We start from the raw sequence: 57,671 nt of genomic DNA on the forward strand, positions 1-57,671 counted from the left end.
AGGGTGCGAATATTAGCCCCTGGCCTGCACGGACCGAATCCCTTCGGCTGGGCAGTTCTTCGTAGCGGTGAGACTGAACAGCACGGGGATGTCCTGGTCCCACACCTGGAGCCGCCATCGTCCGTCATCGCCGAGGGCGAAAACCCCGGGGCGATCGTCGCGGTCGGTGGACAGATGTTCGTGGAGCAGTTCGAGCCGCAACCCCGCGCCGGTGAGCGCGGTGACGATCTCGCCAAGCGAGTGTGCCCACTGGACGGTGGCCTGGGCGCGCAGAACTGCCGCCGTTCGGTCTCGCGCAGCGAGCTGGAGCCGGCGAGAAACCCCGCTATGTCGTAGTAGCGGTCCTGACCATGCACCAACGCCCGCTCGTTCCAGTTCGCCAGATTGACCTGCCGAGCCCGCTCCCACCCGTCAGTGGCTGACGTCGCCGTCTCACTCATGCCCATGGGAGGACAGTATTCTGATCTCCGTTGGTAGACGTGGATCCTCCCACTTGCCGGTCGAGTGAGACGGGGACTCGAGTACGGAGCCTTCGCCGGGTGAATTCAGCGCCCTGTCACGTGCCTGCCGGTGGTGTGGGCATGAACTGCATGTCCACAGCAGGGACTGGAGGCTTTTCATGAGACCTTTTTCAGCTCTTGCGGCTGTCTGTACCGCGACCGTAATCGGCCTTGGCGTACTGCCCGCCGAAGCCGCCAGCCCACCGAAGATTTCGCCAAAGATTTCGGTCAGGATTCCGACTGTTGTCGGCTACACCAGCCAGCATGCGGCAAGTGCCCGGGTCGACACGATCGGTTTTCGCTTCAAGGGAGGCTTGCCGGGAACGTTCTCGGCGCGGTACATCCCCAGGTCGCAGGTCCGCAACGAGCCGTCCGACCTGAGGATCTTCATTCCGGGTAAATCATGGGTCCTGGTCCAGTTCACCCCGGCTATGGCACACAATGATCAGGGAAAGGTCACCGCGCCGGTCCGGTTCCGTCCCGAAAATACTACAAATGTGATCATCGCGCAGCGTACTGAGGATTTTGAAGGTCATGTCAGCTATATCATCGGCCTACGCCAGAAACAGCCTCCGGCCCCGGTTCATCCGACCATCTTCGCTGACGGTAGCAAGATTCTGGTGAACATACCGACGAAGTAAGAATATGATCTTTGATGGAGGGGGCTGGTGCCGTCCCGGGGCGGCACCAGCGATCTCCTGGCGTATGCAGTTGACGGCGGGAGTAAAGTACCTGGCGTGCCCACTTCGGCTTTCCTTCACCGGAGGAGGGCTCCATGAATCAGTATGAGCATCACCGCTACCGGGCTCATTGCCATTGGGACGGATCCACCGCGGCCGGGTACGGCGCATACAGCCGTGATCATCACGGCGAATGCCCGCCCGCCGAGGTAACCGTTCACCTCAGTGCGGATCCGGCGTTCCGTGGCACGCCCGAGCGCTCTAACCCCGAGCAACTCGTCGTCCTCGCGGCGTCGTCCTGCCAGCTCCTGTCGTTCCTGGCTGTGGCGGCCCGGGCGGGGGTCGACGTTCGCCGCTACGACGACGCCGCAGAAGCGGTCATGTCCCACGCGGCTGAACCCATTGGCCTGACCCACATCTGGTTGCGGCCGAGAATCGTGGTATCGGGAGACACACCGGTCGAGCGGCTCCATGCCCTGGTGGAGCAGGCACACCGCGAGTGCTACATCGCCAACAGCTTGCGTTGCGAGGTCAGCGTGGAGCCAACCTTCGTACACCTGTTCGCATAGACATTCGGGGATTCCGCCGTCGCCAACAGTCGTGGCGTCACAGGGTCATGGAGTAGGCGACAACCCCGCGGCGGACGGCGTCGAGCGCGCCGTGCGCGGTGTGCCGTACGTGCGAATCCTCCGGCGCCACCTGGGCGATCTGGTCGAGCAGGTCGATGAGCTGGCGCATCCAGCGGACGAAGTCCCCGGCGGTGACCTCCAGTCCGGACTCGGTGAGAACCTTCGCCAGCGACAGTCCGGACGCCCAGCCGAACGCGACCCAGACGAATCCGGGCTCGGGCAGGCGCAGAAAGTCGAGCTGGTGCTCGGCCTCGACATCACGTAGCCGGCCGGCGAGGCGGGTCGTCGCGGCCAGCGCCTCCCGCAGCGCCGGATCACCGGGGATCTTCGGCGTGGCCGCATCCTCGCCGCGAGGTTCGTAGACCAGGGTTGAGACGGCCGCGGCGAGCGCTGCGGGCGACAGGTCGTCCCAGACACCGGCATGCAGGCATTCCGCGACCAGCAGGTCCTGATCGGTGTAGATACGGCCGAGGATGCGCCCGGTGCCGGTCACGGCGTCGCCGCGCAGGTAGTCCAGGGCCTCCAGGGAGGCACACACCCGGTCGAAGATCTTCGCGACGGTGTTGGTGCGGCCGGAGATCCGCCGCTGTAGGGCGTCTGTCTCCCGGCGGAGCTTTACGTGGCGTTCGATTACACGCAGGTGCGCTTCCCTGTCCGGGCAACCGTGCACCGGATGGACCCGCAGCTCACGGCGCAGCCGGGCGAGATCCGCGTCGTCAGCGGCCGCCGCCCGGGTCCGCGCGCGGCGTCCCGCCTCAGGTGGGATCTCGACGTTGTGCAGGGACGAGGCGAGGTCACGTCGGGACTGCGGCGAGCGCGGATTGAACGTCTTGGGGACCCGCACCCGCCCCAGCGCCTCCACCGCCGTGGGAAAGTCGAGCAGCGACAGCCGGCGGACCTGCCGGTCGACCGTGAGGACAACCGGGCGGGGGTCGCCGTTTGCGCCCTCGACCCCCGGGTCGAGCACGACCGCCAGCCCGCTGCGCCGGCCCGCCGGGACACGCACGACATCGCCGACACGCAGCCGGTTCAGTGACTCGACCGCCTCGGCACGACGGCGGGCACTGCCCTCTCGTGACAGCGACGCCTCACGGGCTTTGATCGCCTCACGCAGAGCCGCGTATCGCTCCACCGAACCCTGCGGACAGGTCATGCTGGCGGCCAGCTCGTCGAGCGCGCCGTCGTTGCGGCGGACCTGACGGGCCAGACCGACGACCGCGCGGTCGGCCTGGAACTGCGCAAAGGACGACTCAAGAACGCTGCGGGCCTCGGTCCGTCCGAGCCGCCCGACGAGATTGACCGCCATGTTGTACGACGGGCGAAACGACGACCGCAGTGGATATGTACGCGTCGACGCCAGCCCGGCCAGGGCGACCGGGTCGAAACCGGGCTGCCACAGCACGACCGCATGTCCCTCGACATCGATCCCCCGGCGACCGGCCCGCCCGGTGAGCTGGGTGTACTCCCCAGGGGTGATATCGGCGCGGGTCTCGCCGTTGAACTTGCTGAGACGTTCCAGGACGACCGTGCGCGCCGGCATGTTGATGCCGAGCGCGAGGGTCTCGGTGGCGAACACGGCGCGTACCAGGCCGCGGACGAACAGTTCCTCGACGACTTCCTTGAAGGTGGGCAGCATCCCAGCGTGGTGCGCGGCGATCCCGCGTTCCAGGCCCTCCAGCCACTCCCAGTAGCCGAGAATACGCAGATCATCTGCGGGGATGCTCGCCGTACGTGACCGCACCTGCTGGCGGATGGTGTCCCGCTCATCCAGGGTCGTCAGCGTCAGGCCGGCGCGCACGCAGGCGGCGACCGCGGCATCGCAGCCCGCCCGACTGAACACGAAGGTGATCGCCGGGAGCAGCCCGGACCGGTCAAGGTGCTTGATGACCTCAGGCCGGCTCGGAGCCCAGACGCGGCGGCGAGATGGCGTGCCCGCTCCGCCGCGACCCGGGCCGCCGCCGGGCCGGCCGCGTGGTACGTCGGGGCGGCGGCCCTCCTCCCGGGCCAGGCGCACCAGCTCCGGGTTGATCCGCCATCGGGTCGCAGGTGCCCTCGACGGCCCGCCCGTCTCACCGGCCCGGGTCTCGTCCCGTACCTCCTCCCGCGCGTCATCGCGTGCGCGCAGGACGTCGTCCACGGACAGCGGACCACCGTTGACGAACAGGTCGTGCATCTCCTGCTCGGCCAGGACGTGCTGCCACAGGGGTACCGGACGGTGTTCGCTGACCACGACCCGGGTGTGCCCGCGCACGGTCACCAGCCAGTCGGCGAACTCCTCGGCGTTGCTCACCGTCGCCGACAACGACACCAGCTGGACCTGCTGGGGAAGATGAATGATCACTTCTTCCCAGACGGCCCCCCGCTGGCGGTCGGCGAGGTAGTGGACCTCGTCCATCACGACGAAGGCGAGTCGGCCGAGCCGGTCACGGCCGGTCGGCTCGGCATAGAGCATGTTCCGTAGGACCTCGGTGGTCATGACGACCACCGGTGCATCCGGATTGCGGGAGGTGTCGCCGGTCAGGAGGCCGACTGCGTCGCTTCCGTGGCGGGCGACGAAGTCGGTGTACTTCTGGTTCGACAATGCCTTGATCGGCGTGGTGTAGAAGCAGCGTTGGCCCCGAGCGAGCGCGAGGTGGGCCGCGAACTCACCGACGATCGTCTTACCGGCACCGGTGGGAGCCGCGACCAGGACGCCCTCGCCTGCTTCGAGGGCTCCGCAGGCTTCACGCTGAAAAGGGTCGAGGCCGAACGGGTATCCGCCCACAAAGTCGGCCAAGGCGCTGGGCATGGCCTGCGGCAAGGCCTCGGGGCCTGAGGAGCCCGCGGGCGCGGTGGACACGTCGTCAGCGTACGGGACCCCGCCGGCGCGGCGTTCTCCGGAGGTGTGGCGTTCTCCGGCGGTCCACCCGGCCCGGTCGCAGGGTGTGCCCGGATCGGTCGCCGGTGTCAACGATCAGGTGACGTCAAGGTAGGCCGCGTTCGACGGCACCCCGCCGGCACCCACGCCCGTTCCCACCGGATCACCGATGCTGGAGCGCTCGACCGGCAGCAATCGGTCATCCGACGGCGGCAGGTCATCGAGGTCGAGCGGTGACGTCTCGTCGTCATCAAGGTCGGCATACGGAGAGGCGTCGCCACGGCGGGCCTTACGTCGGTCATTGAGCCAACCGATGATGAGCACGACCTCGTACAACAGACACATCGGCAGGCCGAGAGCAACCATCGTGAACGGGTCCTGGCTCGGCGTGACCACGGCGGCGAACACGAATACGAGGAAGATTTCGGCACGCCGCCACGAGCGCAGCTTGTCCGTACCGACCACACCGGCGAGATTCAGCATCCCGACCAGGAGCGGCACCTCGAACGACAGTCCGAAGACGACCAGCATGGCGATGACGTAGCTGAGGTATTTGTTGACGTCAAGCAGGCTGACCAGGCCGTCGCCGCCGAACCCGAGCAGGAGCTGCAGGCCCTTGCTCAGCGTCAGGTAGGCGAGATAGCCGCCGAACGTGAACAGCGCCAGGGAACAGCCGACGAATGCCAGCGACCAGCGCCGCTCGTTTCGGTGCAGGCCGGGCGTGATGAACGACCACAGCTGGTAGAGCCAGATCGGGGCCGAGAGCACGGCCCCGGCGATCATCGCGATCTTCAACCGGATCATGAAGGCGTCGAGGATGCCGAAGAAGAACAACTGGCACTCTCCGCCGCCGGCGCGGGACTTCGCCGGCAACGCGCAGTACGGCTCCTTCAGGATGTTGAAGATGTGCGGCTCGAAGATGAAGCAGACGACTGTGGCGATGGTGAGCGCGATCAGTGCCTTCGCCAGCCGGTCGCGCAACTCCCGAAGGTGCTCGGTAAGCGACATCCGGCTGTCTTCGACGGTCCTGGTACGGCGGAACTGCACCGCCTGTACCATCCGCCGCGGTGTGGGCAACCGGGGCACGGGCGGCGACTCCTGCTCCTGGACGAGAGGTCGGTGGATGTGTCAGTGCTGGGAGACGTCGCCCGCCGTGACGGCATGGCCGTTGACCGACGAGGCGACACCTGCTGCCGACTGCTGGGCCGGCTTGGGCGCCACACCGGCCTGGCCGGACTCGATCGGGCGTGGCGCAGGCGCCGGTGCCGGCGCCGGCTCGGCCTGCGCGGCGGCGGTGGGGCTCTGGTCGTCCTGGCTCAGACCCTTGGTCTCGGCCTTGAAGATGCGCAAGGAGCGTCCGACGGAGCGGGCCGCGTCGGGCAGCTTCTTGGTTCCGAACAGCAGGATGACGACAAACGCGATGATCAGAAGCTCGGGGGTACCGAGATTGGGCATGGCATGTGTCCTTCGCTTCGATGTCCGGTCCCGACGACCGGCGCGCTTGATGCTACGTCGACTTGATGCTACGTCGGTTAGCCTGGCCTCGTCAGACAACGGCCCGATGTTGCGCACATGACGGGCTCATAACCAGGATCTGTCGGCTGGTAACCGGCCCGCTCGGCATGGCTGGTCAGGCTGGTCGGCCATGCCTGACCAGGCATGCCTGACCAGCCCGGATGGCCGGCCGGTCAGGCCGACGCCCGCTTGCTGAGTTTCGCGGTGACCTCGGCGGAGTCGAGCCGCGCAGCCAATGTCGCTGTCTCGTCCGAGAGGCCCGACAGGCGATTCTGCAGCGTGGCGACCTCGGCGTTGACCAGGCGCACCCGACCGAACACGCGGTATGCCAACGCGCCGAGCGCAACAAACGTCAACAGAATGAGACCAGAGTCGATGAGCAGCCAGCGCACCAGATCAACCTACTCCGCTGTCGGTCGGGGTCGAATGCCGTAGGCCGCCAGTGCCCGGACGGCGACATCGTGGACCTCGGCCGCCAGTTCCGCCGGTTCCACCAGCTGCGCCTGGTCGCCGAGACCCAGTACCAGTCTGCGCAGCCAGCCGGTCTCCGACACCCGCAGCTCAACCAGCAGGTACCCGGCGTCAAGCTCCCGCTGGGACTCGACCGGGTAGTAGTCGGCGACCCACCGGGCCCCCGGATGCAACCTGAGCACGGCCCGACGGTCGTACGGCCCGGGTTGGTAAAGGCTCTCGGCGTTCTCGCGCGATGTCGCCTCTGGCGGGGGCGCGGCCGGGAGATCCAGAACAGTGACCCCGTGGGAACCGTCTATCCGGTCGAGTCGGAACATCCGGACTGCTTTCGACCGATGACACCAGCCCTCCAGATACCAGCGGCCGTCACGAGCCAGGACCCGCATCGGATCGACATCACGCTCGGTCATTTCGTCACGGGACCAGACCAGGTACCGAAGGTGCAGCCGCCGCTTGCGGGTGACGGCGTCCTGGACGACGCGTAGGACCTCGTCCTGGGCGTCGAGCTCGACCCGGACCCGGTCCGAGGGCAGGGCGCCGACCGCTTTCTCCAGTTTCGCCACCGCACGGTCGAGGGCGTCGTGTGCGGCCAGCCCGGGAACGTCGGCGAGTGTGCGGGCCGCGACGACCAGCGCCATGGCTTCGTCCGCCGACAGCCGCAGCGGCCGGTCAAGGGTCTGCGGGTCGAGCACGGTGACCTGATCAGCCGAGTAGCTCAGGTCGATGAGGTCACCGGGCGCACCGCCGGGCAAGCCGCAGACGAACAGCAGATCGAGATCGTCCCGAAGCTGTCGCACAGTGATCCCGAAGGTCACGGCGGCATCGTCGAGGCTGACACCCGGGTGCGCCCGCAGCCATGGCACCAGAGCGAGCAGGCGGCTCAGCCGATCGGTCGAGGATGCCGTGGACGGGTTCACGGTGTTCCCGCCGCTGTCGCCGTGATCCCTGTCCCTGTCGTCGTAGCCCCCGGCCGGGGGCTACGACCCCCCGGTACGGCGTGGATCCGGGCCGCGTCGGCCAACCGGCGCACCACCTCGTCGCGCAGCTGTCGCGGTCCAACCACCAGCACGTCATCGCCATATCCCACCACCCAGCGGGCCAGGCGCTCGGTGTCGGAGTAGTCGATCTCCATGATGTCCATCCCGTCGGTGTCCGCATCCCTCCCGACTGTGTCCACCTCGGACGTATCCGGGTTCGTGCCGGCCGGGTTCATGCCGGCCGGCATCAACCCGGCCGGCACCGACACCGCGCGGGCGTGCCGGCGCAACGCGTGACCGGTCCCCGGCCGTATCTTCAGCACGGCGGTGCGGATGCGCTCCGGTGGCGCGGACGCCGACACCAGCGTCCGTAGGTCGATGGTGTCGGGCATCCGAACCACCCCGGGCGGCCCGACCGGGCGCACCGTGCCGGTCACCCTGGACAGCCGGAACACCCGGGCCGCGGCGCGATCCCGGTCATGCCCGGCCAGATACCAGCGTCCCCGCCAGGACACCACTCCCCACGGCTCGACCCGGCGCTCGCTCGATCCGGTCTCCGCCGGCTTGCGGTAGGGAAAGCAGATCGCCTGCCCGGCCTGGACCGCTGCCAGGCATGGCGCGAACGCCGGTTCGGTCGTGCCGACGCGGGGTTCCAGACCATCCGGGCCGGGAAGCGTACGGGTACCCCCGGCCGCGAGTTTGAGCAGGGCGCTCGCGCTCGCGGCCGCAAGCGACGTGCTCGACCACAGCCGGGCGGCGAGTCCGAGAGCGGCCGCCTCATCCGGGTCGAGGGAGATCTCCGGCAGTGCGTAGTCGCTGCGTCGGATGCGGTATCCGACATCGTCGCTGAAGAACGAGTTCGTTCCGGTCTCCAAGGGGATGCCGATGTCGCGCAGGTACTGCTTGTCCCGTTCGAACATCCGGCGGAATGCCTCCTGCTCGTCCGCGGTCTCGCCCGGGGCGAAACCGTCTACGAGCTCGCCGATTTCAGCAACGGTGAGAAACCGCGATGTTGCCATCAGGCACATCGTCAGGTTCAGCAGCCGTTCCAACCGCCGACGGGACACCGTACGAGGCTAGGCTATGTCCATTGGATCTCCAGGAGCGGCTCGCGCGGTGTCAGCGATCCGTCGCCTGTGTCGCCGGCAGCCCGACGAGATCGACGACGAAGACGAGGGTCGAACCACCGGGGATCGGTCCCTGTGCGCTCGCGCCGTAACCGAGGTTGGGCGGGATCACGATCTCCCGACGGCCACCGATCTTCATGCCGACGATGCCCTGTTGGAAACCTGGGATGACACCGCTCAGCGGGAAGTCCACGGCCTGTCCGCGCTTCCAGCTGGAGTCGAATTCCTCGCCGGTGGTCCACAACGCGCCCACGTACTGCACTGACACGGTGCTCTGCGCGGAGGCGGCCGCTCCTGTACCGACCACGAGGTCTCTGGTGACCAGCGTGCTCCCAGGCGTGCCGGCGCCGGCCGCGATCGTCGGTTTGGCCTTGAGATCGGTCGCGCCGGTGACCGCGGCCAAGCCCGCGCTGCCGGCGCCGAGGGCATCTGCCACCCGTACGGGCGCGGCTTTGGTCCCGTCCGGCGCGGTCGAGGTGCTGCAGGCGGCGAGTGCGCCGGCCAGCAGGACCGCGGACAGCGCAGCGGACAGATATCTGACCGCTGCGGGCGCAATGATCGTTTTTCTCGCGCGGCCGGCGGCCTGCGAAGTGGAGAGACAGACGCCCCGGGCGGGGCGGCGAAGGTCGGTCACAGGTGGGTGGTCCTCACATACTGGCGATGAGCTTGTCGACTCGGTCGTCGACGGAACGGAAGGGATCCTTGCACAGCACTGTGCGCTGGGCCTGGTCGTTGAGCTTGAGATGCACCCAGTCGACCGTGAAGTCACGCCGTTTCTCCTGAGCCCGCTTGATGAACTCACCACGCAGCCGCGCCCGGGTGGTCTGCGGCGGGATGGACTTCGCCTCGAAGATGTCAAGGTCACGACTGACCCGCTCCACCAGCCCGGCCCGCTCCATCCGGTAGTACAGGCCGCGTTGGCGATGGATGTCGTGGTACTTCAGGTCCAGCTCGGCGATCCGCGGCGAGGCCAGGGACAGACCGTGCCGATGCCGGAACCGGTCGATCAGCACGTACTTCGTCACCCAGTCGATCTCGCGGGCGACCAGCTCCAGGTCGTCGGTCTCGATCGCGAGGAGGGTCCGACCCCACAGGTCCAGAACACGTTTGGCGACCGCGTCCCCGCCGCGGCGTTCGACGAACTCGACCGCCTTGCTGAAGTACTCACGCTGGATCTCCAGGGCGCTGGCCTCACGACCGTTGGCCAGTTTGATCTTACGTTGGCAGGTCATGTCGTGGCTGACCTCCCGGATCGCCCGGATCGGGTTTTCCAGGGACATGTCCCGCAGCACCACGCCAGCCTCGATCATGCGCAGGACGAGGTCGGTCGAGCCGAGCTTGAGCAAGGTGGTGGTCTCGCTCATGTTGGAGTCGCCGACGATCACATGTAGCCGCCGGAACCGCTCGGCGTCCGCATGCGGTTCGTCCCGGGTGTTGATGATCGGACGGGACCGGGTCGTCGCCGACGACACCGACTCCCAGATGTGTTCCGCGCGCTGTGAGATGCAGTAGACCGCGCCACGAGGGGTCTGGAGCACCTTGCCCGCCCCGCACAGGACCTGTCGGCTCACCAGGAACGGCACCAGAACGTCCGCGAGCCGGCTGAACTCGCCGTGCCGGCCCACGAGGTAGTTCTCATGACAACCGTAGCTGTTCCCGGCCGAGTCGGTGTTGTTCTTGAACAGGTGGATGTCCCCGGCGATACCCTCCTCGCGCAGTCGTCGTTCCGCCTCGACCAGCAGCCCCTCCAGGATGCGCTCGCCGGCCTTGTCATGGGTGACGAGATCGGGAACGGAGTCGCACTCGGGCGTGGCGTACTCGGGATGGCTGCCGACGTCGAGATAGAGCCGGGCGCCGTTCTTCAGGAAGACGTTGCTGCTGCGACCCCAGGACACGACACGTCGGAACAGGTACCGCGCCACCTCATCCGGTGACAGCCTGCGCTGCCCACGAAAGACACAGGTGACGCCGTACTCGTTCTCGAGGCCGAAGATGCGACGATCCACACCGACGACCCTATGCTTCGGGCGCGCCACGGTGTGGCCGGATGCCCGCACCTGCACGTTCGTCGTAGTGGCGGCGGTATGAGCCGGGAGCGCGGACCGCAGCCCAGCCGCAGTCCAGCCGCCCGCAGGATGATCCGCTGTCCGGTATGTTCGAGTGGGCCGGCCGCGGGCAGGATGGCGGACATGACGTTGGAAAGCAACCAGTCGAACATCGGCCAGCTGCGGACCGTGACGACGGTGAGTGGCGTCGTCACGGCGACCGTGGTCGCGCCGGCCGCGGACGACCCGCCGTACGGCGGCGTCATCGTCGTGCACGACGCCCGGGGCATCACGCCCTACCTCACCTCGGTCTGCGAGCTGCTGGCGCAGGCCGGCTGGCTCGCCGTCGCGCCGCATCTCTACCACCGGGATGGCATCGCCGAGGTCGACCCGACAGGTGGCTGGCCCAGCGCGGTCACGCAGATGGGCACCCTGAGCGGTCCGGGCATCGTGGCGGATACCGACGCGTGCCTGGCCCATCTCGCGGACAACGGCTTCGGCCCCGAGCGGACAGCGGTGATCGGCTTCTGTATGGGTGGGACGGTGGCACTGTTCACCGCCACCCGGCACGCCATGGGCGCGGCCGTGTCGTTCTACGGCGGCGGTGTGAGTACGCCGTACTGGGACGGCGTTGCACCCTTGCTGGAGAGCGCCCCCTCGTTGCGTACGCCCTGGCTCGGCCTCTACGGCGACGACGATGCGTTGATCAGCCGGGCGGAGATCGAGGCATTGCGGGCGGCGGCCACGACGGCGGCGGTACCGACCGAACTGATCAGCTACCCTGACGCCGGGCACGCCTTCCACAGCCACGACCGGGCTGCGGTCCACCGACCCGAGGCGGCGCAGGACGCGTGGAGCAGGACGCTGAACTGGCTGCGTAGCCAGGTGGCCCCGACCTGAGAACCCGGTTCAGATCCGCTGCGCTCGTTCCCGGCCGAACCGATACACGTCATCCGATATCGGTTCGGCCTGCGGCACGCGTTTGATGATCGTCTTTACTGGTCGTTCTGATCTGCGGTTTCGGCGAGCAGGACGTCGAGTTGCGCGCCGGAGATGCGCTTGAACAGCCGGCGGGTGCGGGTGCGGTCGAGCATGGCCACCTCAAGGTTCGCCGACGACAGGGTGCGGTCGCCGTTACCACCCGCGGGCGTGCCGGCCCGTAGCGCATTCGCGGCCACCCGCAGTGCGGTGGCGAGCGGCTGCCCGTCGGTGTGGTGTTCCTTCAACGAGGCACTGACCTGTTCGGACTGTCCGCCGATGGCCACGAACCCACGTTCGTCCGCGATCGACCCGTCGTAGGTGAGCCGATAGATCTGATCGTTGCCGGCCGCCGCGCCGACCTCCGCGACGACGATCTCCACCTCGTACGGTTTGATGCTGTCAGTGAACAAGGTGCCCAGTGTCTGGGCGTACCAGTTGGCAAGCGCCCGCCCGGTCACGTCACGGCGGTCGTACATGTAGCCGCGGACGTCCATCATGCGCACACCCGCGGTCCGCAGGTTCTCGAACTCGTTGTACTTGCCGACCGCGGCGAACGCGATCCGATCGTAGATCTCACTGATCTTGTGGAGAGTCGACGAGGGATTCTCGGCTACGAACAGGATACCGTCGGTATAGGTCAGCACCACGACACTACGGCCGCGGGCGATGCCCTTGCGGGCGTACTCGGACTTGTCCCGGACAAGCTGTTCCGGGCTGGCATAGCCGAAGGGCATGGTCATGTCAGCCTCCCGGGTTCGTCATGCGGTCGGCGACGACGGCCTCGACGACAGCGCCCACCTCGTCCTGGGTGAAGCGGCGGAAGCCGTCTGCGGTCACCGAGGCGACCACCGGGTAGAGCCGGCGGATGAGGTCAGGGCCGCCGGTCGCGGAGTCGTCGTCGGCGGCGTCGTAGAGCGCCTCGATGCATACCCGCGCGGCCTCATCCGAGGTCAGGTCGGCCCGGACGAGTTTTTTGAGCGCGCCGCGGGCGAAGACCGAGCCGGAACCGATGGCCTGGAAGGAGTTGTCCTCGGCCCTGGAACCGGTGATGTCGTAGGAGAAGATCCGCCCCTTGCCGGCGTCGAGGTCGAAGCCCGCATACAGCGGGACGACCGCGAGCCCCTGCAGAGCCATCCCGAGATTGTTTTTGATCATAAATGACAGCCGGTTGGCCTTGGCGTCCAGGCTGAGGGTGGAACCCTCGATCTTCTCGTAGTGCTCGAGCTCGACCTGGTACAGGCGGACGAGGTCCGCGCCGATCCCGGCCGTGCCCGCGTACCCGACGCAGGAGTACTCGTCGGCGTGGAACACCTTCTCGACGTCACGCTGCGCGATCACGTTACCCATGGTCGCGCGGCGGTCACCGGCCATGATCACGCCGCCGGGAAACGCCACCGCCACGATCGTCGTGCCGTGGGCCACCTCGGTGACGGCGACCGGCAGCCGCTCGCGTGCGCCCGGTAGCAGATCGGGTGCGGCCGTGGCCAGGAACTCGGTGAACGACGACGTTCCCGGTGTCATGAACACAGACGGTAGACGCCCCGCGACTCCCGCTGGATCAGCCACAAATCCCCCTTCAGATAGTCGATTGCTCGGGCCAGTACCAGCCTGCCTGGGGCCTCCGGGCGTGCGGGAAGAAGCATGATCGCACATCCCTTCGGCCTACCTGCTGGTCGTCGGTGAGGTTACCGATCATTCAACAAGAGCTGCCTACTCCCCCCCTTTTTGTACGTAGCCCTTTACGAACTCCTCGGCGTTCTCCTCGAGGACGTCGTCGATCTCGTCGAGAAGGGAATCGACGTCCTCGGACAGCTTCTCGTGCCTTTCCTTGAGGTCGCTGGCGCTGGACTCCTCGACCTCGACCTCCTCGGTCTGGTCCGTCCGACGTCCCGAGCGCTGCTGACCCCCGCCAGTGTCCTTGGTAGCCATGAGACCCTCCTTCGATCGTGATGGAGCGACACTATCCCCGGGCTCCGACATGCCGAACCGCTCACCGCTCACCGCCGACCTCACCATGGCGCTGGTGCTGGTGGCGGTGGTGCTGGCGGTGGCGGTGGCGACAGTGCGGGGCCGCGTGAGAGCACCACTTCATCACGATCCGGGCCGCCCGTCGCGACGTCCGCCCACGGCGCAACCCGCCCCTGGTCACCGCCCGCATCCTGCACCGGCGGAATCCCCCCGGCCGGGGGTGCGCAGAGGTGTATCCGTCGCGGGGCGTGGGGCGCCGCGTTGTCTGCCGGGTCAGCCCTTGGCGAGCGCGTCCACGAGGTCCAGGGCGGTCGGGCAGCGTGCCAGCAGCTCACCGACATGTGCTCGGGTTCCCCGCAGCGGCTCCAAGGTGGGCACCCGCTGCAGTGAGTCACGCCCGACATCGAAGATGACCGAGTCCCACGACGCGGCGGCGACCTGCTGGGGGTACAGCGCCAGGCACCGGCCGCGGAAGAACGCCCGGGTGTCGTGCGGGGGCTCGGTCATGGCACGGACGATCTCGTCCTCGTCGAGCAGCAGGTCGACCCGCCCGCGGGCCGCCAAGCGGTTGTAGAGGCCCTTGTCGGGCCGTACGTCGGAGTACTGCAGGTCGACCAGCTGGAGGCGGGGCGCGTCCCAACCGATGCCGTCACGGGCACGGTAGCCCTCCAGGATGGCGAGCTTGGCGACCCAGTCCAGCTCCCGGGAGCAGCTCATCGCGTCATCCTCAAGGCGCACCAGAACCGACTCCCAGCGCGCCAGCACATCTGCGGTCTGGGCGTCCAGATCAGTGCCGAAGCGGTCCTCGACGTACTTGCGGGCCTGCTCCAGATACTCCATCTGCAGCTGGACGGCGGTCATCTTCCGGCCGTTCCCGAGCGTCAGCAGGTGGCGCAGGGACGGGTCGTGGGAGACCGCACGCAGACCGGCCACGGGGTTGTCGACAGTCAGGTCGACGTCGAGCCAGGAGTCCTCGATCATCGCGAGGACGAGAGAGGTGGTCCCGATCTTGAGATAGGTCGAGATCTCGCTCATGTTCGCGTCGCCGATGATCACATGGAGGCGGCGGTACTTCTCCGGATCCGCGTGCGGCTCGTCCCGGGTGTTGATGATCGGACGTTTGAGGGTTGTCTCCAGCCCGACCTCGACCTCGAAGAAGTCGGCCCGCTGGCTGAGCTGGAAACCGGCCTCACGGCCGTCCACCCCGATGCCGACCCGCCCGGCGCCGCATACGACCTGCCTGGAGACGAAGAACGGGATGAGGTGGCGGACGATGTTGCCGAACGGTGTGGAACGGGCCATGAGGTAGTTCTCGTGGCAGCCGTAGGAGACACCCTTGTTGTCCGTGTTGTTCTTGTACAGGTGTACGGGCATCGTGCCCGGCACGGACAGCGCCCGCCGCGCCGCCTCGGCCATCACCCGTTCGCCGGCCTTGTCCCACAGCACCGCGTCGCGAGGGTTGGTCACCTCGGGCGTGGAGTACTCGGGATGGGCGTGGTCGACGTAGAGGCGCGCACCGTTGGTGAGGATGACGTTGGCAAGCCCCAGGTCGTCCTCGTTGGCGGGTGCCGATGGATCGGCCACGGGTTCGCGCGGAAGCTCGAAGCCACGCGCGTCGCGCAGCGGTGACTCCTCTTCGAAGTCCCACCGAGCCCGGCTGCCGCCGGTTGCCTGTCGGTTGGCGTAGGAGTTGACCACCAACGACGAGGCAAGCATCTGGTTGGTGGTTGGCTGACCGGGCACCGACACGCCGTACTCGGTCTCGGCTCCCATGATCCGGCGAACGCTCACACCCTCAGCGTAGGTGCTTTGAGCCCGCGCCGAGACCTGGACCCGATGGGTGACGCCCCGCGACGGCCCGGCAGATCCTCGAAGGCGGGCCGACGGGCGCGTTTCCAACACCCTACAAACCACCAACAGCGCTGGTCCACGGGCTAGGGCGTGTCTGATGGCTGATCAACGGCCAGCATGAGGATCATGATTTGTGCGATGCGCGGATCCGGAGACGCGCCGTTGCGATCCGGCGATCCGGCGGAACACGGGAACGCCGAAGGCGGGGAGAGCGCAGGGACATCCCCCGCCCTCCCCGCCTTCGGCGCACAGTCCAGGCGCGCCGGCGCCCGGACTCCCACAGCAGAAAGCGATTACAGGTACTGGCCCGTGTTGGCGATCGTGTCGATGGATCGGCCCGCCTCGGTGCCCTTGGTGCCGGTGATCAGCGTGCGGATGTAGACGATCCGCTCGCCCTTCTTGCCCGAGATGCGTGCCCAGTCGTCCGGGTTGGTCGTGTTGGGCAGGTCCTCGTTCTCCTTGAACTCGTCGATGCAGGCGTTGAGCAGGTGCTGCATGCGCAGTCCCTTGACGCCTCCCTCGATGAGTTGCTTGACCGCCATCTTCTTGGCCCGCGCGACGATATTCTCGATCATCGCGCCGGAGTTGAAGTCCTTGAAGTACAGGACCTCCTTGTCGCCGTTGGCGTAGGTGACCTCGAGGAAGCGGTTCTCCTCCGTCTCGGCGTACATCCGTTCGACAACCCGTTGGATCATGCCCTGACAGGTCGCCTCCCGGCTGCTGCCGTGTTCGGCGAGATCCTCCGGATGCAAGGGGAGGTCCGGCGTCACGTACTTGGCGAAGATGTCCTTGGCCGCTTCGGCGTCAGGACGTTCAACCTTGATCTTCACGTCCAGTCGTCCCGGCCGCAGGATCGCCGGGTCGATCATGTCCTCGCGGTTGGACGCGCCGATCACGATCACGTTTTCCAGCTGTTCGACGCCGTCGATCTCGCTGAGCAGCTGTGGAACGATCGTGTTCTCGACATCCGAGGACACCCCGGACCCGCGGGTCCGGAAGATCGAGTCCATCTCGTCGAAGAAAACGATCACTGGCATGCCCTCGGACGCCTTCTCGCGCGCCCGCTGGAACACCAACCGGATCTGCCGTTCGGTCTCGCCGACGTACTTGTTCAGCAGCTCCGGGCCCTTGATATTCAGGAAGAACGCCCGCCCGCTGCCCTGGCCGGTCAGGGCCTCGACCTTCTTCGCGAGCGAGTTGGCCACCGCCTTGGCGATGAGTGTCTTGCCGCACCCGGGCGGGCCGTAGAGCAGGACACCCTTCGGCGGCTTCAACTTGTGTTCGAGGAAGAGGTCCTTGTAGAGGAACGGCAGTTCGACGGCGTCGCGGATCGACTCGATCTGACCCTTGAGGCCACCGATCTGTTCGTAGCCGATATCCGGAACCTCCTCGAGCACCAACTCCTCTACCTCGGACTTGGGGATGCGCTCGAAGGCGTAACCAGACCGGGTCTCGACCAGCAATGAGTCACCGGCCCGCAGTCGCCCGTCCAGCAGGGGCTGGGCGAGCATGACCACGCGCTCCTCATCGGTGTGGCCGATGACCAGGGCTCGGTCGCCGCTTTCCAGGATCTCCTTGAGCAGGACGATCTCACCGTGGCGTTCGAACGCACGTGCGTCGACGACGTTGAGCGCCTCGTTGAGCATGACCTCCTGCCCGGGACTCAGATCGAGGACGCTGACATTCGGTGACACCGTGACCCGCAGCTTGCGGCCTTGGGTGAACACGTCGACGGTGCTGTCGTCGTACGACCCGATGAAGATTCCATAACCGCTGGGTGGCTGGGCGAGTCGGTCGACCTCCTCCTTCAGGGCGATGATCTGATCGCGAGCTTCGCGTAGCGTGGCCACGAGCTTGTCGTTCTGCCCGCTGACACCGGCGAGATCCGCCTGTGTCTCAGCCAATCGTTCCTCGAGGGCACGGACCTGCCGCGGGGATTCGTTGAGTCTCCGTCGCAGCATGGCCACCTCCTCCTCGAGGAAGGCGACCTGAGTTGTGAGCTCGTGCACTTCCTTCTCGTATGCCGACGCTCGTGAATCTCCATCACCTGGACGACCCGAGCTCCCACCGGAGCCAGAGCCCGAACGGGGACCGGACACCGCGCCTCCACCTCCCCCGTGCTGACCGGGACGCACCCAACACTACCGTTGTGACCGCCGCTGGCACGCCTGTCTGACGACTACGAGCCTGCTTTGCCGTAAACAGCGAGTTACGGTGCCATGGTGACAGAAGATCGGAGCTCTGTGGCAACGCCCACGAATCTCACCGAACCAGCGATGCCGTCGACGTTGCGGGTACGCATCGACCAGGACGCCTGCACCGGAGACGGGCTGTGCGTCCAGCTTGCTCCGGCTGTCTTCGAGTTCGATGTCGACGGTCTGGCCTACGTGAAGGGGTCGGACGGGCAGTTGCGCACGAAAACCGGCGAATCGGTGCCCGTGCCGCTGCCGCTGGTCGACGACGTCGTCGCGGCCGCGGACGACTGCCCGGGTACCTGCATCTACGTGCAGCGCCCCGACGGCACCCTGGAGGCCGGACCGGGCGCCTGAGGTCTCCCGCGTCTCCTGTCAGGAATCCGACAGCACGACATCGACGGACCCGACATCGACGGAATCGACGGAAGCGGGCGGCGGGGACGCCTGCTCGCCCGGTTCGGGACGGGCGCCCTTGGCCGGCCGGCGCCGCCGCGGTGGCGGGGTGACCCCGTCCGCGAGCCGTCGGGCCGTCACCAGGAAGCCGGTGTGACCGACCATCCGATGGTCCGGGCGTACGGCCAGGCCGTCCACGTGCCACGTGCGCATCATCGACTCCCACGCAGCCGGTTCGGCGAACGTCCCGTACTCGCGCAGCGCCTCGACCACCCGCCCGAGCTGGGTGGTGGTGGCCACGTAGGCGCAGACGACCCCGCCGGGCACCAGCGCGGCGCTCACCGCGTCCAGCACTTCCCACGGGGCCAGCATGTCCAGCACCACCCGGTCCATGTCACGTTCGGTCGCCTCGGCCAGGTCGCCCACCCGCAGGGTGTGGGCGGGATGCGGCCCGCCGAAGAAGGTCTCGATGTTCTTCTGGGCGATTGCGGCGAAATCGGGCCGCCGTTCGTAGGAGACCAGGTGTCCGGCGTCGCCGACAGCCCGCAGCAACGAGCATGACAGCGCTCCCGAACCCACGCCGGCCTCCAGCACCCGCGCGCCGGGAAAGAGATCGGCATAGGCCACGATCTGCGCGGCGTCCTTGGGATAGACCACGGCCGCGCCGCGCGGCATCGCCAGAACGAAGTCGCTCAGCAACGGGCGCAGTGCCAGGTATGGCGTCCCACCCGTGCTTGTCACGACCACGCCCTCCTCGCGGCCGATCAGGTCGTCGTGCCCGATCGCACCGGCGTGGGTGTGGAACTGGCGGCCCGGCTCCAACAGGACGGTGTGGCGTCGCCCCTTGGGGTCGGTCAGCTGGACACGATCACCTTTGGTGAATTCGCCGCGACGGTGTGCGGTGCCGGTCGGCGGCCGGTTCACTTGCCGGCCGCCGACCGGGCGGCGCTCGCCGGGTCGATGCGGGCGACCAGGTCGACCATGGCGAGGACGCCGACGGGGCGTCCGTCCTGCGTCACCAGATACTCCGACGCGGGTGTGCTGCGCACGGCTGCCAACAGATCTTCGCCTTCCAGTTCGGCGGCCAGCACCATGCCGGGTTCGAGCCCGCGGCTGACCTCATCCACGGTCATCCACGGCCGGCGGTGTTCGGGTAGGGCGTCCACGGCCGAGCCATTCATGATCTTTATGGGTGCCCCGACGGAGTCGACGACGGCTACCGCGCTCGCCCCGAGTTTCCGCGCCTGCGCCAGCGCCGCCGCGAGCGGCACGGCACCCTCCACCGGTAGCGTGCGGCGCGCGAGTCGACCGGCGGACACCCCTGGCAGGCGCATGCGGAGCTGGGCCTGGCGCAACAGTTGATACGCCCCGATACCGATGAACGCACTGATGCCGAGCAGGTAGACACCGCCGAAGTCACTGCCGGGAGCGAACAGACTCCACAGCGCCAGCAGGCCGGCGACCACGAAACCGCCGTAGGCGCCCACCTGAATGCCCCGCAGTTTGTTCTTGGTGATGCCCCAGACCGCGGCCACGACCAGCCGGCCTCCGTCCAGGGGTAGCCCGGGCGCGAGATTCAACACGCAGAACGCGACATTCGTGACGGTGAGGTCGATGATCACGACACCGGGCTGCGTGCCGCTGTCCACCACCGTCAGCGCAGCGAAACCCAGGCCCGCGAGCAGACCGTTCATGGCCGGGCCCGCGCCTGCCACCAGGAATTCGCGAATCGGCGTCTGCGGTTCGGGTGAGATCTCGGTGAACCCGGCGAATCCATGCACGGTCACCGCCCGTACCCCGAGGCCGAACCCGAGCGCGGCAAGGCAATGGCCAAGCTCGTGGACGACCAGGGATGCGACGAATCCGGTCGCGGTGATGGCGGCCAACAGGTATAGGCGATCGTCGGCGACATCGGGCAGTCGGTCGCGATTGGGGCCGATCAACAGCCAGCAGATGATGACGGCGAACACCAGCGCCAGTGGAGACAGGTACACCGGTACCCCGCGGATCCGCCCGATCAGCAAGCCGGGCGCGCGACGAGGCTGCTCACCGCCGCTGCCCGCAACGGGAGGGCTGTCATGGTGGACCTGGTCAGGCTGATCGGCCATGTCTGCGATGCTACGGCTTCCCCCGGATAGCGGCTCCGGCGATCGCGCTCGATCGGGTTGGCGTCGGGTGGGGGCTCCGCCGCGATCCGGGGACCCCGAGCTCCAAGGCTGTGGCCGGATTGTCGGAGCGGCCGCCTATGGTCCCAAGCCATGAAGCCATCCGTGGTAGGTGTCGACACATCCGATGGGCAGGCCCCGTCATCTGAGCAGGCCCCGTCTCCGGCGGGCGAGATTCGCATCGTCGGCTCGCTGTCGCCGTCGCGGGCGGGCGACTTCATGAGTTGTCCGCTGCGCTACCGGTTCCGGGTGGTGGACCGGCTGCCCGAACCGCCGAATGCAGCCATGGTGCGCGGAACGGTCGTCCACTCGGTGCTGGAGCGGCTGTTCGACCATCCGCCTCCCGAACGCACGCCGGCCGCTGCCGAAGCGCTGCTGGAGCCGGCCTGGCGTGATCTGCTCGCCCGGGAGCCGGAACTCAGCGGGTTGTTCGCGGACGACACCGAGCGGGCGGCATGGATGGATTCGGCCCGGGTGCTGCTCGCCGGGTACTTCAGCCTGGAGGATCCGGCGCGTCTCGCGCCGGCCGCCCGGGAGCTCTACGTCGAGCACGTGCTCGCCTCCGGGGTACGCCTGCGCGGGTACATCGACCGTCTCGACGAGGCGAGGACCCCCGACGGCGTGGCGCTGCGGGTCGTCGACTACAAGACCGGGCGCGCTCCGGGACCGGCGTTCGAAGGCTCGGCGCTGTTCCAGATGAAGTTCTACGCCTACCTGGTCTGGCGGATCCGTGGCGTGGTCCCTCGTGAACTGCGGCTCTACTACCTCGGGGATCGCAGCTGGCTACGGGTCGTACCCGATGAGGCGGATCTGCGGGCGACCGAACGGAAGATCGACGCGTTGTGGTCCGCGATCAACCGGGCCCGTCGCACGGGTGACTGGCGGGCGACTCCGAGCAAGCTGTGCGACTGGTGTGACCACAAGGCACGGTGCCCGGCATTCGGTGGCACGCCGCCGCCGCTGCCCGCATCCGGTGACAATGCCGATACGGGGGCCGACGCGGGGGCCGATACGGGGGCCGACGAACCCGCGCCGCCGGTATGTGAGGCAGCTGGATGACAGCCGGGTGACAACGGCGGGTCGGTATGGGTTGACTCGGTTTAACTCAGGTCGGATCGGAAGAATCTTCTGACATGTGCGGTGTATTCGGATCGACCTCTGATCGAGCAACGTTGGAGCGGTCGACGGGACGGGCGGTCGCGGGTGGGACAGTACCGGGGACGACGGGGTGACCGTGCCTTTCGAAAGGAGCTTTTTCCATGAGCCGAGCGGGCCGGAGCTTCGGCGCTGATCCCTGCGCCGGGTCGGTGGAGTCCTCGGATCCGACGCACAGCGCGGGCGGTACGGGGTCGGACGTGATTGCCGCGGCGCGGGCTGCCGGCCTGGTCAAGATCTATGGATCCGGGCCGACCGCGGTGACCGCACTGCGCGATATCGACGTTTCCTTCCCTCGCGGGCGGTTCACCGCGATCATGGGGCCGTCCGGGTCGGGAAAGTCGACGTTGATGCATTGCCTGGCCGGTCTTGATACCGTCACCCGGGGCCAGGTCTTCATCGGCGCCGTGGACCTGTCGCAGTTGTCGGACAAGGCGCTCACCCAGCTTCGGCGCGACCGCATCGGCTTCGTGTTCCAGCAGTTCAACCTGTTGCCGACGCTGACCGCAGCCGAGAACATCACGCTTCCCCTCGACATCGCCGGACGCAAGCCTGACCGCGAGTGGATGCAGCACGTGGTCGACGCCGTCGGGCTCGCACCGCGCCTGAGCCACCGCCCGTCGGAGCTTTCCGGCGGTCAGCAGCAGCGGGTCGCCTGCGCCCGCGCATTGGTGACCCGGCCGGACATCGTCTTCGCCGACGAGCCCACCGGCAACCTGGACTCCAGGTCCGGAGCCGAGGTGCTGTCGTTTCTCCAACGCTCCGTTCGCGAGCTCGACCAGACCGTCGTGATGGTCACCCACGATCCCAACGCGGCGTCCTTCTCCGATGAGGTCGTCTTCCTCGTCGACGGAAGGATCGTCGACGCGATGCCGAACCCGACCGCCGAACGCGTCCTCGACCGGATGAAGCACCTCGATCAGCTCCAGCAGGAGGCCGACGCCGTGGACGGCGACCGTTCGGACGGGGGTGGCCGGCAACCCTGGCAGGATGAAGGCGCGGCCCTCGACGGAGCCGCCGGCCACGGATCGTCGGGCAGGGCCTGACCGATGCTGCGCACCACCCTGAAGAATCTGCTGGCCCGCAAGCTCCGGCTGCTGCTTTCTGCTCTCGCGGTCGTGGCCGGGGTCAGTTTCGTCACCGGCACGCTGGTGCTCACCGATAGCCTCAACCAGACGTTCGACACGCTGTTCGCCAACGCCACCAGGAACGTCAGTGTGGCGGTTCGTGCGATCAACGCAGTGGACGACAGTTCTGCCGGGAACAGCCCGAGCCGGCCTGTTCCCAGCTCCCTGCTGGATGTGGTCAAGGGCGTGCCCGGGGTACGGGCAGCCGTCGGTGATGTCGATGGAACAGCCGTGTTCGTCAACCCCCGCACCGGCAAGGTGCTCGACACCGGCGGTGCGCCCGGGCTCGGCACCAGCTGGGACGGTGGCACCGCGGTGTCCGCGGTCGAGATCGCCGCGGGTCATGCACCGCACGGCCAGGAATTCGTGATCGACAAGAGCAGTGCGGACAAGGCGGGTCTGCTGATCGGCGACCGGGTGACCGTGCTGACCAAGGGCGCACCCGCTGTCTACACCCTGGTCGGGACGTTCCGGCTGGCCGGACAGGACAGCGTCGGGGGTGCCACCGTGATCGCTTTCGACACGGCCACCGCGCAGCGCGTCCTGCTCGCCCCGGACGAGTTCACCTCGATCAGAATCGCCGCCGTCGACGGACTGTCCCAGACCGAACTTCGCGACCGGGTCGCCGGGGTGCTACCCGCAGGTGTCGAGGCGATCACGGGTAAACAGCTGGCCGACGAGAACGCGAACGCGGTCCAGAAGGCCATCGGTGGTTTTTCTACGTTCCTGCTGGTATTCGCCGGGATCTCGGTCTTCGTGGGCGCCTTCATCATTTTCAACACCTTCACGATGCTGGTGGCCCAGCGGGTCCGGGAACTTGCCTTGCTGCGGGCGCTGGGCGCCAGCCGGCGCCAGGTCCAGCTCTCGGTCCAGCTTGAGGCGGGCGTCGTCAGCCTTGTCGGCGCGACGGTCGGGTTGCTGTTCGGCCCGGTTCTGGCCGTCCTGCTGCGACTCGCGGTGGCGGCGATCGGGGTGTCACTACCCGGCGGAGGGTTGGTTGTCCGACCTCGAACGATCATTGTCGCCTACGCCGTCGGCGTTGTCGTCACGGCGGTCGCCGCCTTCATCCCCGCGCGCAAAGCCGCGTCGGTACCACCGGTGGCGGCGATGCGCGAATCCTTCGTCCTACCCGCGCGTTCCCTGCGCTCCCGCGGCATTGCCGGTGGTGCCCTGGCCGGTATCGGCGCGCTGCTCCTCGTCTACGGGCTGACCGCCGTCACCGGGAAGTCCGGGGCAGCGGTGGTCGGCATCGGTGCCGGACTGTGCTTCCTCGGCATCGCGACTCTCTCGCCGCTGCTTGCGCGGCCCATCACCAGGTTCATCGGCAGTCCGCTGCCGGTTCTGTTCGGCGCCACCGGCCGCCTCGGACGCGAGAACGCCATGCGTAATCCACGCCGGAGCGCTTCGACGGCATCCGCGTTGATGATCGGCCTGGCGCTGGTCAGTGCGTTCGCGGTGCTCGGTGCGTCCATCAAGGATTCCGTCAAGGAGACCGTCAGCAACAGCCTGGGTGCGGATTTCTACCTGGCCGGGTCCGGTTTCGGTCAGGGATTCAGCCCCGACATCGCCCAGTCTCTGCGGGGTAAACCAGGCATCGAGCTCGTCACAGGCCTGCGGTCGGATGTGGCCCAGATCAAGGGGAAGAAAGGGACCATCCTGGCGGGTGACCCGGTTGCCCTGCCGCAGCTGCTCGCGTTGCGACAGGTCAACGGGGATATCGCCAAGCTCGGCAACGGAACGATCATCATGGACAGCGACACGGTGACGGCCGACGGGCTCGTCGTGGGTCAGCCGGTTCCGGTGGTTTTCCCGGATGGCCCGACCACCCTCACCCTCGCCGGGACGTACAAGAAAAGCCAGGTAGCCGGCAAGTACCTCGTCGCCCTGAGTGAGTTCAGTCGGCATTACAACTCCGATCTCGACATCTTCGTCATGGTCAGGATCGCGTCGAACGCGAACATCGCCGACGTTCGGAAGGAGATCGATTCCGTCGCCAAGGCATACCCGAACGTGACGGTGCGTGACCAGTCCGAGTTCGTCCGGCAGCAGGAGAAGCAGGTCGACCAGCTTCTGGGCATCGTCTACGTCCTGTTGGTGCTGGCCGTCGTCATCGCGCTGTTCGGGATCGTCAACACGTTGGCCCTCTCCGTGATCGAACGGACCCGGGAGATCGGACTGTTGCGCGCGGTCGGTATGAGCAGGCGTCAGCTGCGCACGATGGTGCGACTGGAGGCAGTGGTGATCGCCGTCTTCGGAGCGCTCCTCGGCGTCGTCGTCGGCAGCTTCTTCGGCTGGGCGTTGACCCGCGCCCTCAAGGAACAGGGCATCAACACCTTCGCCTACCCGCTGTGGACGGTCGTCCTCGTCGTGATCGTGGGTGGTCTGCTCGGTGTCCTGGCTGCCATCTTCCCGGCCCGTCGGGCCGCGAGGATGGACATCCTGCGGGCGATCGCGACAACCTGAGCCCGCCTCACGCCATCGGGCATCACACCCTGTCGACGTCGTCGGTGTCCCGGTACCGCACGCTGCCTCGGGATGGCGACACCAGCCCGTCGAGTAGCCGCACGGTGACCTCGCGCAGGCTCGCCACAACGGTCGCCCCAGCGGTGGCCGCGGACGGTGCCGCCATCGGGTACGACGGGACCAGAACCGTCGCGCAGCCTGCGCCGAGGCCGGCGCGCGCGCCAGCCTCACTGTCCTCGAGGACCACACACCGAGCTGGCACCACGCCCAGGAGGCTCGCCGCTGTCAGGTACGGCTCCGGATGCGGCTTACGCAGGCTGACCTCGTCGCCGGCGACCGTCACCGCGAACCGGTCGAGGCCGATCGCGGCGAGGACGGGATCCATCAGTACCCGGAACGACGACGACACCAGGGCGGTCGGGATCCCCGCGGCAGCCAGCACGTCCAGCAGTGCGATGGAACCCGGCATCGGGACGATCCGGCCGGGTTCGCCGAACAGCTCGGCGGTCCGCTTGACCAGGAAGCGGGCGGCCGCGTCCGGGTCGGCGGTTGATACCCCGAGCATCGAGAGCATGAGCGGCAGGGCCGTGTCGATCCCGTGCCCGATCATCGCCGTCTTGATCTCCGGGGTGAACCGGCCACCGAGGCTTGCCGCCAGTTCGTGCTCTGCCACCGTCCACAGCGGTTCGGTGTCAACCAGCAGACCGTCCATGTCGAACAGGACGGCCGCAACACCATCGTCCGCAACACCATCGTCAACGCTCACCTGACCTGAATACCAGGTCGGGTGAGCGTGGCGACCTATCAGGTGGCGAAGTACTTGGCCTCGGGATGGTGCGCGATGATCGCCGAGGTGGACTGTTCCGGCACGAGCTGGAACTCCTCGGACAGCTCCACACCGACCCGTCCCGGATCGAGCAGTTCGAACACCCCGACCTGCTGCTCCAAGTCGGGGCAGGCCGGGTAGCCGAAGGAGTAACGGGATCCGCGGTAGTTCTGCCGGAAGACCCCGGTAAGATCGTCGGCATCGGCGGCGCCGGCGGGCGTGCCATCCGGTAGCAGCAGTTCGGAGCGGACCCGCTTGTGCCAGTACTCGGTCAACGCCTCGGTGAGCTGGACCGACAGCCCGTGCAGCTCCAGGTACTCCCGGTAGGAGTCGGCGGCGAAGAGTTCGGCCGTGACCGCACTGATCCGTCGACCCATGGTGATGATCATAAAGGGGACGACGTCCACTTCGCCGGATTCCTCCGACCGGTAGAAGTCGGCCAGGCACAGCCGGCGGTCCCGGCGCTGGCGCGGGAAGCTGAAGCGGGCCCGCTCACCACCGTCGGCGGACAGGACGATCAGATCCTCACCCTTGCTGACACACGGGAAGTACCCGTACACGACGGCGGCTTCCAGCATCTGCTCGGAGACGATGCGGTCGAGCCACATCCGCAGCCGGGGACGTCCCTGCGTCTCCACCAGCTCCTCGTAGGAGGGACCCTCGCCTCCACGGGTGCCGCGCAGCCCCCATTGGCCGAGGAACGTCGCCCGCTCGTCGAGGAAGGAGGCGTAGTCGGCCAGCGGGATGCCCTTGACGATCCGGTCCCCCCAGAACGGTGGCACCGGCACGGGGTTGCCGGTCGCCACGTCCGAACGCGGCGGCAGCTCGGCCACGGGCTCGTCAGCCCGAGCTGCGGCCCTGGCAGCCTTGATCCGTTCGGTGCGCTCCCGGCGGGCCCGGCGTTCAGCCGTGCGCGGGTCGTCGGCGAGCGGCGGTGCCTCGCCCCGCTTGGCCGCCATGACCGCGTCCATGAGGGACAGGCCCTCGAAGGCGTCCCGCGCATAGCGGACATCGCCCTCGTAGAGCTGCGCCAGGTCTCCTTCGACGTAGGCACGGGTGAGGGCGGCGCCGCCGAGCAGCACCGGCCAGATGGCCGCCACCCCGCGGGTGTTCATCTCCGCGAGGTTCTCCTTCATGATCACGGTGGATTTCACCAGCAGCCCGGACATGCCGATCGCGTCGGCGTGATGCTCGGCCGCCGCGTCCAGGATCGTCGTGATCGGCTGTTTGATCCCGAGGTTGACGACCGTGTAGCCGTTGTTGGACAGGATGATGTCAACGAGGTTCTTGCCGATGTCGTGGACGTCGCCCTTGACCGTCGCAAGGACCAGGGTGCCCTTGCCCCGGGTGTCGGACTTCTCCATGTGCGGCTCGAGATAGGCCACGGCGGCCTTCATGACCTCGGCCGATGCCAGGACGAAGGGCAGCTGCATCTGCCCGGAGCCGAACAGGTCACCGACGACCTTCATACCGGTGAGCAGGGTGTCATTGATGATCGCCAGCGGATCCCGGGAGCGCATCGCCTCATCGAGGTCGGTCTCCAGCCCGGTCCGTTCACCGTCGATGATCCGCCGTTGGAGCCGTTCGTCGAGGGGCAGGGCGGCCAGTTCCTCGGCCCGGGTCGGCCCGCCGACATGGGCCTCGACACCCTCGAACAGGTCCAGGAACCGGATCAGCGGATCGTAGCCGTCCCGGCGCCGGTCGTAGACCAGGTCGAGGGCGACCTCGCGCTGGGAATCCGGGATGCGTGCCATCGGAAGGATCTTGGAGGCATGCACGATCGCCGCGTCCAGGCCGGCTTTCACGCACTCGGCCAGGAACACCGAGTTGAGCACCACCCGGGCGGCCGGCTTCAGACCGAAGGAGATGTTGGACAGCCCGAGGATGGTCTGCACGTCGGGGTGGCGTCGTTTGATCTCGCGGATCGCCTCGATGGTGGCGGCTCCGTCACCCCGCGACTCCTCCTGCCCGGTACCGAGGGTGAAGGTCAGGGCGTCGATGAGGATGTCGGACTCGCGCATCCCCCACTGCCCGGTCAGGTAGGAGATCAGCCGTTGGGCGACCCGCACCTTCCACTCGACGGTCCGGGCCTGGCCTTCTTCGTCGATGCAGAGTGCGACGGCGGCTGCGCCGTGTTCGTGGATGATCGGCATCACGGTGGCGATCCGGGAGCCGGGGCCGTCGCCGTCCTCGAAGTTGACCGAGTTCACCACGCAGCGCCCGCCGAGGCATTCCAGCCCCGCCTCGATGACCGGGGGTTCGGTGGAGTCGAGCATCACCGGCAACGTGGACGCGGTGGCGTAGCGGCCGGCGACCTCCCGCATGTCGACCCGGCCGTCCCGGCCGACGTAGTCCACACAGACGTCGATCATGTGCGCGCCCTCACGGGTGGCGGCGCGGGCGATCTCGATGACGTCATCCCAGCGGCTGTCGATCAGCGCATCGCGGAAAGCCCTGGAACCGTTGGTGTTGGTCCGCTCGCCCACCATCAGCACCGAATTGTCCTGCCGGAACGGCACGGCCTGGTAGAGCGAGGCCGCCGCGGCCTCGACGGCCGGCCGCCGTGGCGTGACGGCCCGTCCGGCGACACGCTCGACGACCTGACGCAGGTGCTCGGGGGTGGTCCCGCAGCAACCGCCGACAAGTACGGCGCCGTAGTCACGGGTGAAGGTGTCGAGCGCGTCGGCGAGTTCGGCCGGGGTCAGCGGGTAGGTGGCGCCGTCGCGGCCAAGCGTGGGCAGACCGGCGTTCGGCATGACCGAGAGCCCGATTCGGGCGTGCTGGGCCAGGTGACGCAGGTGTTCGCTCATCTCGGTGGGTCCGGTCGCGCAGTTCAGGCCGATCAGGTCGATGCCGAGCGGCTCGAGCGCGGTGAGCGCGGCGGCGATCTCCGAGCCGAGAAGCATCGACCCGGTCAGCTCCACGGTGACCTGCGCGATGAGGACGACCCGACGATCAGCGGCGGCCATCGCGCGGCGCGCTCCGATGATCGCGGCCTTTGCCTGCAGAAGGTCCTGGGCGGTCTCCACCAGGACGGCGTCGACGCCCCCCGCGAGCAACCCGGCGACCTGCCGCTGGTAGGCGTCCCGCAGCGGTGCATAGGCGATGTGTCCCAAGGTGGGCAGCTTCGTTCCAGGGCCCACCGAACCGAGGACGAAGCGGGGCTGGTCGGTCGTACTCCAGAAGTCGGCAGCTTCACGGGCTAGCCGGGCACCCGCCTGCGCCAGTTCCCCGATACGGTCAGCGATGCCGTACTCTCCGAGATTGGCGAGGTTGACTCCGAACGTGTTCGTCTCGACTGCGTCACACCCGACAGCGAAGTAGGCGTCGTGTACTGCCCGCACCACGTCTGGACGCGTCACGTTCAGAATCTCGTTGCAGCCTTCGTGGCCATGGAAGTCGTCGAGGCTCAGATCAGCGGCCTGGAGCATCGTTCCCATGGCGCCGTCGGCTACCAGTACCCGTTCGGCCAGGGCGGAAAGCAGGTCTGCTCGCACCTGGGAAGCGTACCGGTAGTGCCCGTGCCGATCGTGGTGGCGACTCATGGTCATAATCGGGTTTGCCCGGGTTACCCACCTCCTGGTCGGCGCAGTTGTGGTCGGCTGCTCGCCAGATCAGGTCAGATCGGCCCGGCAACCGGGTACTTCTGGAACAGCGGGTCGCAGGGATCCACCGGCACGCACCAACGTAGGACGTACCGTTGCACTGTCACGGGGGCAGTGGGCCGCCGCGGGGCGGCAGGAGGTGGCAGGTGATCGAGTTCTCCGGCGTCGGTCAGCTACGGTCGCCGATCGTAGTGGCTGCCTTCGAGGGCTGGAACGATGCCGCGGACGCGTCGTCCGCGGCCGTCGAGCATCTGGAGTCGGCGTTCGACGCGAAGGTGATCGGTGCCATCGATCCGGACGACTACTACGATTTCCAGGTCAACCGGCCCACGGTCAGTGGAACCGACGGCACGTCCCGCAAGATCGCATGGCCGACGACGCGGCTGTCGGTCGCCCGCCCCGACCATGGCGACAACGACCTGGTCCTCATCCGTGGTCTTGAGCCGAACATGCGCTGGCGTGGCTTCACCGACGAGCTGATCGAGACGGTTCATGCGCTCGGCAGCGACATGGTGGTCAGCCTCGGCGCGTTGCTCGCCGATTCCCCGCATACCCGCCCGGTGCCGATCAGTGGAACCGCCGGGGACCCGGCTACGGCCGCCCGCCTGCGGCTGGACCCGTCGAAGTACGAGGGTCCCACCGGCATCGTCGGGGTGTTCGCGGAGGCGTGTTCCCGGGCCGGGCTCGCGTCGGTGTCGTTCTGGGCCGCGGTCCCCCACTACGTGGCGAACCCGCCGTGCCCGAAGGCGACGCTGGCACTGCTACGGCGGGTCGAGGACCTCCTGGACATGGAGATCCCCCTGGGCGACCTGGCCGAACGGGCCCGGGCCTGGGAACGTCAGGTGGATGAGCTCGCCGAGGGCGACAGCGAGGTTGCCGAGTACGTGCGCGCGCTGGAGTCACGCGAACCCGAGACCGAACTACCAGAAGCCAGCGGGGACGCGATCGCCCGTGAGTTCGAACGCTACCTGCGTAGGCGGGGGCAGTGACTACTCATCGACGACCTCGGCGTCGATGATGTCCTCCTCGCTGCCGTAGCCTGGTCGAGCGGTACCCGTCGCCGCCGATGCCCGGGTGAAAAAGCCAGGGTCGGCTCCGGTCACATCGTCGGCTCCGGTCACATCGTGCACCGCACTCGTCCCGGACTGCTCGGAGGTCTGCGTATGCCCGGTGCCGGTCGTGGTGCCGGCGCGCGCCAGGTCCGTGACCGCGCGGTCGATCTCGCTGGAGCTCATCAGGCTGCGGACCCGCAACAATGCGCCGAGAACCTCGCCCTGCTGGTGGCGTAACCCCTCGAGGATTCCCGCCACCCGCGCGATCTGTGCCTCGATGTCGCCGAAGCGCCGCTGGGCGCGCTGTCGCGACTCCTCGACCGCGTCGAGGAGTAGTTTGTCCGCCTGCTCACGGGCCTTGCGCACGATCGGATGGTTGGCGGCGGCGTCCTCGATGGCCTCCTCCAACGCCTGCTCCGCGATGGCGCGGGCGCCCGTGATGATCTCATCGGCTTCCTGCTGGGCGATGGCCAGCATGAGGCCGATCCGGCCACCTGCGTGCGCGGCGAGCAGGTCAGGCAGGGCCGCGGCGTCGTCGCGGCGGCGGCGATCGGCCTGCAGAGCCGCTTCGGCCGCGGCCGCCCGCTGCGTCACCTGACTGGCGTACCGCCACAGCGTGGCCAGGTACTCCTCAACCTGACGTGGATCATAACCCCGCGCCACCTCATCGAACCTCGGCCGTTCGGCGTTGGTTCCGGTGTCGGTTCCGGTGTCGGTTCGGTGGTAGTCGGCACCCATCAACCTGAAAGTCCTCCAGCCACGACCGGCTTAATGTCCACCCCTAGTAACGAGTCGATGATTGCACGCGCCAAAGCCGGGGCGTCCGGGACATCACCTCCGGCCGTGAGTGCAGCGCTCGCCCAGCGGTCGACAGCGGCGACGGCACCCGGCGCGTCGAGATCGTCGGCCAGCCGCCGACGTACCTGGTCGAGTAGCGGACGGGCATCGGGACCGCGCTCGTGGCCGGCCGCCGCCTGCCATCGGGCCAGCCGTTCGCGGGCGACGTCCACGGCCGAGGGAGCCCATTCCCACCCGACCGTATGATGGTGGTCCAGTAGCGCGATCCGGATCGCCGCCGGTGGCACGCCGCGGGCCAGCAGGCGGGACACGAACTCGAGGTTTCCCCTCGACTTCGACATCTTGTGGCCGTCGAGACCGACCAAGGCGGTGTGCACACAGGTACGTGCGAACGGCTGGACACCGGTCGCGACCTCCGCATGGGCGACGCCGCATTCGTGGTGGGGAAACACGAGGTCCATACCGCCGCCCTGGACGTCGATGCTCTCGCCCAGATAGGTCAGGGCGATGGCGGCACATTCGATGTGCCAGCCCGGCCTGCCCGGTCCGAACGGCGACGGCCATGCCGGCTCGCCGGGGCGCTCGGCGCGCCACAACAGGGGGTCGAGCGGGTTGTTCTTGCCGGGACGGTCGGGGTCGCCGCCGTTGCCCGCGGCTCGTTCGACCATCGAGTCATAGCTGAGACGGGAGATTTCGCCGAAACGGGGGGCCGCCTCGATCGGAAAGTAGAGGTCGCGGTCCACCCAGTAGGTGGCCTCACGGCTGCGCAGTTTTTCGATCAGTTCGATGACCAGCGGAATCGACTCGACCGCTCCCACATATGCGGTCGGCGGCAGGATGCGCAGTGCGGTCATGTCCGCCCGGAACAGATCGGTCTGGCTACGGGCGATGTCCTGCCAGTCCAGCCCGTCGCGCCGGGCCCGTTCGAACAACGGATCGTCGACGTCGGTGATGTTCTGGACATAGTGGACCTCATGGCCGGCATCCAGCAGAACCCGCGTGAGTAGATCGTAGGTGAGGTAGGTGAATGCATGCCCCAGATGCGTGGCATCGTACGGGGTGATTCCACAAACGTACATGCGCACCGTCGGTCCGGCCTCGAGCGGACGTACCGAGCCGGTGGCTGTGTCGAAAACCCGGAGTGGGAATCCTCGACCGGGAAGGTGCGAGCGTGCGGAGGCCGGCCAGGATCGCATGCGTGTCAGCGTAGCCGGGTCCGTGTCAGACAGACTCAATTGCCGTCAGAGCTACTCCTAGAACGGCGGCCAGGGGATGGGCGGCCAGTCGCCGGAAGGAACCGGGAAACGGCGTTCGGTCAGCAACCTGTCGATCCGGGCGCGGAGGCTCGCGATCTCCGCGTCGGTGAGCAGACCTGTCAGGGCGGCTGCGAGCCGGCCTCCGACGGCCTCCCGCAGGCAGACCAGGAGCTCGAGTTCGTCGGCACGCAGGCGCTGCCCCCGCCACGTCCACAGCAGCGTGCGCAGTTTGTCCTCGACGTGAAAAGTCACGCCGTGGTCAATACCGTAGATCCGCCCGGACGGGCCGGGTAGTAGGTGACTGCCTTTGCGGTCGGCATTGTTGACCACGGCGTCGAACAGTGCGATCGCCCGCAGCTGAGGGTCGTCGGACCGGGTCAGCGCGACCAGGTCGACGGTCTCGTCGATGTCGATCCAGAGTTGGACCATGCCCGTGCCGAACGGGCCGTCCCGCAGCACGGTGGGCGGCACGATCCCCGCGCCGGTGGCCTCGGAGAGCAGATAGGCCGCACGTTCGCGGCCGGCGAGCGTCCCGTCCGGAAAGTCCCACAACGCGCGTTCGCCACGGACCGGCTTGTAGACGCAGCGTCCGGTGTCGCCGTCGTGGCTGATCTCGCAGTACAAGGTCGCGTTACTGGCGTCAACCAGGCGTCCGGTGACGGTTATCGTACCGTCACGCAGAAGCCTCAGAGCGCCGGCGGCGTCGAGCCCGCCGGCGTCAAGCGGTTCGAGGGGCGGGCGTCCGCCGGGCGCAACGCTGGATACAGACTCGCTCACGTCCTTCAGTCTCGCCGCCCATGTTCACGACTGTCCCGTGGCTCTCCGCCGGGCGCGCGGCTCTGTCCAGCACCGCCCGGCGCATTACCGCCTTGCCCATCACCGCCGCCGACGACAGCGTCACCCTCCGGCGCCTCACCGGGAGTCCGCGGGGCTGGCAGCAGATCCGCGACCGCACCACCACGGTCGTTCACTCTGATGACGAACGGCCGATGTTCGGTGTAACGGATGGCTGTCAGTGAACAGGGATCCACGGAGATGCGCTGAAACAGATCCAGGTGGATGCCCATGGCATCCGCGACGATCGACTTGATGACATCGCCATGGGAGCAGGCGAGCCAGACCGCGTCCGGCCCGAGGCGTGCGTTCCAGTCGCGAATCGCCGCGACCGCGCGGTGCTGGGTGTCACGCAGGGCCTCTCCCTCGGACCCGGGGAAGACAACCGCGCTCGGGTGCTCCTGAACGGTCCGCCACAACGGGTCCTTGGTCAGCGTCGTCATTTCCTGACCGGTCCAGTCGCCGTATCGGCACTCCCCGAGACGGTCGTCGATGGTGACCACGGGATCGTCGTCGCACGGTTCGGGTTTCGGTTCGCCCTGTTGCTCCGCGATCGCCAGGGCTGTTTCCTCGCAGCGTTGCAACGGGCTGGAGACGATCGCGGTGAGCGGTATCGAGGCGAGACGCTGTGCCAGCGCCGCGGCCTGTGCCTTACCGCGGTCGTCAAGACCGACACCTGGAGTCCAGCCGAGTAGAACGGTCCCCGTCACAGCGGTGAGACCGTGACGGACGAGCAGGACGGTGGTCACCGGGTATCCACAAGGAACGCATCTTAGTGGTCGGCGCTGGAAGTTGCGCGGGGTCTGCCGGCGCCGACCACTAAGCACGCCGTAGGCTTCCGCAATGGCAGCCGAGACAAGCCTGACTGACCAGACCCCCGGTGTGACACCGGGTGAGGTTCCGGCGGTCGCCCCGGTGACCGTCTTCAGCGCGTTCTGCGCGGCGGGGCTGTGGCCGGGGCTCGGCCGTACGACCGCTGCCCGGCTGCCCGAGGCGGGGATCCGGGGCCCGGCGGACGTCGACGCGACCCGGTTGGCAACGATCCAGGGCGTCACCCCCGCCCGAGCCCGGCGCCTGGTGGACTCCTTCGCCGCTGCCGGCGGCGCCTATCGCGCGGCGGAGTTGCTCGTCGCGGCCGATCTGCCGGTCCGTCTGGTGCGCAGGCTGGTCGACGAGCTCGGGCCGGGGGTGGCCGACGCGCTGACCGCGGATCCCTGGGCGCTGCTCGCCGGCGGCGAGGCCGAACTCACCCAGGCCGACCGGCTTGCCCGCGCGACGGGCGCCGGGCGTGACGATCCCCGACGTGGCCCGGCGGTGGTCGCCTACCTGCTCGGGCGGGCCGCCTCCCGCTTCGGCGACACCGCGGCGCCGTTGGACATGCTCGTTCGGACTGCGGCCCGTGACGGTGTCGCGGACCCGGCCGCGGCGCTTCGTACCGCGATCGAGGACGGCCGTGTGATCATAAACGGTGAGCTGGCCGCGCTCGACCGGTACGCCGTGGCCGAGCAGACGGTGGCCGAGGGTGTCGCCCGGCTGCTGGCCATCGCCGAGCCGCTGCGCCCCGGGAGCACGCGGTCAGCGCGGTCAGCGCGGTCAGCGCAGTCGGCCATCCCGGTACCGGTGGCCGTCGCAGCGCCGGTTGACCATCCGGGCATGTTCGACGACCTCGCGGAGGAAGACGTCGAGGATGAGCATGAGGATCAGGTCGGGGATCCGGACAACGACGACGACAGCGACGGCGGCGCCGACGATCTCGCCACCATCCTGGCCGGCCTTGACCAGACCCAGCTGCACGGGGCGCGCACCGCGCTCGACGTCGGGGTGAGCATGCTCACCGGCGGACCGGGGACCGGCAAGAGCCGGACGGTTGCCGCGGTCGTGCGCCTCGCCCACGCGGCCGGCGCACGGATCGCCCTGGCGGCGCCGACCGGCCGGGCCGCCAAACGCCTGGAGGAGTTGTGCGAGTGGCCGGCAAGCACCTTGCACCGGCTGTTGGCGGCGCAGGGAACGTCCGGAGCCTTCGCGCGTGACGCGGAGAATCCCATCGAGGCTGACCTCGTCGTCGTCGACGAGGCGTCCATGCTCGACGCCGAGCTCGCCGCCGCGCTGTTCGACGCGTGCGCCGACGGTACCCATCTGCTGCTCGTCGGAGACCCCGCCCAGCTGCCCAGCATCGGTCCGGGCCGGGTGCTCGCAGACCTGCTCGCGGCCGAGGTGGCGCCCGTCACCGAACTGCGGCGACTTTACCGGCAGTCCGAAGGCGGTGGGATCGCGACGCTCGCCATGGCGGTCCGCGCAGGTGAGCTCCCGCCTCCCCCGTCCGGGCCGGACCGCGAGGTGGTGGTCGTTCCCGCCCGCAGTGCCGGGGAAGCGGCCCACCGGGTTGTTCAGCTTGTCACCGACTCCATCCCGCGGGCGCTGGGAATATCCGTGGCGGACGTGCAGGTCGTGACTCCCGTCCACGGTGGACCCGCCGGAACGGCTGCGCTGAACAAGGCGCTCAAGCAGGTACTCAACCCCGGTGGGGGGGCATCGGGTGGGGGGGCATCGGGCGGGTTTGACATCGGCGACCGGGTGGTTGCCACCGCGAACCATCTCGACGACGGGTTCGCCAACGGGGAGATCGGGGTGGTACGCGGCGTCGGTGATCGAGGCGCGCTCACGGTGGCCTTTCCCGGCGGGGATGTCGAGGTCCCGGGCGGAGCGCTCGGAGATCTGCGGCACGGCTGGGCGGTCACGGTCCATCGCGCTCAGGGCAGTGAGTGGCCGGCCGTGGTGGCGGTGTTCCCGCCGGAGGCGGGCCGGATGCTGACCCGTCCGCTGATCTACACCGCGCTGACCCGGGCACAGCGGCACCTGTCGGTGGTGTCGGTGGGCGGCCCGGCGTTGCGGGGCGCGGTACGCCAGGCCGACGGTCGCCGGCGTTGCACGCTTCTTCCCGTCCTGCTCGCGCAGGAAATCCCGGTTGACCCGGACGACCCCACCGACAGGTACTGAGCCGACCGGTACCGGTACCGGTACCCCGCAGACCGCACGACGCGTCGAGCGGCTGACATGGCCGATCGGCCGGGTGACACGGTGGGTACCGTCTCGGTGGTGAGCGCCGACCTTTCTGGGAGTCCGGTGGCGGACGTGCCCGCATCCACATCCGTGTCTGCATCCGCATTCGTGTCCGTCGCACCGGTCGCGACGGCACCGGTGCCATCGGCCGTCCCGAAGCCGCGGGCGGAGGTTCAGGTTCGTCACGATCTCGAGCGGACGGGCCGCCGGCCGGTGTCTGATCCCGATGGTGCCGGTGGCTGGTCAATGCCGCCCAGGTGGGCGCAGATGCGGGAACGATGGAACCGTCAGTTGTTGATAGCCGCCGTGCTGGGTGCGATCGGGGTCGGCGCGTCCTTGCGGTTTGTCACGCCGAGCCACCTGTGGCTGGACGAATCGCTCACGGTTGAGATCTCTCGCAGACCGGTCGGTCAGCTGCTCGACGCACTCCGCCACGACGGTTCGCCGCCCTTGTATTACCTACTCCTGCACATGTGGATCAGGTTGTTCGGAACCGGGGACGTCGCGGTCCGGGCGCTGTCGGGCATTCTGTCGCTGATCACCCTGCCGGTCGCCTGGATCGCCGGGCGGCGGGTCGGGCGGGTGGCGGTGATGTTCGGCAGTGGCGACGGCGCCACGCTCGGTCGGGTGGGGACGGCGGCCCTGCTGCTGTTCGCGTGCTCGCCGTACGCGATCCGGTATGGCAGCGAGACCCGGATGTACTCGCTGGTGGTTCTGCTGGTGCTGCTGTTCGGGCTTGCGTTGGTACGGGCGTTGGAACGGCCGACACGTCGCAGACTGGCAGTGCTGACTGTGTCCACCGCGGCACTGGTCTACACGCACTATTGGACGTTTCTGCTGGTCACGACCGTTGCGGTGTTCCTCGCGGTACGGTCGCGCGGACGGGCTCCCTATCGCCGCTCGACGCTGTCCGCGCTGCTGGCGATGATTGCTTCGGCCGTGCTGTTCGCACCGTGGATGCCGTCCTTCCTGTTTCAGATGCTGCACACGGGCACCCCGTGGGCGGCGCGGGTACAGGCGCAGGTCCTACTGGACACGGTGTTCGACTGGGCCGGTCCGACGTCTACCGGCGCGCTGCTCGGGGTCGTCCTGCTCGGTGCGGCGCTGATCGGCTTGACGGGCCGGCCGCAGGATGACGGGCTGCACATCGTCCCGACCGGACGGGTGCCCGGACGTTATCTGGTCGCGTTGTGGCTCGTCCCGCTCGCCCTCGCCTACCTGGTCAACACCACTGGTGGTAGCGCTTACACGGAACGTTATACCGGGATTTCGCTGCCGGCCTTCCTGCTGCTCGCTGCACTCGGCATCGGCCAGTTGCCCGGGCGGGTACGCACGGCCATCCTGATGATTGTCTGTGTGACGGGGCTGTCCGGCGGCTGGAACATGGCGCGACAGGAACGTACCCAGGCAGGGGAGATCGCGAACCGGATCGCGGCGCTGGCCCGACCGGGAGATGTGGTCGCCTACTGCCCTGACCAGCTGGGTCCGGCGGTGTTCCGGGCCATCGAACGCCGTGGCGATCTTGATCTCAAGCAGATCGTCTATGCCGACGAGAGCGGGCCGGCGCTGGTCGACTGGGTTGACTACGCCGCTCGGATGCGACGAGCGAGCGGCGCGGACTTCGCCGCCCGGGTCAACACCATGGCCGGACCTGGCCACGCCGTGTTCCTCGTGCGCGCGGACGGTTACAAGACCCTGGAAGGGGCCTGTGCGGTCGTCTCGGACCAGCTTGCCGCCCTGCGTGACCGCACCCTCCAAGTCGATCGTCGCATCGTCTACGAGGGTGCGGCGCTGGAGCGCTTCTCCACCCTGCGCTGAGCGAGTACGGCCGGCGGTCCGGGCCGGCGCTCGCCCGCCGCGGCGAGCGCGGTCACCAGCAGTGCCATCGGCAGCGTGTAATGGTTGAAGTACGACTGTTTGTTCATGACATCCAGGGTGAGGAGCACGACGCCCGCACCGGCGCAGAACTCCGCGGACCCGGCCCGCACCCGCCAGGCGAGCCAGTAGGCGACCGTCAGCGCGACCGCCATCGGGCCGAAACCGGTGGTGATCCCCGCGTGCGCGAGCACACCGGGCACGGACAGCGAATCCTCGTGGACGGGATAGCCAAGGTTGGTCAGCACCGCGTCTCCCCAGAAGTCCGACGGGCCGACGACCACCCAGGGCAGAACCGTGGCCGCCGCGACGGCGACCGATGCCAGCGCGCGCCTGGGCCCGAACGCCGGCCAGGCCGCGGCGACCGGGACCAGCAGCGCCATGTGCTGCTTGCTGGCGAGGGCGACGGCGAACGCGACGACCGCCCAGCGGCCCCGACCCGATGTCACCGCCCACACCAGCACGCTGATGCATGCGGTGAGCAGCGGCTCCGTCCAGGACTGCTGGAGGGCGTACATGGAACCGGGGAAGGTCAGGACGAGCAGCGGTAGCGCCGGCGGGAGCGGTATCCCTGCCCGCGCGCCGTCCCGGGACATGATCGCGCGGATGGCGACGGCCGTGACCACCGAGGCGAGCAGTAGGCCGTAGCGGACGTCGGCGAGCAGCAGACGGAAGGGCGCGAGGACGAGCGTCGTACCCGGCAGGTAGGGGTAGACGTCGAACAACTGGTGCGCCGGATACCCGGCGTGGCTGGGCGCCCACTGCTGGCGGTACATGTCCGAGCCGTCGAGCAGGCCGCGGGCGGAGACCTGAAGGAGGTGGAAGACGTCGATGCGCGGCTGTGGTGCCGCGATGATCATACTGACGCCGGCGGCTGTCATGAGGCCGACAATCGGCCAGAAGGACGCCGGTGATGCCAGCCACCGCGCCGCGCCGCGCTCGCCCGGTGCCGGGCGCAGCCACCACAGGATCGACCCAGCGGTGAGCAGGCCGCCGGCCACGCCCAGCGCATCGGAGACGTACGCCCAGCCGCCGCCGGCGTAGTACCGGGGCCGCATCGCCACCCCCACCGCGAGGACCATGGCCAACATCACCCACGGCGTCCCGCGGCCAAGGCGCGCGTCCGCGCCGGGCGCCCTGGTGCCTGCGTTGCCGACACCGACAAGCACCGCGCCCCAGCCGATCAGTACCAAGGGCAGCGACCATGGGCCGCGCCCGTCGCCCGCGGCGATGCCCGCCGCGACGGCACACCAGCCGAGCAGCAGCGGGCCTGGCGTCCCCCCTGCTGGGCTATCCCGGCGTAACCACCCGGAGGTGGTGGTCGGATTGTTCGCCCGGCCGGGTAGGAACGCCGCCATGACGTGCACCATGCCAGAGGCGTTACCGGGTCGCCGCGTCGGCTCCGAGCAGGTCGTCCGGGATCATGCGGTGGCAATCGTGAGGGGGCGCGGACAGGTGCCCGCGCGGCTCATGCCAGACTGAGAAGCCAAGCCGGACTATTGTCACCGGCGTTCTTAGTGTGTCGCGCGGATGACCATCGCGTGCGGAGTTGAGGAGAGGTCAGGCACAGTGGCCGAAAAGCCCGAGGTCGTCGTTATCGGAGCCGGACCGGCAGGTCTGACAGCTGGCTGGGAGCTGGTGAAGCGGGACGTACCCGTGACGGTTCTCGAAGGTGACTCGGTGGTGGGAGGCATCAGCCGCACCGCGGAGCGTGAAGGCTGGCGCTTCGACATCGGCGGGCACCGGTTCTTCACCAAGGTGCCTGAGGTCGAGACTCTTTGGCACGAGATTCTGCCTGATGAGGACTTTCTGATGCGCCCGCGGTCGAGCCGCATCATGTACAACGGGAAACTGTTCGATTACCCGCTGCGCGCCGGCAATGCTCTGCGTGGCCTCGGCGTGCTCGAGGCGGCGCGCTGCATCTTCTCCTACTTCTGGGCGAGGGTCCGGCCGCCGAAGGACCAGACCAAATTCGAGGGCTGGGTCGCGGCCCGTTTCGGCTGGCGCCTCTACGGGATCTTCTTCAAGACTTACACCGAGAAGGTGTGGGGGGTACCGGCCGGCACGATCGAGGCTGACTGGGCGGCGCAGCGTATCAAGAACCTCTCGCTGCTCAATGCCATCGTGAACGCGGTCATGCCGAGGCGGAATCAGAAGAACATCGCCTCTCTCATCGAGGAATTCCAGTACCCGAAGCACGGGCCCGGAATGATGTGGGAGACTGCGGCGGACAAGATCTCCGAGCGTGGCGGTAAGATCATACTTGAGGAGAAGGTCCGCACGATCCATCATGCGGACGGGCGGGCCAGCGGCGTGACGACCGTGGTCACCGGCGGATACGGCCCTGGAGCGGGCGCGCCCGAGGCGTCCCGGACCGACATCGGGTCCGAGCACCACTACAGTGCGGACGAGATCATCTCATCGATGTCGTTCTCCTCGCTGATCCGGGTGATGGACCCGCCCGCCCCGGCGCACGTGCTGGCGGCGGCAAACGCGCTGCGCTACCGCGACTTCCTCACCGTCGCGCTGGTGGTGCCCGAGTCCGCCGGTTTTCCGGATAACTGGATATACGTGCACTCGCCCGAGCTGTTGGTCGGGCGTATCCAGAACTTCGCGTCCTGGTCGCCGTTCCTGGTGAAGGAGGGCCGCACCTGCCTCGGCATGGAGTATTTCGTCTTCGAGGGTGACGAGACGTGGTCGATGCCCGATGAAGACCTGATCGCACTTGCCACCAAGGAACTCGCCCAGTTGGGTCTGGTTCCGGCCGATCAGGTGGAACGCGGTTTCGTCGTCCGCATGCCGAAGGCATACCCGTTCTACGATGCGGACTACAAGAAGAACGTGGACATCATGCGTGGATGGCTGGCCGAGGCCACGCCGAATGTTCACCCGGTCGGCCGCAACGGTATGCATCGGTACAACAATCAGGACCATTCGATGTACACTGCGCTGCTTACCGTCCAGAACCTCGCTGACGGGGCCGGGCACGACGTGTGGAGCGTCAACGTGGAAGAGGACTATCACGAAGAGGTCTCCCCCGGTTACGCGAAGACACCGCACTAGTCGGCGTCACGGGAACCAGAGGGGGAACTGACCGTGACCGACGTCGCGGTACGGCCGCTGGAGAACATCCCGGGGCCGGCCGAAGGGAGCCGGCCCCGGGCGCAACGGGACGGTTTTGTTTTCAAGGCGATAATTTTCGCTCTCGTTGTCATAGCCGTGGTGGTACGTTTTTCCGCCCGCCAGGCGTTGTGGTTGGACGAAGCGCAGAGCGTCGCCATTGCGCGACTTCCACTGACCGGGCCGGGCACAACGCTGTTTGACGGGCTTCGCCAGGATGGCTCGCCGCCGCTGTACTACCTGCTGTTACACGGCTGGGTCGAGCTGTTCGGAGTCGGCACGTTCGCGGTGCGGACACTGTCGGCCCTGATGAACCTGGCTGCCGCCGGGCCGCTGTACCTGCTGGCTCGCCGCGTCGTCGGTGAGCGCGCAGCCCGGGTGGCGGTGGTGCTCTACCTCACCTCACCGTTCGCGCTGTACTTCGCCACCGAGACCCGGATGTACAGCCTGGTGGTGCTGCTGACCGCAGCTGGTGGGCTGGCACTGGAAGCCACGCTCAATCGGCGCTCGGCGGGTTCGGTCGCCGCGTTGGCGCTGTGCTCCGGCATGCTGGCGCTCACCCACTACTGGTGTTTCTACCTGCTGTTCACGGTGGCCGGCTGGCTTGCGCTGGTCGTGGTGAGGCCGCGCGCGGCGTGGGGCCCCCGGCCACCGCTGGCAGCGCTGGCCGGCATCGCCGGTGGTGGCCTCGTGTTCGCTCCCTGGTTGGGCGGGTTCTTCTACCAGATGGCGCACACCGGGACGCCCTGGGGAGAACCGGCGACCTTCGCGGCGATCTCACACGCCTACGGGCAGTGGGCGGGCGGTCCCACCACCCAGGGGCGGACGCTGCTGTTCCTCATCACCGGGCTCGCCGCCGCGGGGATCGCCGGCCGGGCGGTCGACGGCCGATACGTACTGGTCGACCTGAAGGGTATGGAACCGGGTCGCACGCTGTTCTTCCTGGCCACGGTGACGCTCTTCGTCGCCGTGGCCGCGGGAAAAGTGGTGGGCAACGCCTGGGCGGATCGGTACACCGCCACCGCGTTCGTGCCGTTCCTGTTGGTCATCGGCCTTGGTGCGACCGTCGTCGTGGACAGTCGACTGTTCCGCGGGATCATCATTGTGTGTGCGTTGCTCGGTCTTGTCGGTGGTTATGGCGACCTGTCCCGCACCCGCTCCCAGGCGAGCCAGGCCGCGGCCGTGCTCGAACGTCTCGGGCGGCCCGGCGACGTGCTGCTGGTCTGTCCGGACCAGCTCGGCCCGGGACTGTCCCGCACCGTTCCGGCCTGGATGCACGTGTATGTCGTCCCGACCTACCTACCGCCGGACCGCGTCGACTGGACGGACTACGAGGCGCGTAACTCGAAGGCGAACGGCGTTGTCGTCGCCGACAGGGCGCTCGCGCAGGCCGGCTCCGCTCACACGGTGTTCTTCGCCGGGTCGGGTGCCTATCGGACATACGAGACCCTGTGTACCCAGGTCCGTGGCCGTCTGCAGGACAGGCGTCCACTGGCCGACGAGGTGATGCGCCAGGGCGAGTCGGCCAGGGTGTGGGAGAACTTCACCCTCCTACGCTTCCAGCCCTGACCTCCCTTGGGCTCGTCGGGATCGACGGCTGGATCGCCGTCGGCGGTGCGATCGTGGTTCTTCGCGCCGTCGGCGGCGGACGTGTGCCCCGCGCAGCCCCCGCGAGGCGGACCAGGCCCGCGGGGATGGCGGACCCTGCCCCTGCGCGAGATCACCCTCGCCTGGTGTGCCACGCGCATCGTGACCGGCGCCGCGTACGCCCTGGCCCGCTACATCGCCGGCCAGCTCGCCGCGGGACATGACGCGCTGCATCCAGCGGCTGTCACGCCGTTCCAGCTGACCGGGCTGCTCGGCTGGGATGCCGGCTGGTACACGGGTATCGCCGAGCACGGATACGCCGGGGTCGGCGAACAGGGACTGCGTTTCTTCCCCCTGCTGCCGCTGTTGGTCCGGGCGGTCACCGTGGTTCCCGGTCTGGGCGGCCACACCGGCGGCACACTGCTCGTCCTGGTGAACATGATCGCTTTCGTCTTCGTGGCGGCGCTCGCGTGGCTGGCCCGCTCCGAGGGTCTCGACCCGGCGGCAATATCGCGGGTGGTGTGGCTCGCCTCGTTGGCACCGCCCGCGTTCGTGCTGGTCATGGGCTATACCGAGGCATTGTGGGGGCTGCTGGCCGTTGGTGTGTTCGCGGGCCTGCGGACACGGCGGTGGGAACTCGCCGCGGTCTGTGGGCTGCTTGCGGGGCTGTGCCGACCTGTCGGCATCCTGTTGGTCGCACCGGCTGCGCTCGAGGCCCTTCGCGGGTTCGGGACAGTCATGATCATGGACCGGCTGCGCCGGGTGGCGGCCGTGCTCGCACCCGCGGCCGGTTTCGCGCTGTTCGGGCTGTGGGCGCAGATCGCGTATGCGGATGCGCTGCTACCGCTGCGGGTGCAACGCCAGGAGTCGCTGCACGGCAGCTCGTCGAACCCCGCCGCTGTGCTCTGGGCGGCGACCCGGGGTATCACTCACGGCGAGGTGGGCACGGGTCTGCACGTTCCATGGTTGGCGCTGTTCGTGGTGCTGCTCGTCGTGATGGCGCGGACGCTGCCGGCCTCATACACGTTGTGGGCCGCGTTGACGATGGCCGCGGTACTCACTGGCAGCAATCTTGATTCAAGTGAACGGTATGCGTATGGGACCTTTCCATACCTCTTGGTCGCGGCCGGGCTCACCCGACGCGACGAGGTCCTGCGCATCGTCCTTGTGGTCTGCGCCGCGATGCTGGTGGTGTACGCGTCGCTTGCCTTCCTCGGTCTTTACGTGCCCTGACACCCGGCAAAGGATGCCTGGCGTCAGAGTACGTGGGCGCATTTTGGTAACTATTCGGTTGCGTGGGGTAGGTGGATGGTGGGAACCCGCGGGTTCATCCCTCTCGCTGTCCACCTTGTCGTTACGGTGGCGTCATGGACGTGGAGTACCAGCGTTTGTACCTGCCTCCCGGCACCGACCGACGCCAGGCATTGGCGGTGCTCACCCTGCATGCCGAGTTCGGTGAGTGGGAACTCGAGCGGCTCCGCCTGTTGCCGGATGGCTCCCGGCGGGTGGTACTACGTCGTGCACGGCGTAAAGGTGGACTTCCCGGCTATCTGCCGACCTGACCGGCACGCCCGGACACCTGGTCGCCGCGTCGCCGCGTCGCCGCGTCGCCGCGTCGCGCAGCAGTGCGCGGCGCTGGTTGCCGGGGCGGCCGTTCCCGGCAGCCAGCGCCGGCCCTCATGCGGCGGCGCCGGCCATGGCCTGGCAGGATGCGGCGCACGCGCGGCAGGCTTCGGCGAGTTTCATCATCTGGGCGTCACCCGACAATTTCGCAGCCATTTCTGCGCACATTGTGCATATACGCGCGCACATCGCACACATTTCTCGCTGCATCGACGACATGCGACACATCATGTCCGCGCAGACCCTGGTGATGGCCGCGCAGTCCATCAGTGTGCGCAGGCTCGTCGCATCCATCATCGTCGCCGGCATGTCCATGCAGTAGGCGATGGTCTCTTCGCACATGGTCGAGCAGGACATGCAGTTCTCGATCGCTTCACGTGTCTCGCTGTTGATCATTTCGGCATGCTGCACGAAAGCCTCCTCCACGGTGCTGCGACGCAAACCGCCGCATCCAATGATCGCGCCGAACTCGTGATTCCGAGAGCCCCGCGAGAACCTGGACACACGATAACGCCTCGTCGGATGAACGCACGTCGGCGTCAACCGCAAAAGACATACCGGTGCTATCGGAATTTCAGTACGGCCGACGAAAATCCGGATGCAGACGACTCCGTGGATTTCGTCAGCTTTTCGGCCGTCCACCGGGCGTGGCTGGATCCAGCGGCCGGTCAGGACGCTGTGCGGTCCGTCTCGGCCCCCTTCATCCCGGGCAGCTCCCCGGCCAGGCCACGGGCTGTCGGTCGGGCGAAGCCCCGTATGTCGGTGGGTAGGACCGTGGCGGGCAGCCGGGAATGTGGCACAACGGCGACACCACCGAGAAAGACACCGGTCACCGCGCCGGGGCGCTCGAACACCGATAGGTCGCCGGGATCCTCGTCCAGCAGGATGGCGTCGAACTCGTAGCCCGGCGCTATCCGGCCGAAGCGATCGCCGACTCCGCACAGCCGTGCTCCGTTGACGGTAGCGGCGAGCAGGGCTTCGGGGACTGACAGTCCGTCACGGTGCAGACGGCTGATCTCACCGAGGTTGCCGCCGTGGCTGTCACGGTGGCGGCTGTCGCTACCCAGAGCAATGCTGACCCCGGCGTCACGCGCAACAGCGATCGTGTCGGTCAGGAGCGCTTCACTCGCGCGGGCCCTGTCCACGGCCCACTCCGGCAAATAGCCGGCGTCCGACAGGTGGACGAGCTCATGGTAGGGCGAGAGAGTCGGGACAAGAGTGACACCACGCTCAGCCATCAGTGCGGCCTCACGTTCCGTCAGACCGATCCCGTGTTCAATCGAGCGCGCGCCGGCCGACACCGCCGCAGCGACAGCGGCCGCCCCGAGGGCGTGGGCCATGACCTCCCGGCCGAAAACAGCCGCTTCACCGACCGCCGCAGCGATCTCGTCGGCAGTGAACTCCGGCAGTGGCTCGCCCGGCCGGGCTGACATGATCCCACCGCTGGCGAAGACGTGGACCCAGTCGGCGCCGGCGCGCAGTACTCCGCGCACGGCTTGGCGCACCCCGTCGGGCCCCCGCGCCACATGCTGGGGCCGTCCCGGATAGTCGGGAACGGTGATGCTGGCCGGTGCCTCCAGACCGGGGCCGAGTACCGTCCCGTCACCGTGGCTGGCGGACCGGGTCAGTCCGATCACCGACACGGCCAGCCGCGGCCCGGGGATGTGCCCGGCCGCCAACGAGTCACGGACACCGGCATCGGCACCGCCCGCGTCGCGTACGTAGGTCACTCCGGCGGCGAGGGTGCGGCGCAGCATCGCCGCCGTTTCGAGGAACCGTTCCGACAGGGGCGTCGTCAACAGCTCAAGCGGGTCATAGGTGGCAAGAGTGACGTGCGAGTGGCAGTCGACGACGCCCGGCATCAACCACAGCCCATGGGCGTCGATATCGGTGGCCGTCGGGTCGGACGCAAGGTGCGGACGGACGGCTGTGATGTGGCGGCCGCGTACCGCGACATCCACCGGGCCGTTGAAGTAGCCGCGCTCGTCAAGTGCGTGGACGCCGCGGAGTATGACAGCGTCGACCGGACGAGGGCGGCGTCGTGCGGGATCGTCTGTTCTCATTGTAGTCATGTGGGTATTCCTGCCGAGGTGTTCCGGTGAACCGCACGGATCCTGGTCGGCGCAACCGGAGAGTGGAGATGCTGTGACGATCATTTGGCCGTCGGCGATAGCCGGGTCGGTCCTCGGTCACCCACAACAAGCCGTGGTCGATACGCGGCAGGTGTCGATATGTCTGCGGACGGTGAAGCTCTGCGATTGCGCAACGTGGAAGGTCGGCGCCTCTACTGGCTCGAACCTGACGCTACGCACTATTTCCTCCGTGGTCAGAACCCGCTGTGGCCCACCTGACCCACGCGGTGAGCTGCCCAAGGCGCCATCCGTGTACTCCCATGATGAAGCGTTCCACGGCCTGCCGGACTCGCCTCCAACACTTTTGACACCTGTTTGAACGTAACTGACCGTTACTGCGGGAGTCAAATGCTCGGGCACGACCACGCCCCTATTGCCGGGCGCTCTTACCCGCGTTTGTTCTCGTGCTGGTGGGCGGCTGCGCAGGTTGGTCTGTGGGTTGCTCTGTGGGTTGGCCGGCGGCTGCCGGCCCGCCGAGGCGGTCGCGGACGGCGGTCAACTCGGCCCGCACCGTGCGCAGTTCGGCCGCAAGGTCATCAACTTGATGTTCCGCGCGTTCGGCGCGGGCACGGGCGTCCGCTCTGCCTTCCACGAGCACCCCCTGACGTTCGTCCGCCACCCGATGGGCGTGATCGAGCCGCCGGTCGGCGTCTGCGTGGATGCGGGCGATCGCGGCGTCGGTGCTCTCCTGCTGGCGAACCAGGTCGAGGCGCAGCCGCTCAGCCTCGGCTCGTGCCTCAGCCGTGGCCCGCTCACCCGCGTCCGCTCGGGCCAGGGCGGCGTCCCTGGTCGCGGTGGCGGCAGCCACGGCTGAGGCTGCTTCCTCCCGGACCTGCGCGAGTGCGGCTGCGGCTTCGTCGCGCGTCGTTGTGACGGCTGCTGCCGCCACCTGATGGGCCTGGCTGATCTCCGCGTCCGCCTGCGCACGGACATGCGCGACCCGGGTGTCGGCGTCCCGGCGCGTCGCCTCGAGCACAGCTGCGGCTTCGGCCCGGGCGGCGTCGAGGGCCGCGCGCGCCTGGTCCCGGGCATCGGCATACGTGTCGCGTTCGGTCTCCAGACTGATCCGCCGCTCGTCGAGCTGGTCCACGGCCGCGACCGCCTCGGCCGCGACCGCCTCCGCTTCGACCCGCGCGGTCTGCGCACCGCGGGCGGCCTGCTCGGCGCGGACCGCCCGGGCGACGGCCTCGGCGACCCGTTCGGCGGCTTCGGCCTCGACCGTCTCGACACGTGCTTCCGTCGCCGCCACATCGCCAAGAGTCGCCATCTCGCGCACGAAGCCGTCCAGCGCGCGGGTGAGCCCGCCGGCTAACGCCGTGATCTGCTCGGCCAGCGCGTCGGCTCGCGCCCGTGCGCCGCCGGCGAGTCCGTCGGAGACCGTTGTCGGCCCGGCCGGCACGGTGCCGGCACCGGACATCTCGCGCCGTCGGCGGTAGGCCGACAGTCGGTTGTGCGTGGAGTCATCGCAGTACGCGGGCGGCCGTCCAGGCCCGACCGGAGCACTCGGCGACCGTGCGCACCCCGGGAAGGCGCATGTTGCCGGATCGGTCTCGTTGACCACCGCACCCTCGGTCATGTCAGGTCTCACCGTCCGTTCCAGATTCCGTGAGCGGCCGTCGAACGGGGCAAAGTCGAACGGGGCAAGGTCGGACAGGACAAGGATGCACGAATGAGCGAACCGGCAGAATCAGCGGGCACCGGGGTCGCATTGTTCGATCTTGACGGTGTGCTGGTCCGCGGTGACACCTTCACCCGGCTGTTGCGTCGGCACCTGTCGGAGTCCCCGTGGCACGCGGCCCTGGTCATGCCGATGACACCGCTGCTGGCAGTCCGCCCGCTCCGTCCGACGGTGGCTCGGACGATAATGAGACTGGCCCTGCTGGGCTTCGATGCACCGAGGTTCCGCGCGCGGGTGCAGGCGTTCGGCCGGGATCTCGTGGCCGAAGGCGGCGTAGCCGTACCCGAGGCAGTAGCCACCCTACGCCGCCATGCCGGCGCGGGTGATCGGGTCGTGGTCGTCACGGCATGTGAACACGATCTTGCCTGTACGGTTCTCGACGCACTCGGGCTGGGCGAGGTCGAACTGATCTCTTCCCGGCTCGTCTGGGGCCGGTTCGGCGTCGGCCGGGGCAGCCTGCACAACTACGGGTCGGGTAAACCGCGACAGCTTGCCGCCCACGGGATCGAGCCGCCCTGGGGCCACGCCTACAGCGATTCGCTGGCGGACCTGCCCATTCTGGCCGCAGCCGACCAAGCAGTCCTGGTCAATCCCAGTAGAAGGCTCGCGTTGCGCGCCCGGCGGGCGCTCGGCGGGCGGCTGCAGATCGTCCACTGGTGAGGCTCACTCGATCGAGGTAACGCCAGCCCGACAAATCAGGCGACGGCCGGAGAGACCGGTAGACGGTTGCCAATAGGTAGCAGACATGCCCTAGCACCTTCTTCTACATGTGTTAGCGAGTTCGCGCGGGGCGCGCGGCGGATGCGACTCCTGGCCGCTACTGTCACCCACCGTGACAGCACGATTCCGCGCCGGTTGGCGCACGCGTATGGAGTGCGGTACCGCAGGTCGGGGCTGGGCGGCGAAAGGTCCACCCGCCTGGCGTCCGTCGTTCAGAGCGGGGTTCACGGGCACCCTTGCACTCGTCGGATGCCTGGCCATATCCGGACCGGCCACGGCGGTAGCCGCGGCCGGCGGGCAGCCGAACACCCCGAACATGGCCGGAACGGCCGGAACAGCGATGCCGGGTCCGGGAGACACCTACTGGGATGCTGTCGCCGGTGCGGCATTCCACCCGACCGGGCAGGTGCGCACCTACTATGTCGGTGCCGATGAGGTCGTCTGGAACTATGCCCCGGACGGGCGCGACGACATCACCGGTCAGGCGTTCGATCCGATTGCGAAGACGTATGTCCAATCCGGGCCCGGCCGCATCGGGACGAGTTATCTCAAGTGTCTCTATCGTGGCTACACCGACGCGAATTTCACCAACCTGGCACCGCGCCCCGCACAGGACGCCTACGAGGGCTTTTTGGGCCCGGTGATCCGCGCCGAGGTCGGCGACACCATCAAGGTGGTGTTCCGCAACGCCTGCAAAATTGGCGACAGTATGCATCCGCACGGTGTGTTCTACACGAAGGCGAACGAGGGTACACCCTACGCCGACAACACCTCCGGGGTGGACAAGTTTGACGATGCCGTACCCACCGGCGGCACGCACACCTATACCTGGCTGGTGCCCGACCGGGCCGGACCGGGCCCACACGACGGTAGTTCGGTTATGTGGATGTACCACTCCCACACCAACGAAGTCGTCGACACCTATGCCGGACTCACCGGCCCGATGGTCATCACAGCCAGGGGGAAGGCGCGGCCGGACGGCAGCCCCGTCGACGTCGACCGTGAGATCTTCACGTTGTTCACAATCACGAACGAGAACTGGAGCCCGTATCTGCAGGATAATCTCCGCCGTTTTGCCCAGCCACCGTATCCGTCACAGGATGACAGCAACTTCACCAGGTCCAACCTGCGGCATGCCATCAACGGCTACGTCTTCGGCAACGAGCCGATGATCACCCTGAAAAAAGATGAGCACGTCCGCTGGTACCTGATGAGTATGGGTGGTGAGCAGGACATACACACCCCGCACTGGCACGGCAACGACGCGGTCGTGAGTGGTATGCGGATGGACACTGTTCCGTTGCTTCCCGGTACCATGGCCGTGGCCGACATGGTACCCGACAACCTCGGCATCTGGCTTTTTCACTGCCACGTCAACGAGCACATCACCGCCGGCATGCTGACCCGGTATCAGGTTGTATCCGGCACCGGCACCGGCAGCAGCGCTAGCGCTGGTACTGGCGGTACCGCTACCACCGCATCGGCATCCGCGTCGTGGGCCACAACGATGCCGGTGCCCAAGGGCGCTGTCGCGGCGGGTGAGGGTGGGATAGCCGACCCCCCTTCCGCCGTCCCCGCTGCGTCGGCGGTAGCCGCTTTCGTGGTGATGGTCGCCGGCCGCAGGATCGTCCGCCGTCGCCGCCGCCGTGGTGCCATGGGCTGACCACAGGCGACCGTGTCGTTCATCGTGTCGTTCAGCGCTGTCCATGCCTGCGCCAGTGCTCCGCAGCGGGCCTGGACAGCGCTGTGTCGGTTTCCGTGGAGGTCTCGACGATAGCCGGGCCACCCGGGCGCCGCGGTCGGACAGCCATCATGCATATTGCCGACACGATACACGCTGTCGTCGACATCGTGTTTTCCGGTGCTGTCGTACAATCACCGCCGGATAGCCACGCAGTCGATCCGCCTGCCCACGTACCGCGTAAGAAAATGCTTCACTCGGCAGGTGGCGACCCCATCACACTATCGCCGCCCGGCCGAAGCCACGTTAGGGATGAGCGCGCGTGCGCGCACGTTACCGGCAGCCGTAGCTGCCATCAACATCGCATACGGACTGTGTGCCTCTTCACGGAGCCTTGCCTTCGGGGCGGTCGTTGCACGTATGGTCTTCGCCATGCCTTCGAGGAGAAGGCATGCGTCGGACGGCACGCCGAATCCTGCCCTCGTCCGATGAAAACCAGACCGGTGGCAGGAACGGGGGAACCACTTTCGGACGTCGACGTCAGGCGTCCTCGGGGTGAAGCCGCACATCGCGGCCGGGCACTCCCAGCCCGAATCCGACAGCTCACCTCGCAGGCGTGGGGAAGGACATCAACATGTCCAACGTACGTTCCGGCGACCGTGGAATCAGTCGAATCAAAGCACGGGCCCGGGTATTGATCGCAGTGCCGGCCCTCGTTGCCGCCATCGGTGGCGGCAGCGTCGCGCTGTCCCAGCCGGCAAGTGCGGCGCCGTCCGGCGACGGCCTTCTTTCCGCCATCGTGCGGTGCGAATCCGGTGGGAACCCGAACGTCGTCAACTCGATCGGCGCCGGCGGACTGTTCCAGTTCCTGCCCGGTACCTGGCATGGCGTCGGCGGGTCCGGCCTGCCGCAGAATGCCAGCGCCGCCGAGCAGTGGAAGCGCGCTCGGATCCTGTACGCGCAGCAGGGCACAAGCCCCTGGTACGCCTCGAAGCACTGCTGGGCCGGAAAGGCCTAACAGGCTCGACGGCCAAAGGGCGTGCGATCATGTTCTTCTCGCACGCCCGGCGGCCTCAAGCGGTCTCGACGGCCAAAGGGCGTGCGATCCCGGGAGAGATCCGGCCACAACTGGATCTCTCCCGGGCGCCTGCGGGCGCTCACGTCGCGGACGGTTAAGAGCGCGCGGCCAGTCGATCTCCCATCGGCGTCGGTTCCCGCTCAGACGGTTCAACGATGTGATTCTGATGCTGGTATCACAGCACAAAAATCACATTCTAAGAGCGCCCGGAAGGTCAGGTGCGCTGTGCGTCCACCCGGCCACTCGGTGGTCGGTTCCGTGCAAGATCCAACGCGATGTCGATGAGATCAACCCGTTCGAGGGTGTCGATCTGATCGAGATCGATCCAGGCGGCCTGGTCGGTGGAACCACCGATCTCATGCCGAAGCACGCCGCCGACCACCCGTGCCGTATATATGACCCGCACGGCGTGATGATCGGCCTCGATGCCGACGCCGCGCGGGAAACGCCTGCGCATCGAGTCGACACCCAGCAGGGATTCGATCACGACGTCGTAACCGGTCTCCTCCTCGACCTCCCGAACCGCCGCGGCCAACGGATCCTCCCCGTGGTCGATGCCGCCGCCGGGCAACGTCCAGTGCTTCCCGCTCGTGCCGACGAAACGCGCGAGAAGGATCTTCCCTTCGTGGATGCAGACCGCGTACGCAGCGACCCGCAGCTCCCGGACCAGAACCGGTTGACCGCCTTCATCCCCTGACACCCCCCACACGATGCCAGCTCCGAGATCGGCCTGGCGAGGTTACTGCTCGATTCGGCGGTCGAGGAACAACTATGATCAGCCGGCCGCCCGCAGTGCGGTGATCAGCCACTCCAGTGCCTCGATCATCGGGCTGGCAACCGCCACCGTCGTCGTGTCGCCGCTGACGAGCGCAACGAGTTCCCAGAACCGGTAGACCCGCCGGTCGGTGAACGTTTCAAGATCGTCTATGAGTGTTGCCCGCCACGCAGGGGTGTCACGGTTCCCGGTCGTCTGCGCGTACGACGCGGCGATCGCGGCGGCCAGCGCCGTGCCGTCGGTGGAGACCGGGTCGATCCCCTCGGTGTATGCCTGCGTGGCCCGGCTCGCCAGAACGGTGTTGAAGGCCTCCTGGTGTCGGATGGTCGCTTCTTCGCTGACGTGCTTGGCCGCGCCCCGTTGCGCCATGGTCCTGACCCGGGCGGTGAAATCCTCATCCTGGATCAACGTCACCAGTTCCACCCAGGCCTCGACCTGCTCGCCGGTCGGGTCCTCGGGCAGCTCGGGAAATGAGGCTCGGATCATCGTCTCGAATGTCCCGCCTGCTCCGCTGTCACCGTCCAGGGCATTGCCGTCCAGACGCTTGCCGTCCAGACCCTTGAACACGGTGTCGAGAAAGCCGTCCAGAATCCGTGTGCGTTCCGCCGCATCGAGTTTCGCCAGTCGGTGCATCAGTTCCATCTCCTCCCAGTCGGATCCGCGGACCGCGACCGCCCGCAGCACTGCTTGCCGTAGCCGCAGCACCCTGACCTGTGCGCCGAGCGCCTCGGCGTGCACGCGCGCCACCTCGGCCACCGTGATCTCCTGCGCGAGTACCTTCGCGACGGTCGGCAGGTCGATACCCAGGTCACGCAATGTGCGCACGAGCTCGAGGCGGGCCGCCGCCATCGCGTCGTACAATCGGTAACCGGCGTTGCTGCGCGCAACCGGCTCGACCAGATGCTCGTCGGCGTAGAACCGGATGGTGCGTACCGGCACCCCGGTCAGTTCCGAGAGCTGCCCGATCGTGATCAACCGGTCGGTCGCGTGTCCCTCCATGAACCGCCACGATCCAGGTTCCAGTAGGTGGAGACTCAAGCCGATGACTGCCGGCACGGCGGTGATACGCGTCACATTCGATCTGGTGGACATCGCATCGGCCTCGGCCGGCCGGCGGGTCGGCCACGCAGCGGAGGTTCTCATGGAGGCGAAACTTGATCATGTCGTCCTGTGGGTGGCGGACCCGCTGCGTTCGTTGGACTTCTACCAGCGCGTGGTCGGTCTCCCCCCGGTCCGCGCGGACGCATTTCGCACCGGGGAGGCGCCGTTCCCGAGCGTGCGGGTGTCGACCGAGTCCATCATTGACCTGATGCCGCGGGCTGCCGCTGCCGCTGCCGCTGTCAACGCGGTACCCGGAGCCGGCGGAACCGCCGGCCATCCGGTCAACCACATCTGTCTCGCGATGGGCCGCGAGGAGTTCGACGCCCTCCGCCGCCGGTTGGCGGACAACGCCGTCAGCGTGCCGGTAACCATGGAGCAGTCGTTTGGTGCGCGTGGCATCGCGCCGCGGGCGTTTTACTTCACAGATCCTGACAACAACGTGATCGAGGCCCGTTACTACGACCAGGCGGATTCCGTCATGCGGCGCCAACCGTCGGAGTAGTCAGGGTTTCTTCGGCACGGCTTCCTCGTGGTAGTCCTCCTCGTCTACGTCATGGACCCAAGACCAATGGCTGGAGATTACGTCCGCGGACCCGAAGGTCAACGCGGTCTGGATGTGGGCGGCGATCCTCGTCGGCTGGCTGTCGACCCTGCTCCAGTCGCGCACCGGCATCGACCAGTGCTGCGGGCGCGCGCACGGCGACCGGCTGCACCACGAGATCCTCACCGTCCCCGGCCGGATCGCCTGCCACGCCCGCGGCCTGGTTCTCCGGCTGCCACCCGGCCGCGATGATCTCCTGTCCGATGCGGGCCGCGTAAACGGGGTTGCGGCTACCTGAGGTGTGCCTTCACTGCCTGGGTCGTCAGGCCCGGTAGATCCAGCGGCTCTCCGACCAAATGCATACTCCGGTTGGCTACAAGGACGGCTATTCCGTGCAGGTTGGTCCAGAGTCCGAGCGCTCCCGTACGCGCGTCGACCCGGCCCGGAGCGACCTCGTGCATCAGGTCCGCTAGCGCCGCGAACAGGGGCAACGTGACCTTGCGAAGGTTCGTTCCCGATCCTTCCAGGAGGTCGTGGCGGAAAATGAGTTCGAACATGGCCGGATGGTGTTGCGCGAACCGCACATACTCCAGACCGAGCCGAGTGAGGCGGTCCCATGCCTGCATGTCAACCGCCGAGCGGACCTTCGGATGGATCTGCCGGTACCGGCGCTGTGTCCGGGACTACGAACGCCCGGCCGGGACCGTCGCCCCGCAAGGGACGGCAGCGTGACCGGTGAGCGCCAAAGCTCACCGGAACGCAACGGGATCGCGTCCAGCCATGGCCAGAGCGATGAGGACCACCATCGCGGTGGCGACAGCGAGACCCGTCGCCCCGGGGAAGTGCCGGGCGGACAGGCCGAGGGCGACCGGCGGGATGCCCACCAGAGCCAACAGCACGCTTCTGACCCCGACCCGGCTGGGCGGGCGGGCCATCACCCACAGGATCACGGCGAGAAGCGCGCCGAAAAGCAGCAGCCCGATATAGGGGTCGGCGGCCTCGGTGGCGTCCGCGGCCTGCCGTTGCGCCGCGGACGTGCCGGGGACCATCACCGGACCCACGATGTCGGGTATCCGGTCGGGGAAGAGCGCGATCGCGCTCAGTCCGAGAAGCGCGACGAGCAGCGCAGCGAAGGCGCCGGCACACAACGCCGCCATGATGCCCTGATCGCCACGACCGGTGCGTCCAGTGGTCCACACCGCGGCCGCGGCGGGCGCACCGATGATGACCAGCGCCAGCCAACTGCCGTGCCACGGAAGGCCTGCGGCCAACGGCGGCCCGATCCGCTCGAAGGGCATCACCACGAACGATGCCAGCCCCGCGACGAGCCCCGCGCAGGTCCCGGCGCCAAGGCCCGGGCCACCGAAGCCGGCGCGTCCGGTGGTCGTCGCCAGAAACACCCCGGCGTAGAGCGTCAGCAGGAACACGAACATCGGGGGCTTGGGGCCGGGCTGGAGGAATTTAGCCGTGCTGTCTCCCACCGCCAGGATCAACAGGCCCAGTCCCATCAGGGTGTAGCCGCTGACGCGTACGACCTGGGCCGCCCGTTCCGCCCGGACCGGGCCGAAGAAACCCGGGCGGCCGCCGAGCCAGACGAGCAGGATCAGGACCAGTACCCCGGGGATGATCTGGCCGATCATGCTGGACAACGCGATCTCACCGGCCAGCACCAGACCCACTGCTGCGGCTACGCCCACCGGGCGCCAGGCTCGCTGTGCCTTCACGGTCTGTAGGAGGGCGGCGCGGGTGCAACCCAGGGCAAAGTGCCAGCGTTCAGCGGATCGGTCAATGGTGGCCAATTCGGCCCGCATCGCGCATCCCCATTCGTGCCGTGCCGCCGGAAGCAACCGGACAACGATGTCGAGGTACCGGCCGGCCGGGTCGCCGCCGAAGGCGCTCATCACGCGGTCCGCAGGTCGCCACGGGCGTGGCGCTCCGCTGGCACGGGCGCTGGCACTGGTACCCGGGCAGGCGCTGGGACTGGGGACAGCTGGTTCGCCAGTTCCCGGCCGGCGCCGGTGAGCCGGTAGAGGTGGCGGGGTGGGCGTCCGGCGAGCTCGTCGGATCGCTGTTCCCAGCAGGTTTCCAGCAGGCCCCGGTCGGCGAGTCGGATCAGGATCGGGTAGAGCGAGCCGGCTTTGAGACCGACCTGCTGTCCGAGTTCGTAGCCGTAGCGCCACACCGTCGGCGCCGCGATCAGCGCCCGCAGCACGGCTACGGTTTGCGGGGAGGGACGTCGGGTCCTGATCACCGCATAACTCTATCTACATAGATATCCGAGCGTGCGACCACCCTCCACCAGGTGCGATCGCAGGTGCGAAACCCCCGGGGGGGGGGGGCGATGGCGTGCCTGCTTGCCGATCCTCCGCCTGCGGTGCCCGGTGCCCGGTGCCCGGTGCCCGGTGCCCGGTGCCCGGTGCCCGGACGGAACCGTCGCGCACCGGGCCGGCAACCGCTATCGGACCCGGAGGTGGTACGTCACATTTGATTCGAACGTGAACGGGTCAGCGATGTTGGAGCAACCGAGGGGCACATCCTGGTGGACATGCTCGCCGCCGGCCTGCGGTGGTGCTGCGCCGCAGGGTCACCCGGCTGCACCGATGTTCTCCAAGGCCGGTCCCGGCGTCGAGAGAGGGAGACAGACCTATGACCCGTGACCTGGCCAGCGCTCAGTCGCGAGCCATCAGTCGTGCGTGGGAGCGCGTCGTATACGACTGTGGCTGCCCGGACATGTACTACTGCCCGTCGTCGGATGACATCGAGTGTCCCCGGCACAGCGGTTTTGGCGTGTGTTGCGACCGCGTGCCCGAGCACGTCTCCGTTCGCTGAACAGCGCCGCTACCGGGATCTCTGGTCGCAGCGCTGACCTCGGCCACCGGATCGTCTGCCAGAAAGGCCCATGACTTCTTCATCAGGTCCTGAGACCCGCCCGGAGATCGTGCGATCGGTGGCCGGCGCCCTCGCCGCCGTCGGTCTTGCCGCCGGCCGCGTCGCTCCTGTGCTCGGTGGGTACGGGGGAGAGACGTTTCGAGTCACGACGCAGGTCGGTGAACTGGTCGTCAAGGTGCGCTCGGACGTGCGGCCACTGGCGGTGGCGCGGACGGCGTCGCACCTGCTGTCCGGCCGCGGCCTGCCTCACCAAGACGTCGTCATACCACCCACCTGCACGCCGGCCGGCTGGCTGATCGCTGTGCGGTGGATCGAAGGCCACGACCTCTCCCACGAACCGA

General features: G+C 67.9%; 51 protein-coding genes and 1 riboswitch (1 of these 52 running past the window's edge). Of the genes, 21 read left to right on the forward strand and 30 right to left on the reverse strand.

The window, feature by feature from the left end; all coding sequences use genetic code 11:
• The 3 genes from U9978_RS04985 to U9978_RS04995 all read left to right on the forward strand — a co-directional run.
• Positions 1 to 336 (forward strand): hypothetical protein (locus tag U9978_RS04985; protein ID WP_322759850.1); only part of this gene is annotated, 336 nt, incomplete at its 5' end.
• 283 nt (positions 337 to 619) lie between these two features.
• Complete coding sequence (locus U9978_RS04990; protein ID WP_322759851.1) at positions 620 to 1,141, forward strand: hypothetical protein; 522 nt, start codon at positions 620 to 622, stop codon at positions 1,139 to 1,141.
• Between the two features lie 134 nt (positions 1,142 to 1,275).
• The gene (locus U9978_RS04995; RefSeq protein WP_322759852.1) at positions 1,276 to 1,749 is read left to right on the forward strand and encodes an OsmC family protein; all 474 of its coding nucleotides are present in this window, start codon (positions 1,276 to 1,278) and stop codon (positions 1,747 to 1,749) included.
• 37 nt (positions 1,750 to 1,786) lie between these two features.
• Here U9978_RS04995 and U9978_RS05000 read toward each other — a convergent pair whose 3' ends face one another.
• The 8 genes from U9978_RS05000 to pafA form a co-directional block, all read right to left on the reverse strand.
• Positions 1,787 to 4,597, reverse strand: coding sequence for a DEAD/DEAH box helicase (locus U9978_RS05000; RefSeq protein ID WP_322759970.1), 2,811 nt, complete (start codon positions 4,595 to 4,597; stop codon positions 1,787 to 1,789).
• 165 nt (positions 4,598 to 4,762) lie between these two features.
• Positions 4,763 to 5,752, reverse strand: a complete 990-nt coding sequence (tatC, locus tag U9978_RS05005) for a twin-arginine translocase subunit TatC (RefSeq protein ID WP_322759853.1) — start codon at positions 5,750 to 5,752, stop codon at positions 4,763 to 4,765.
• Between the two features lie 42 nt (positions 5,753 to 5,794).
• A complete protein-coding gene (tatA, locus tag U9978_RS05010; RefSeq protein ID WP_322759854.1) occupies positions 5,795 to 6,121 on the reverse strand; it encodes a Sec-independent protein translocase subunit TatA in 327 nt (108 codons plus the stop codon).
• A gap of 233 nt (positions 6,122 to 6,354) precedes the next feature.
• Positions 6,355 to 6,573, reverse strand: a complete 219-nt coding sequence (locus U9978_RS05015; protein ID WP_322759855.1) for a hypothetical protein — start codon at positions 6,571 to 6,573, stop codon at positions 6,355 to 6,357.
• A gap of 9 nt (positions 6,574 to 6,582) precedes the next feature.
• Positions 6,583 to 7,569, reverse strand: coding sequence for a WYL domain-containing protein (locus U9978_RS05020; RefSeq protein WP_322759856.1), 987 nt, complete (start codon positions 7,567 to 7,569; stop codon positions 6,583 to 6,585).
• Positions 7,566 to 8,696 carry a helix-turn-helix transcriptional regulator gene (locus tag U9978_RS05025; protein WP_416210855.1) on the reverse strand — a complete coding sequence of 377 codons (1,131 nt, stop codon included), beginning with the start codon at positions 8,694 to 8,696 and terminating at the stop codon, positions 7,566 to 7,568. The genes U9978_RS05020 and U9978_RS05025 overlap by 4 nt, the downstream gene beginning before the upstream one ends.
• A 52-nt stretch (positions 8,697 to 8,748) precedes the next feature.
• A complete protein-coding gene (locus tag U9978_RS05030) occupies positions 8,749 to 9,390 on the reverse strand; it encodes an FKBP-type peptidyl-prolyl cis-trans isomerase (protein ID WP_322759858.1) in 642 nt (213 codons plus the stop codon).
• A gap of 13 nt (positions 9,391 to 9,403) precedes the next feature.
• Positions 9,404 to 10,762, reverse strand: a complete 1,359-nt coding sequence (pafA, locus tag U9978_RS05035) for a Pup--protein ligase (RefSeq protein WP_322759859.1) — start codon at positions 10,760 to 10,762, stop codon at positions 9,404 to 9,406.
• Positions 10,763 to 10,945: 183 nt separating this feature from the next.
• On the opposite strand from pafA, the gene U9978_RS05040 reads away from it, so the two are divergent.
• Positions 10,946 to 11,701, forward strand: a complete 756-nt coding sequence (locus U9978_RS05040; protein WP_322759860.1) for a dienelactone hydrolase family protein — start codon at positions 10,946 to 10,948, stop codon at positions 11,699 to 11,701.
• A gap of 95 nt (positions 11,702 to 11,796) precedes the next feature.
• Here the strand turns inward: U9978_RS05040 and prcA are convergent, their stop codons facing one another.
• The 5 genes from prcA to arc form a co-directional block, all read right to left on the reverse strand.
• Entirely contained in the window at positions 11,797 to 12,522 is a 726-nt protein-coding gene (gene prcA, locus U9978_RS05045) for a proteasome subunit alpha (protein ID WP_322759861.1), read from the reverse strand.
• Position 12,523: 1 nt separating this feature from the next.
• Entirely contained in the window at positions 12,524 to 13,303 is a 780-nt protein-coding gene (gene prcB / locus U9978_RS05050; RefSeq protein ID WP_416210856.1) for a proteasome subunit beta, read from the reverse strand.
• 189 nt (positions 13,304 to 13,492) lie between these two features.
• Complete coding sequence (locus U9978_RS05055) at positions 13,493 to 13,711, reverse strand: ubiquitin-like protein Pup (protein WP_322759863.1); 219 nt, start codon at positions 13,709 to 13,711, stop codon at positions 13,493 to 13,495.
• Between the two features lie 312 nt (positions 13,712 to 14,023).
• Positions 14,024 to 15,541 (reverse strand): depupylase/deamidase Dop, encoded by a 1,518-nt coding sequence (dop, locus tag U9978_RS05060; RefSeq protein ID WP_416210857.1) that lies wholly within the window; start codon positions 15,539 to 15,541, stop codon positions 14,024 to 14,026.
• Positions 15,542 to 15,894: 353 nt separating this feature from the next.
• Entirely contained in the window at positions 15,895 to 17,700 is a 1,806-nt protein-coding gene (arc, locus tag U9978_RS05065) for a proteasome ATPase (protein WP_322759864.1), read from the reverse strand.
• 120 nt (positions 17,701 to 17,820) lie between these two features.
• On the opposite strand from arc, the gene U9978_RS05070 reads away from it, so the two are divergent.
• Complete coding sequence (locus U9978_RS05070; protein ID WP_416210858.1) at positions 17,821 to 18,150, forward strand: ferredoxin; 330 nt, start codon at positions 17,821 to 17,823, stop codon at positions 18,148 to 18,150.
• Between the two features lie 18 nt (positions 18,151 to 18,168).
• On the opposite strand, the gene U9978_RS05075 is transcribed toward U9978_RS05070, so the two are convergent.
• Both U9978_RS05075 and U9978_RS05080 read right to left on the reverse strand, forming a co-directional pair.
• A complete protein-coding gene (locus U9978_RS05075; protein WP_322759866.1) occupies positions 18,169 to 19,113 on the reverse strand; it encodes a tRNA (adenine-N1)-methyltransferase in 945 nt (314 codons plus the stop codon).
• Positions 19,110 to 20,297 carry a site-2 protease family protein gene (locus U9978_RS05080; protein ID WP_322759867.1) on the reverse strand — a complete coding sequence of 396 codons (1,188 nt, stop codon included), beginning with the start codon at positions 20,295 to 20,297 and terminating at the stop codon, positions 19,110 to 19,112. The genes U9978_RS05075 and U9978_RS05080 overlap by 4 nt, the downstream gene beginning before the upstream one ends.
• 150 nt (positions 20,298 to 20,447) lie before the next feature.
• Between U9978_RS05080 and U9978_RS05085 the strand changes: the two genes are divergently transcribed.
• The 3 genes from U9978_RS05085 to U9978_RS05095 all read left to right on the forward strand — a co-directional run bounded on the left by U9978_RS05085 (position 20,448) and on the right by U9978_RS05095 (position 25,099).
• Positions 20,448 to 21,413, forward strand: coding sequence for a PD-(D/E)XK nuclease family protein (locus U9978_RS05085; RefSeq protein WP_322759868.1), 966 nt, complete (start codon positions 20,448 to 20,450; stop codon positions 21,411 to 21,413).
• Between the two features lie 200 nt (positions 21,414 to 21,613).
• Positions 21,614 to 22,555, forward strand: a complete 942-nt coding sequence (locus U9978_RS05090) for an ABC transporter ATP-binding protein (RefSeq protein WP_322759869.1) — start codon at positions 21,614 to 21,616, stop codon at positions 22,553 to 22,555.
• A 3-nt stretch (positions 22,556 to 22,558) separates the two neighbouring features.
• On the forward strand, positions 22,559 to 25,099 hold the full coding sequence (locus U9978_RS05095) for an ABC transporter permease (RefSeq protein WP_322759870.1): 2,541 nt from the start codon (positions 22,559 to 22,561) through the stop codon (positions 25,097 to 25,099).
• Positions 25,100 to 25,121: 22 nt separating this feature from the next.
• Here the strand turns inward: U9978_RS05095 and U9978_RS05100 are convergent, their stop codons facing one another.
• Together U9978_RS05100 and metH are read right to left on the reverse strand one after the other, a co-directional pair.
• On the reverse strand, positions 25,122 to 25,865 hold the full coding sequence (locus U9978_RS05100; protein ID WP_322759871.1) for an HAD family phosphatase: 744 nt from the start codon (positions 25,863 to 25,865) through the stop codon (positions 25,122 to 25,124).
• Positions 25,866 to 25,903: 38 nt separating this feature from the next.
• The gene (metH, locus tag U9978_RS05105) at positions 25,904 to 29,470 is read right to left on the reverse strand and encodes a methionine synthase (RefSeq protein ID WP_322759872.1); all 3,567 of its coding nucleotides are present in this window, start codon (positions 29,468 to 29,470) and stop codon (positions 25,904 to 25,906) included.
• Positions 29,471 to 29,676: 206 nt separating this feature from the next.
• Here metH and U9978_RS05110 point away from each other — a divergent pair, with 206 nt between their 5' ends.
• Positions 29,677 to 30,519 carry a PAC2 family protein gene (locus U9978_RS05110; protein WP_322759873.1) on the forward strand — a complete coding sequence of 281 codons (843 nt, stop codon included), beginning with the start codon at positions 29,677 to 29,679 and terminating at the stop codon, positions 30,517 to 30,519.
• Here the strand turns inward: U9978_RS05110 and U9978_RS05115 are convergent, their stop codons facing one another.
• The 4 genes from U9978_RS05115 to U9978_RS05130 are packed head-to-tail and all read right to left on the reverse strand — an operon-like array spanning position 30,520 to position 34,219.
• Entirely contained in the window at positions 30,520 to 31,320 is an 801-nt protein-coding gene (locus tag U9978_RS05115) for a hypothetical protein (RefSeq protein WP_322759874.1), read from the reverse strand.
• Positions 31,320 to 32,576, reverse strand: a complete 1,257-nt coding sequence (gene mshC, locus U9978_RS05120) for a cysteine--1-D-myo-inosityl 2-amino-2-deoxy-alpha-D-glucopyranoside ligase (RefSeq protein ID WP_322759875.1) — start codon at positions 32,574 to 32,576, stop codon at positions 31,320 to 31,322. The genes U9978_RS05115 and mshC overlap by 1 nt, the downstream gene beginning before the upstream one ends.
• Positions 32,577 to 32,633: 57 nt before the next feature.
• On the reverse strand, positions 32,634 to 33,413 hold the full coding sequence (locus U9978_RS05125) for an SCO1664 family protein (protein ID WP_322759876.1): 780 nt from the start codon (positions 33,411 to 33,413) through the stop codon (positions 32,634 to 32,636).
• Positions 33,414 to 33,418: 5 nt separating this feature from the next.
• A complete protein-coding gene (locus tag U9978_RS05130) occupies positions 33,419 to 34,219 on the reverse strand; it encodes an MSMEG_4193 family putative phosphomutase (RefSeq protein WP_322759877.1) in 801 nt (266 codons plus the stop codon).
• A gap of 94 nt (positions 34,220 to 34,313) precedes the next feature.
• On the opposite strand from U9978_RS05130, the gene U9978_RS05135 reads away from it, so the two are divergent.
• The gene (locus U9978_RS05135) at positions 34,314 to 36,467 is read left to right on the forward strand and encodes an AAA family ATPase (protein WP_322759878.1); all 2,154 of its coding nucleotides are present in this window, start codon (positions 34,314 to 34,316) and stop codon (positions 36,465 to 36,467) included.
• Between the two features lie 57 nt (positions 36,468 to 36,524).
• Entirely contained in the window at positions 36,525 to 38,348 is a 1,824-nt protein-coding gene (locus U9978_RS05140) for a glycosyltransferase family 39 protein (RefSeq protein ID WP_322759879.1), read from the forward strand.
• Here U9978_RS05140 and U9978_RS05145 read toward each other — a convergent pair.
• Positions 38,306 to 39,763 carry a glycosyltransferase 87 family protein gene (locus U9978_RS05145; RefSeq protein WP_322759880.1) on the reverse strand — a complete coding sequence of 486 codons (1,458 nt, stop codon included), beginning with the start codon at positions 39,761 to 39,763 and terminating at the stop codon, positions 38,306 to 38,308. The two genes, U9978_RS05140 and U9978_RS05145, sit on opposite strands and share 43 nt — an antisense overlap.
• 211 nt (positions 39,764 to 39,974) lie before the next feature.
• Between U9978_RS05145 and U9978_RS05150 the strand changes: the two genes are divergently transcribed.
• From U9978_RS05150 to U9978_RS05165, 4 genes are all read left to right on the forward strand, one after another.
• A complete protein-coding gene (locus tag U9978_RS05150) occupies positions 39,975 to 41,468 on the forward strand; it encodes an NAD(P)/FAD-dependent oxidoreductase (RefSeq protein WP_322759881.1) in 1,494 nt (497 codons plus the stop codon).
• A 33-nt stretch (positions 41,469 to 41,501) separates the two neighbouring features.
• Complete coding sequence (locus U9978_RS05155) at positions 41,502 to 43,094, forward strand: glycosyltransferase family 39 protein (RefSeq protein ID WP_322759882.1); 1,593 nt, start codon at positions 41,502 to 41,504, stop codon at positions 43,092 to 43,094.
• A 45-nt stretch (positions 43,095 to 43,139) separates the two neighbouring features.
• Positions 43,140 to 44,345: a mannosyltransferase family protein gene (locus tag U9978_RS05160; RefSeq protein ID WP_322759883.1), complete on the forward strand. Its 1,206-nt coding sequence runs from the start codon at positions 43,140 to 43,142 to the stop codon at positions 44,343 to 44,345.
• Positions 44,346 to 44,479: 134 nt separating this feature from the next.
• The gene (locus U9978_RS05165; RefSeq protein ID WP_322759884.1) at positions 44,480 to 44,674 is read left to right on the forward strand and encodes a DUF5703 family protein; all 195 of its coding nucleotides are present in this window, start codon (positions 44,480 to 44,482) and stop codon (positions 44,672 to 44,674) included.
• Positions 44,675 to 44,789: 115 nt separating this feature from the next.
• Here the strand turns inward: U9978_RS05165 and U9978_RS05170 are convergent, their stop codons facing one another.
• From U9978_RS05170 to U9978_RS05180, 3 genes are all read right to left on the reverse strand, one after another.
• Positions 44,790 to 45,146, reverse strand: coding sequence for a four-helix bundle copper-binding protein (locus U9978_RS05170; protein WP_322759885.1), 357 nt, complete (start codon positions 45,144 to 45,146; stop codon positions 44,790 to 44,792).
• Between the two features lie 257 nt (positions 45,147 to 45,403).
• Positions 45,404 to 46,807, reverse strand: a complete 1,404-nt coding sequence (locus U9978_RS05175) for a metal-dependent hydrolase family protein (RefSeq protein ID WP_322759886.1) — start codon at positions 46,805 to 46,807, stop codon at positions 45,404 to 45,406.
• A 430-nt stretch (positions 46,808 to 47,237) separates the two neighbouring features.
• Positions 47,238 to 48,443: a hypothetical protein gene (locus U9978_RS05180; RefSeq protein ID WP_322759887.1), complete on the reverse strand. Its 1,206-nt coding sequence runs from the start codon at positions 48,441 to 48,443 to the stop codon at positions 47,238 to 47,240.
• A gap of 93 nt (positions 48,444 to 48,536) precedes the next feature.
• On the opposite strand from U9978_RS05180, the gene U9978_RS05185 reads away from it, so the two are divergent.
• The 3 genes from U9978_RS05185 (at position 48,537) to U9978_RS05195 (ending at position 51,964) form a co-directional block, all read left to right on the forward strand.
• Positions 48,537 to 49,205: a haloacid dehalogenase-like hydrolase gene (locus U9978_RS05185; protein ID WP_322759888.1), complete on the forward strand. Its 669-nt coding sequence runs from the start codon at positions 48,537 to 48,539 to the stop codon at positions 49,203 to 49,205.
• 400 nt (positions 49,206 to 49,605) lie between these two features.
• A complete protein-coding gene (locus tag U9978_RS05190; protein ID WP_322759889.1) occupies positions 49,606 to 50,928 on the forward strand; it encodes a multicopper oxidase domain-containing protein in 1,323 nt (440 codons plus the stop codon).
• A gap of 474 nt (positions 50,929 to 51,402) precedes the next feature.
• A riboswitch (cyclic di-AMP (ydaO/yuaA leader) is annotated at positions 51,403 to 51,576 on the forward strand.
• Between the two features lie 4 nt (positions 51,577 to 51,580).
• A complete protein-coding gene (locus U9978_RS05195) occupies positions 51,581 to 51,964 on the forward strand; it encodes a transglycosylase family protein (protein WP_322759890.1) in 384 nt (127 codons plus the stop codon).
• Between the two features lie 274 nt (positions 51,965 to 52,238).
• On the opposite strand, the gene U9978_RS05200 is transcribed toward U9978_RS05195, so the two are convergent.
• Positions 52,239 to 52,724, reverse strand: coding sequence for an NUDIX hydrolase (locus U9978_RS05200; RefSeq protein ID WP_322759891.1), 486 nt, complete (start codon positions 52,722 to 52,724; stop codon positions 52,239 to 52,241).
• A 75-nt stretch (positions 52,725 to 52,799) separates the two neighbouring features.
• Positions 52,800 to 53,798 carry a MerR family transcriptional regulator gene (locus U9978_RS05205; RefSeq protein ID WP_322759892.1) on the reverse strand — a complete coding sequence of 333 codons (999 nt, stop codon included), beginning with the start codon at positions 53,796 to 53,798 and terminating at the stop codon, positions 52,800 to 52,802.
• Positions 53,799 to 53,940: 142 nt separating this feature from the next.
• Here U9978_RS05205 and U9978_RS05210 point away from each other — a divergent pair, with 142 nt between their 5' ends.
• Both U9978_RS05210 and U9978_RS05215 read left to right on the forward strand, forming a co-directional pair.
• Entirely contained in the window at positions 53,941 to 54,402 is a 462-nt protein-coding gene (locus U9978_RS05210; RefSeq protein ID WP_416210862.1) for a VOC family protein, read from the forward strand.
• Between the two features lie 112 nt (positions 54,403 to 54,514).
• Positions 54,515 to 54,739 (forward strand): hypothetical protein, encoded by a 225-nt coding sequence (locus U9978_RS05215; RefSeq protein ID WP_322759894.1) that lies wholly within the window; start codon positions 54,515 to 54,517, stop codon positions 54,737 to 54,739.
• On the opposite strand, the gene U9978_RS05220 is transcribed toward U9978_RS05215, so the two are convergent.
• The 3 genes from U9978_RS05220 to U9978_RS05230 all read right to left on the reverse strand — a co-directional run bounded on the left by U9978_RS05220 (position 54,732) and on the right by U9978_RS05230 (position 56,692).
• Positions 54,732 to 55,067 carry a TetR-like C-terminal domain-containing protein gene (locus U9978_RS05220; protein WP_322759895.1) on the reverse strand — a complete coding sequence of 112 codons (336 nt, stop codon included), beginning with the start codon at positions 55,065 to 55,067 and terminating at the stop codon, positions 54,732 to 54,734. The two genes, U9978_RS05215 and U9978_RS05220, sit on opposite strands and share 8 nt — an antisense overlap.
• A gap of 123 nt (positions 55,068 to 55,190) precedes the next feature.
• Positions 55,191 to 56,342 carry a hypothetical protein gene (locus U9978_RS05225; protein WP_322759896.1) on the reverse strand — a complete coding sequence of 384 codons (1,152 nt, stop codon included), beginning with the start codon at positions 56,340 to 56,342 and terminating at the stop codon, positions 55,191 to 55,193.
• Entirely contained in the window at positions 56,342 to 56,692 is a 351-nt protein-coding gene (locus tag U9978_RS05230; RefSeq protein WP_322759897.1) for a PadR family transcriptional regulator, read from the reverse strand. Before U9978_RS05230 ends, U9978_RS05225 begins: the two co-directional genes overlap by 1 nt.
• Positions 56,693 to 57,340: 648 nt before the next feature.
• On the opposite strand from U9978_RS05230, the gene U9978_RS05235 reads away from it, so the two are divergent.
• On the forward strand, positions 57,341 to 57,671 hold the start of the coding sequence (locus U9978_RS05235; protein ID WP_322759898.1) for an aminoglycoside phosphotransferase family protein. 632 nt of this gene lie beyond the right edge of the window; only the first 331 of its 963 coding nucleotides appear in the window; it begins with the start codon at positions 57,341 to 57,343; its stop codon lies beyond the right edge, outside the window.

It is taken from the genome of Protofrankia sp. Cr2 (genome assembly GCF_963555885.1).
Lineage (GTDB): Bacteria > Actinomycetota > Actinomycetes > Frankiales > Frankiaceae > Protofrankia.

Coding starts and splice junctions, on each gene's coding strand:
- U9978_RS05040 (WP_322759860.1), top strand. CDS start 10,946: ATGACGTTGGAAAGCAACCAGTCGAACATCGGCCAGCTGCGGACCGTG.
- tatA (WP_322759854.1), bottom strand. CDS start 6,121: ATGCCCAATCTCGGTACCCCCGAGCTTCTGATCATCGCGTTTGTCGTC.
- metH (WP_322759872.1), bottom strand. CDS start 29,470: ATGAGTCGCCACCACGATCGGCACGGGCACTACCGGTACGCTTCCCAG.
- U9978_RS05115 (WP_322759874.1), bottom strand. CDS start 31,320: ATGGGTGCCGACTACCACCGAACCGACACCGGAACCGACACCGGAACC.
- U9978_RS05145 (WP_322759880.1), bottom strand. CDS start 39,763: ATGGCGGCGTTCCTACCCGGCCGGGCGAACAATCCGACCACCACCTCC.
- U9978_RS05000 (WP_322759970.1), bottom strand. CDS start 4,597: ATGCCCAGCGCCTTGGCCGACTTTGTGGGCGGATACCCGTTCGGCCTC.
- U9978_RS05195 (WP_322759890.1), top strand. CDS start 51,581: ATGTCCAACGTACGTTCCGGCGACCGTGGAATCAGTCGAATCAAAGCA.
- U9978_RS05165 (WP_322759884.1), top strand. CDS start 44,480: ATGGACGTGGAGTACCAGCGTTTGTACCTGCCTCCCGGCACCGACCGA.
- U9978_RS05085 (WP_322759868.1), top strand. CDS start 20,448: ATGAAGCCATCCGTGGTAGGTGTCGACACATCCGATGGGCAGGCCCCG.
- U9978_RS05140 (WP_322759879.1), top strand. CDS start 36,525: ATGGCCGATCGGCCGGGTGACACGGTGGGTACCGTCTCGGTGGTGAGC.
- U9978_RS04995 (WP_322759852.1), top strand. CDS start 1,276: ATGAATCAGTATGAGCATCACCGCTACCGGGCTCATTGCCATTGGGAC.
- U9978_RS05080 (WP_322759867.1), bottom strand. CDS start 20,297: ATGGCCGATCAGCCTGACCAGGTCCACCATGACAGCCCTCCCGTTGCG.
- U9978_RS05190 (WP_322759889.1), top strand. CDS start 49,606: ATGCCGGGTCCGGGAGACACCTACTGGGATGCTGTCGCCGGTGCGGCA.
- U9978_RS05225 (WP_322759896.1), bottom strand. CDS start 56,342: ATGAGCGCCTTCGGCGGCGACCCGGCCGGCCGGTACCTCGACATCGTT.
- U9978_RS05180 (WP_322759887.1), bottom strand. CDS start 48,443: ATGACCGAGGGTGCGGTGGTCAACGAGACCGATCCGGCAACATGCGCC.
- prcB (WP_416210856.1), bottom strand. CDS start 13,303: ATGACACCGGGAACGTCGTCGTTCACCGAGTTCCTGGCCACGGCCGCA.
- prcA (WP_322759861.1), bottom strand. CDS start 12,522: ATGACCATGCCCTTCGGCTATGCCAGCCCGGAACAGCTTGTCCGGGAC.
- mshC (WP_322759875.1), bottom strand. CDS start 32,576: ATGCGATCCTGGCCGGCCTCCGCACGCTCGCACCTTCCCGGTCGAGGA.
- U9978_RS05095 (WP_322759870.1), top strand. CDS start 22,559: ATGCTGCGCACCACCCTGAAGAATCTGCTGGCCCGCAAGCTCCGGCTG.
- U9978_RS05205 (WP_322759892.1), bottom strand. CDS start 53,798: ATGGAGGGACACGCGACCGACCGGTTGATCACGATCGGGCAGCTCTCG.
- U9978_RS05135 (WP_322759878.1), top strand. CDS start 34,314: ATGGCAGCCGAGACAAGCCTGACTGACCAGACCCCCGGTGTGACACCG.
- U9978_RS04990 (WP_322759851.1), top strand. CDS start 620: ATGAGACCTTTTTCAGCTCTTGCGGCTGTCTGTACCGCGACCGTAATC.
- U9978_RS05210 (WP_416210862.1), top strand. CDS start 53,941: ATGGAGGCGAAACTTGATCATGTCGTCCTGTGGGTGGCGGACCCGCTG.
- U9978_RS05175 (WP_322759886.1), bottom strand. CDS start 46,807: ATGACTACAATGAGAACAGACGATCCCGCACGACGCCGCCCTCGTCCG.
- U9978_RS05185 (WP_322759888.1), top strand. CDS start 48,537: ATGAGCGAACCGGCAGAATCAGCGGGCACCGGGGTCGCATTGTTCGAT.
- U9978_RS05070 (WP_416210858.1), top strand. CDS start 17,821: ATGGTGACAGAAGATCGGAGCTCTGTGGCAACGCCCACGAATCTCACC.
- U9978_RS05215 (WP_322759894.1), top strand. CDS start 54,515: ATGTGGGCGGCGATCCTCGTCGGCTGGCTGTCGACCCTGCTCCAGTCG.
- U9978_RS05090 (WP_322759869.1), top strand. CDS start 21,614: ATGAGCCGAGCGGGCCGGAGCTTCGGCGCTGATCCCTGCGCCGGGTCG.
- U9978_RS05220 (WP_322759895.1), bottom strand. CDS start 55,067: ATGCAGGCATGGGACCGCCTCACTCGGCTCGGTCTGGAGTATGTGCGG.
- U9978_RS05055 (WP_322759863.1), bottom strand. CDS start 13,711: ATGGCTACCAAGGACACTGGCGGGGGTCAGCAGCGCTCGGGACGTCGG.